The sequence below is a fragment of the Rhodococcus sp. H36-A4 genome, from assembly GCF_027158005.1.
In the GTDB taxonomy this organism is placed as follows: Bacteria; Actinomycetota; Actinomycetes; order Mycobacteriales; family Mycobacteriaceae; genus Rhodococcoides.
The window spans coordinates 230,686-282,712 of the sequence record NZ_JAPVLQ010000004.1; the positions used below are offsets into that span (position 1 = coordinate 230,686).

At 62.3% G+C, this 52,027-nt stretch carries 51 protein-coding genes, 1 tRNA gene and 1 other RNA gene (1 of these 53 cut by a window edge); 30 read left to right on the forward strand and 23 right to left on the reverse strand.

Annotated features, from left to right (window positions below; genetic code table 11):
- Positions 1 to 191, reverse strand: the 5' portion of a protein-coding gene (gene gcvT / locus O1W68_RS12915; RefSeq protein ID WP_269304083.1) for a glycine cleavage system aminomethyltransferase GcvT. It extends 925 nt beyond the left edge of the window; the window shows 191 of its 1,116 coding nt (coding positions 1-191); it begins with the start codon at positions 189 to 191; its stop codon lies beyond the left edge, outside the window.
- A 91-nt stretch (positions 192 to 282) separates the two neighbouring features.
- Here gcvT and O1W68_RS12920 point away from each other — a divergent pair, with 91 nt between their 5' ends.
- Entirely contained in the window at positions 283 to 1,800 is a 1,518-nt protein-coding gene (locus O1W68_RS12920) for a leucyl aminopeptidase (protein WP_269304085.1), read from the forward strand.
- Positions 1,801 to 1,858: 58 nt separating this feature from the next.
- Here O1W68_RS12920 and O1W68_RS12925 read toward each other — a convergent pair whose 3' ends face one another.
- Complete coding sequence (locus O1W68_RS12925; protein ID WP_269304088.1) at positions 1,859 to 2,188, reverse strand: oxidoreductase; 330 nt, start codon at positions 2,186 to 2,188, stop codon at positions 1,859 to 1,861.
- Between the two features lie 380 nt (positions 2,189 to 2,568).
- On the opposite strand from O1W68_RS12925, the gene sucB reads away from it, so the two are divergent.
- The 5 genes from sucB (at position 2,569) to O1W68_RS12950 (ending at position 8,085) form a co-directional block, all read left to right on the forward strand.
- Positions 2,569 to 4,317, forward strand: coding sequence for a 2-oxoglutarate dehydrogenase, E2 component, dihydrolipoamide succinyltransferase (gene sucB, locus O1W68_RS12930; RefSeq protein ID WP_269304089.1), 1,749 nt, complete (start codon positions 2,569 to 2,571; stop codon positions 4,315 to 4,317).
- A gap of 159 nt (positions 4,318 to 4,476) precedes the next feature.
- A complete protein-coding gene (locus O1W68_RS12935) occupies positions 4,477 to 5,367 on the forward strand; it encodes a TIGR01777 family oxidoreductase (RefSeq protein WP_269304091.1) in 891 nt (296 codons plus the stop codon).
- 20 nt (positions 5,368 to 5,387) lie between these two features.
- Complete coding sequence (gene lipB / locus O1W68_RS12940; RefSeq protein WP_269304092.1) at positions 5,388 to 6,170, forward strand: lipoyl(octanoyl) transferase LipB; 783 nt, start codon at positions 5,388 to 5,390, stop codon at positions 6,168 to 6,170.
- A 10-nt stretch (positions 6,171 to 6,180) separates the two neighbouring features.
- Positions 6,181 to 7,272 carry a lipoyl synthase gene (lipA, locus tag O1W68_RS12945; RefSeq protein ID WP_442972352.1) on the forward strand — a complete coding sequence of 364 codons (1,092 nt, stop codon included), beginning with the start codon at positions 6,181 to 6,183 and terminating at the stop codon, positions 7,270 to 7,272.
- Between the two features lie 57 nt (positions 7,273 to 7,329).
- Positions 7,330 to 8,085 carry a DUF4191 domain-containing protein gene (locus O1W68_RS12950; protein WP_269304094.1) on the forward strand — a complete coding sequence of 252 codons (756 nt, stop codon included), beginning with the start codon at positions 7,330 to 7,332 and terminating at the stop codon, positions 8,083 to 8,085.
- 3 nt (positions 8,086 to 8,088) lie between these two features.
- Here the strand turns inward: O1W68_RS12950 and O1W68_RS12955 are convergent, their stop codons facing one another.
- On the reverse strand, positions 8,089 to 8,559 hold the full coding sequence (locus tag O1W68_RS12955) for an RDD family protein (RefSeq protein WP_269304096.1): 471 nt from the start codon (positions 8,557 to 8,559) through the stop codon (positions 8,089 to 8,091).
- A gap of 223 nt (positions 8,560 to 8,782) precedes the next feature.
- On the opposite strand from O1W68_RS12955, the gene glnA (O1W68_RS12960) reads away from it, so the two are divergent.
- The 5 genes from glnA (O1W68_RS12960) to O1W68_RS12980 all read left to right on the forward strand — a co-directional run bounded on the left by glnA (O1W68_RS12960) (position 8,783) and on the right by O1W68_RS12980 (position 14,090).
- Positions 8,783 to 10,219, forward strand: coding sequence for a type I glutamate--ammonia ligase (gene glnA, locus O1W68_RS12960; protein WP_084346663.1), 1,437 nt, complete (start codon positions 8,783 to 8,785; stop codon positions 10,217 to 10,219).
- A 235-nt stretch (positions 10,220 to 10,454) separates the two neighbouring features.
- A complete protein-coding gene (locus tag O1W68_RS12965; RefSeq protein ID WP_269304524.1) occupies positions 10,455 to 11,102 on the forward strand; it encodes an ABC transporter permease in 648 nt (215 codons plus the stop codon).
- Positions 11,099 to 12,310: an ABC transporter ATP-binding protein gene (locus O1W68_RS12970; protein WP_269304099.1), complete on the forward strand. Its 1,212-nt coding sequence runs from the start codon at positions 11,099 to 11,101 to the stop codon at positions 12,308 to 12,310. Before O1W68_RS12965 ends, O1W68_RS12970 begins: the two co-directional genes overlap by 4 nt.
- 32 nt (positions 12,311 to 12,342) lie before the next feature.
- Positions 12,343 to 13,119 (forward strand): ABC transporter permease, encoded by a 777-nt coding sequence (locus O1W68_RS12975; RefSeq protein ID WP_269304526.1) that lies wholly within the window; start codon positions 12,343 to 12,345, stop codon positions 13,117 to 13,119.
- Complete coding sequence (locus O1W68_RS12980) at positions 13,116 to 14,090, forward strand: glycine betaine ABC transporter substrate-binding protein (RefSeq protein WP_269304101.1); 975 nt, start codon at positions 13,116 to 13,118, stop codon at positions 14,088 to 14,090. Before O1W68_RS12975 ends, O1W68_RS12980 begins: the two co-directional genes overlap by 4 nt.
- A 15-nt stretch (positions 14,091 to 14,105) precedes the next feature.
- Here O1W68_RS12980 and O1W68_RS12985 read toward each other — a convergent pair whose 3' ends face one another.
- From O1W68_RS12985 to O1W68_RS12995, 3 genes are all read right to left on the reverse strand, one after another.
- On the reverse strand, positions 14,106 to 17,150 hold the full coding sequence (locus tag O1W68_RS12985; RefSeq protein WP_269304102.1) for a bifunctional [glutamine synthetase] adenylyltransferase/[glutamine synthetase]-adenylyl-L-tyrosine phosphorylase: 3,045 nt from the start codon (positions 17,148 to 17,150) through the stop codon (positions 14,106 to 14,108).
- Between the two features lie 119 nt (positions 17,151 to 17,269).
- On the reverse strand, positions 17,270 to 18,610 hold the full coding sequence (gene glnA, locus O1W68_RS12990) for a type I glutamate--ammonia ligase (RefSeq protein ID WP_084346669.1): 1,341 nt from the start codon (positions 18,608 to 18,610) through the stop codon (positions 17,270 to 17,272).
- A 102-nt stretch (positions 18,611 to 18,712) separates the two neighbouring features.
- Positions 18,713 to 20,296 (reverse strand): alpha/beta hydrolase, encoded by a 1,584-nt coding sequence (locus O1W68_RS12995; protein WP_269304103.1) that lies wholly within the window; start codon positions 20,294 to 20,296, stop codon positions 18,713 to 18,715.
- Positions 20,297 to 20,513: 217 nt separating this feature from the next.
- Between O1W68_RS12995 and panB the strand changes: the two genes are divergently transcribed.
- Genes panB through pip form a run of 3 tightly spaced genes read left to right on the forward strand, consistent with a single transcriptional unit; the run spans position 20,514 to position 22,862 of the window.
- Complete coding sequence (gene panB, locus O1W68_RS13000) at positions 20,514 to 21,359, forward strand: 3-methyl-2-oxobutanoate hydroxymethyltransferase (protein ID WP_269304105.1); 846 nt, start codon at positions 20,514 to 20,516, stop codon at positions 21,357 to 21,359.
- A 57-nt stretch (positions 21,360 to 21,416) separates the two neighbouring features.
- Complete coding sequence (locus tag O1W68_RS13005) at positions 21,417 to 21,875, forward strand: hypothetical protein (RefSeq protein WP_269304106.1); 459 nt, start codon at positions 21,417 to 21,419, stop codon at positions 21,873 to 21,875.
- A gap of 18 nt (positions 21,876 to 21,893) precedes the next feature.
- Positions 21,894 to 22,862, forward strand: coding sequence for a prolyl aminopeptidase (pip, locus tag O1W68_RS13010; RefSeq protein WP_442972368.1), 969 nt, complete (start codon positions 21,894 to 21,896; stop codon positions 22,860 to 22,862).
- Here the strand turns inward: pip and O1W68_RS13015 are convergent.
- From O1W68_RS13015 to rnpB, 3 genes are all read right to left on the reverse strand, one after another.
- Positions 22,835 to 24,250: an RNB domain-containing ribonuclease gene (locus tag O1W68_RS13015; RefSeq protein ID WP_442972369.1), complete on the reverse strand. Its 1,416-nt coding sequence runs from the start codon at positions 24,248 to 24,250 to the stop codon at positions 22,835 to 22,837. The genes pip and O1W68_RS13015 overlap by 28 nt on opposite strands.
- Positions 24,251 to 24,259: 9 nt before the next feature.
- Positions 24,260 to 24,445: a hypothetical protein gene (locus O1W68_RS13020; RefSeq protein ID WP_084346673.1), complete on the reverse strand. Its 186-nt coding sequence runs from the start codon at positions 24,443 to 24,445 to the stop codon at positions 24,260 to 24,262.
- Positions 24,446 to 24,568: 123 nt separating this feature from the next.
- An RNA gene (rnpB, locus tag O1W68_RS13025) (RNase P RNA component class A) lies at positions 24,569 to 25,021 on the reverse strand.
- Positions 25,022 to 25,071: 50 nt separating this feature from the next.
- Between rnpB and O1W68_RS13030 the strand changes: the two genes are divergently transcribed.
- Positions 25,072 to 25,593 (forward strand): DUF1697 domain-containing protein, encoded by a 522-nt coding sequence (locus tag O1W68_RS13030; protein WP_269304110.1) that lies wholly within the window; start codon positions 25,072 to 25,074, stop codon positions 25,591 to 25,593.
- The gene (locus O1W68_RS13035) at positions 25,590 to 26,840 is read left to right on the forward strand and encodes an ArsB/NhaD family transporter (RefSeq protein ID WP_269304111.1); all 1,251 of its coding nucleotides are present in this window, start codon (positions 25,590 to 25,592) and stop codon (positions 26,838 to 26,840) included. The genes O1W68_RS13030 and O1W68_RS13035 overlap by 4 nt, the downstream gene beginning before the upstream one ends.
- Here the strand turns inward: O1W68_RS13035 and O1W68_RS13040 are convergent.
- The 4 genes from O1W68_RS13040 to cobC all read right to left on the reverse strand — a co-directional run bounded on the left by O1W68_RS13040 (position 26,829) and on the right by cobC (position 31,014).
- A complete protein-coding gene (locus O1W68_RS13040) occupies positions 26,829 to 27,983 on the reverse strand; it encodes a bifunctional RNase H/acid phosphatase (protein ID WP_269304113.1) in 1,155 nt (384 codons plus the stop codon). The two genes, O1W68_RS13035 and O1W68_RS13040, sit on opposite strands and share 12 nt — an antisense overlap.
- Positions 27,980 to 28,717, reverse strand: a complete 738-nt coding sequence (locus tag O1W68_RS13045; protein WP_168708388.1) for a zinc ribbon domain-containing protein — start codon at positions 28,715 to 28,717, stop codon at positions 27,980 to 27,982. Before O1W68_RS13045 ends, O1W68_RS13040 begins: the two co-directional genes overlap by 4 nt.
- Positions 28,718 to 28,804: 87 nt before the next feature.
- Positions 28,805 to 29,959: a Nif3-like dinuclear metal center hexameric protein gene (locus O1W68_RS13050; protein ID WP_269304116.1), complete on the reverse strand. Its 1,155-nt coding sequence runs from the start codon at positions 29,957 to 29,959 to the stop codon at positions 28,805 to 28,807.
- Positions 29,956 to 31,014, reverse strand: coding sequence for an Rv2231c family pyridoxal phosphate-dependent protein CobC (gene cobC, locus O1W68_RS13055; RefSeq protein ID WP_269304117.1), 1,059 nt, complete (start codon positions 31,012 to 31,014; stop codon positions 29,956 to 29,958). Before cobC ends, O1W68_RS13050 begins: the two co-directional genes overlap by 4 nt.
- Positions 31,015 to 31,058: 44 nt before the next feature.
- On the opposite strand from cobC, the gene O1W68_RS13060 reads away from it, so the two are divergent.
- Together O1W68_RS13060 and O1W68_RS13065 are read left to right on the forward strand one after the other, a co-directional pair.
- Complete coding sequence (locus O1W68_RS13060) at positions 31,059 to 31,754, forward strand: HAD-IA family hydrolase (RefSeq protein ID WP_269304119.1); 696 nt, start codon at positions 31,059 to 31,061, stop codon at positions 31,752 to 31,754.
- A gap of 103 nt (positions 31,755 to 31,857) precedes the next feature.
- The gene (locus tag O1W68_RS13065) at positions 31,858 to 32,799 is read left to right on the forward strand and encodes an SURF1 family cytochrome oxidase biogenesis protein (RefSeq protein ID WP_269304121.1); all 942 of its coding nucleotides are present in this window, start codon (positions 31,858 to 31,860) and stop codon (positions 32,797 to 32,799) included.
- On the opposite strand, the gene O1W68_RS13070 is transcribed toward O1W68_RS13065, so the two are convergent.
- Positions 32,740 to 33,738 (reverse strand): cobalamin biosynthesis protein, encoded by a 999-nt coding sequence (locus O1W68_RS13070; RefSeq protein WP_269304122.1) that lies wholly within the window; start codon positions 33,736 to 33,738, stop codon positions 32,740 to 32,742. The genes O1W68_RS13065 and O1W68_RS13070 overlap by 60 nt on opposite strands.
- A 155-nt stretch (positions 33,739 to 33,893) precedes the next feature.
- Here O1W68_RS13070 and O1W68_RS13075 point away from each other — a divergent pair, with 155 nt between their 5' ends.
- Entirely contained in the window at positions 33,894 to 34,487 is a 594-nt protein-coding gene (locus O1W68_RS13075) for a permease (protein ID WP_269304124.1), read from the forward strand.
- Here O1W68_RS13075 and O1W68_RS13080 read toward each other — a convergent pair.
- Both O1W68_RS13080 and O1W68_RS13085 read right to left on the reverse strand, forming a co-directional pair.
- Positions 34,454 to 34,702 carry a hypothetical protein gene (locus O1W68_RS13080; RefSeq protein ID WP_269304126.1) on the reverse strand — a complete coding sequence of 83 codons (249 nt, stop codon included), beginning with the start codon at positions 34,700 to 34,702 and terminating at the stop codon, positions 34,454 to 34,456. The genes O1W68_RS13075 and O1W68_RS13080 overlap by 34 nt on opposite strands.
- A gap of 31 nt (positions 34,703 to 34,733) precedes the next feature.
- On the reverse strand, positions 34,734 to 35,156 hold the full coding sequence (locus tag O1W68_RS13085; protein WP_269304127.1) for a hypothetical protein: 423 nt from the start codon (positions 35,154 to 35,156) through the stop codon (positions 34,734 to 34,736).
- A 130-nt stretch (positions 35,157 to 35,286) separates the two neighbouring features.
- On the opposite strand from O1W68_RS13085, the gene O1W68_RS13090 reads away from it, so the two are divergent.
- The 4 genes from O1W68_RS13090 to O1W68_RS13105 all read left to right on the forward strand — a co-directional run bounded on the left by O1W68_RS13090 (position 35,287) and on the right by O1W68_RS13105 (position 38,401).
- Complete coding sequence (locus tag O1W68_RS13090; protein WP_269304128.1) at positions 35,287 to 36,444, forward strand: iron-containing alcohol dehydrogenase; 1,158 nt, start codon at positions 35,287 to 35,289, stop codon at positions 36,442 to 36,444.
- A 106-nt stretch (positions 36,445 to 36,550) separates the two neighbouring features.
- Complete coding sequence (locus tag O1W68_RS13095; protein ID WP_269304130.1) at positions 36,551 to 37,471, forward strand: NAD(P)/FAD-dependent oxidoreductase; 921 nt, start codon at positions 36,551 to 36,553, stop codon at positions 37,469 to 37,471.
- A 58-nt stretch (positions 37,472 to 37,529) separates the two neighbouring features.
- Positions 37,530 to 37,985 (forward strand): MarR family winged helix-turn-helix transcriptional regulator, encoded by a 456-nt coding sequence (locus O1W68_RS13100; protein ID WP_269304132.1) that lies wholly within the window; start codon positions 37,530 to 37,532, stop codon positions 37,983 to 37,985.
- A complete protein-coding gene (locus tag O1W68_RS13105; RefSeq protein WP_269304133.1) occupies positions 37,982 to 38,401 on the forward strand; it encodes a DUF5313 family protein in 420 nt (139 codons plus the stop codon). The genes O1W68_RS13100 and O1W68_RS13105 overlap by 4 nt, the downstream gene beginning before the upstream one ends.
- Positions 38,402 to 38,420: 19 nt before the next feature.
- Here the strand turns inward: O1W68_RS13105 and O1W68_RS13110 are convergent, their stop codons facing one another.
- Positions 38,421 to 39,065 carry a TetR/AcrR family transcriptional regulator gene (locus O1W68_RS13110; protein ID WP_269304135.1) on the reverse strand — a complete coding sequence of 215 codons (645 nt, stop codon included), beginning with the start codon at positions 39,063 to 39,065 and terminating at the stop codon, positions 38,421 to 38,423.
- Positions 39,066 to 39,128: 63 nt separating this feature from the next.
- Here O1W68_RS13110 and O1W68_RS13115 point away from each other — a divergent pair, with 63 nt between their 5' ends.
- Positions 39,129 to 39,740: a TetR/AcrR family transcriptional regulator gene (locus tag O1W68_RS13115; RefSeq protein WP_269304137.1), complete on the forward strand. Its 612-nt coding sequence runs from the start codon at positions 39,129 to 39,131 to the stop codon at positions 39,738 to 39,740.
- Positions 39,741 to 39,811: 71 nt separating this feature from the next.
- On the opposite strand, the gene O1W68_RS13120 is transcribed toward O1W68_RS13115, so the two are convergent.
- From O1W68_RS13120 to O1W68_RS13130, 3 genes are all read right to left on the reverse strand, one after another.
- Positions 39,812 to 39,886, reverse strand: a tRNA-Val gene (locus O1W68_RS13120).
- A gap of 148 nt (positions 39,887 to 40,034) precedes the next feature.
- Positions 40,035 to 40,499: a peroxiredoxin gene (locus O1W68_RS13125; RefSeq protein WP_269304139.1), complete on the reverse strand. Its 465-nt coding sequence runs from the start codon at positions 40,497 to 40,499 to the stop codon at positions 40,035 to 40,037.
- A 25-nt stretch (positions 40,500 to 40,524) separates the two neighbouring features.
- Positions 40,525 to 40,947, reverse strand: a complete 423-nt coding sequence (locus O1W68_RS13130) for a DUF3052 domain-containing protein (RefSeq protein ID WP_084346699.1) — start codon at positions 40,945 to 40,947, stop codon at positions 40,525 to 40,527.
- Positions 40,948 to 41,204: 257 nt separating this feature from the next.
- On the opposite strand from O1W68_RS13130, the gene aceE reads away from it, so the two are divergent.
- The 6 genes from aceE (at position 41,205) to O1W68_RS13160 (ending at position 49,863) form a co-directional block, all read left to right on the forward strand.
- Complete coding sequence (gene aceE / locus O1W68_RS13135; RefSeq protein ID WP_442972353.1) at positions 41,205 to 44,036, forward strand: pyruvate dehydrogenase (acetyl-transferring), homodimeric type; 2,832 nt, start codon at positions 41,205 to 41,207, stop codon at positions 44,034 to 44,036.
- Positions 44,037 to 44,110: 74 nt separating this feature from the next.
- Complete coding sequence (locus O1W68_RS13140; protein ID WP_331283585.1) at positions 44,111 to 45,559, forward strand: PucR family transcriptional regulator; 1,449 nt, start codon at positions 44,111 to 44,113, stop codon at positions 45,557 to 45,559.
- A 127-nt stretch (positions 45,560 to 45,686) separates the two neighbouring features.
- Complete coding sequence (locus O1W68_RS13145; RefSeq protein ID WP_269304140.1) at positions 45,687 to 46,586, forward strand: ACP S-malonyltransferase; 900 nt, start codon at positions 45,687 to 45,689, stop codon at positions 46,584 to 46,586.
- 138 nt (positions 46,587 to 46,724) lie between these two features.
- Entirely contained in the window at positions 46,725 to 47,057 is a 333-nt protein-coding gene (gene acpM / locus O1W68_RS13150) for a meromycolate extension acyl carrier protein AcpM (RefSeq protein ID WP_269304143.1), read from the forward strand.
- A gap of 8 nt (positions 47,058 to 47,065) precedes the next feature.
- On the forward strand, positions 47,066 to 48,316 hold the full coding sequence (locus O1W68_RS13155; protein WP_084346703.1) for a KasA/KasB family beta-ketoacyl-ACP synthase: 1,251 nt from the start codon (positions 47,066 to 47,068) through the stop codon (positions 48,314 to 48,316).
- A 113-nt stretch (positions 48,317 to 48,429) separates the two neighbouring features.
- On the forward strand, positions 48,430 to 49,863 hold the full coding sequence (locus O1W68_RS13160; protein ID WP_269304145.1) for an acyl-CoA carboxylase subunit beta: 1,434 nt from the start codon (positions 48,430 to 48,432) through the stop codon (positions 49,861 to 49,863).
- Between the two features lie 86 nt (positions 49,864 to 49,949).
- Here the strand turns inward: O1W68_RS13160 and O1W68_RS13165 are convergent, their stop codons facing one another.
- From O1W68_RS13165 to O1W68_RS13175, 3 genes are all read right to left on the reverse strand, one after another.
- A complete protein-coding gene (locus O1W68_RS13165; protein ID WP_269304147.1) occupies positions 49,950 to 50,387 on the reverse strand; it encodes a cold shock domain-containing protein in 438 nt (145 codons plus the stop codon).
- Between the two features lie 91 nt (positions 50,388 to 50,478).
- Positions 50,479 to 50,991, reverse strand: a complete 513-nt coding sequence (locus O1W68_RS13170) for a DUF3145 domain-containing protein (RefSeq protein WP_269304149.1) — start codon at positions 50,989 to 50,991, stop codon at positions 50,479 to 50,481.
- 166 nt (positions 50,992 to 51,157) lie between these two features.
- Positions 51,158 to 51,970 (reverse strand): serine hydrolase domain-containing protein, encoded by an 813-nt coding sequence (locus tag O1W68_RS13175; protein WP_269304151.1) that lies wholly within the window; start codon positions 51,968 to 51,970, stop codon positions 51,158 to 51,160.
- Positions 51,971 to 52,027: the final 57 nt, after the last annotated feature.

The following is a 52,027-nucleotide window of genomic DNA, read 5'->3' on the forward strand; positions in this document are numbered from 1 at the left end:
GGTCCTTCGACTATCGCCTTCCCGAGATGACTGACGTCGAAGACGCCGACGGAGGTACGGACTGCCTTGTGCTCCGCCACGACTCCGACGTAGGAGACTGGCATCTCCCATCCGCCGAAAGGCGCGAACGTCGCTCCCAGTTCGACGTGAACGGCGTGCACGGGTCCGCGAGCAAGTTCTTCTGCACTCATAGCGGCCAACGCTAGCGGACGGCCGCACGTCGGGCCCGAGTCACTACGATCGTGTACGACCGAGAACAATCAATCCTTCAGGAGCTGCAACGTGCCATCGACTTCACCCCGCACTCTCGGACCCGAGCTGGTGCTGGCCGGCCACCTCGGAAAAGATGTCGACGTTCTCGTCGTCGCACTCAGCACAAGTGAAGACGGACTCGAGCTCGTCATCACCGACGACATCTCCGGAGATGCGCTCGCGGCCGAGTTGCTCGATGCCTTCGAGGCTGTCGGTGCAACAGGCAAGGCTGACGAGCTCACCCGCATTCCCGCCCCTGCAGCGCTGGACGTGACGAGTGTCCTCGCAGTCGGGCTGGGCAAGTCGGCCGACATCGACACCGAACGCATCCGCCGGTCCGCCGGTACTGCAGCTCGCGCGCTGTCGGGAACTTCGATCGCGGCGACGACGCTCTCTGCCCTCGACCTGGGCGCCGCGGCAGAAGGCTTCTTCCTCGGTGCCTACACCTTCACCGAGTTCAAATCTGCACTGTCGGCACCCACTCCCGAAGCGGGACCTCTCGGGCGCGTCGAACTGCTGGTAGGCGACTCACGCGCTCGCGAAGCCAAGAACGAGCTGGCCCGTTCTGTTGCCATTGCCGAAGCCGTCGCGATCGCCCGCGACTTCGTGAACACCCCACCCAGCCACCTGTACCCGGAGGAATTCGCCGCACGCGCGAAGGCACTGGGCACCGATGCCGGACTGAGTGTCGAAATTCTCGACGACAAGGCTTTGGAGAAGGGCGGTTACGGCGGAATCCACGGCGTCGGCAAGGGCTCCTCACGACTGCCCAGGTTGGTACGTCTGACGCATTCAGGTGGTAAACGTAAGTCCAAGAAGGTGGCGTTGGTCGGAAAGGGAATCACCTTCGACACCGGCGGCATCTCGATCAAGCCCGCGGCCGGCATGGAAAACATGACCTCCGACATGGCTGGTGCTGCAGCCGTGATCGCGACGGTGATTCTCGCTGCCAAGTTGGGTCTCGAACTCGACGTCGTCGCCACGGTTCCCATGGCGGAGAACATGCCGTCCGGCACCGCGCAACGGCCTGGTGACGTACTGACGCAGTACGGCGGTATCACAGTCGAGGTCATCAACACCGACGCCGAAGGACGACTGGTGCTCGCCGACGCCATCGTGCGCGCGTGCGAAGACGATCCCGACTACCTGATCGATACCGCAACGCTGACGGGCGCGCAGGTCGTCGCACTCGGCAACCGGACGCCGGGGGTCATGGGCACCGACGAGTTCCGCGACCGCGTCGCCGAGATTTCGCAGGCCGTGGGCGAAGATGCTTGGGCCATGCCGCTCCCAGGTGAGATTCGACGCGAGTTGGACTCCAGAGTCGCCGACCTCGCCAACGTCACCAACGGACGCGCGGGCGGGATGTTGGCTGCTGCATTGTTCCTGAAGGAGTTCGTCGCAGACGGCGTCCAGTGGGCGCACATCGACGTTGCCGGTCCGGCATTCAACACCGGCGGCCCGTTCGGTTATATCGGCAAGGGCGGAACTGGAGTGCCGGTCCGCACGATGTTCGCCGTTCTCGAAGATATCGTCGAGAACGGTTAGACGCTTCACACCATGTGCATGATTCGAGTGCGTCGGGGGGCACTCGAATCATGCACCGCTATTCGCGGGCCCTCCGCTCGAGGATTTTCTGTCGAGCGTCGTGGTCTCGCATCCGCTGGGGGTAGCCCGTCTTTCGGACGTCGTAGACCGGGATCTCGAGGTCGGGTCCAAGCTTTTTGATGTGTTTCTCATCCACGACGCGCCGAGTCCACTCACCATCGTGTGCCACCAGAACGACCGTGACAGGAGTCACTGTCGTCTTCGGTTCCACGAATGCTTCGACGCCGATTCTCGCCGCCGTCCAGTCCGCGAGATACTGCGCTACCGACCCCTCTCGGGGGCCTCTACCTTTGCCACTGCGTCGAGTGAGGCGATCGAACAAGCTCACTGAATCACTCCTGTCTCGGGTGCGTGAAGATTGACCTTCTCGTTCGCACAAGCCTTGTTACTCATGAGTTTGCCAGTGCGAGGGCAGCCCCTCGCGGAACGTGAGCACTTCAAGGATGGAAGGATGAACATAGAGGGTTCAACTCTCTCGTTGTAGAGAACGATTTCCGGTCTCGTCGAAAGGGCGTCTACGTGTCTGCAGTAAAAGTCCGTGGATCGCGGAAAGACGTTTTCTTCGATTCGGCGCCGACACAGACAGCGCCGAGGATCGCAATTAACGCAAGTATCGTCCGCGAACCTTGCCACGCCAGCACAATGGTCTACGACCACAAGTCGTAAGAACTAAATTACCCGCACACAACTGTCGAGGAGTCAACAGACATGGCCTTCTCCGTCCAGATGCCAGCTCTTGGTGAGAGCGTCACCGAGGGAACTGTCACCAGGTGGCTCAAACAGGAGGGCGACACCGTCGAGGTCGACGAGCCGTTGCTCGAAGTGTCGACCGACAAGGTCGACACCGAAATCCCGTCCCCCGCTGCTGGTGTTCTGACGAAGATCGTGGCACAGGAAGACGACACCGTCGAAATCGGCGCCGAGCTCGCTCAGATCGGCGAAGCCGGCGAGGCTTCCGGGTCTTCCTCCGAGCCCGAGCCTGCTGCCGAAGAGCCCGCCGCCGAGCCAGAGCCCGCGGCCGAACCTGTGGCTGCTGCAGAACCGGAGCCGCAGGCCGAAGAAGAAGCACCGGCTCAGAGTGCGCCGGCCGCCGGCTCCGACTCCGGCTCTTCGGGTACCCCGATCAAGATGCCGGAGCTGGGCGAGTCGGTCACCGAAGGCACTGTCACCCGCTGGCTGAAGGCCGTGGGCGACGAGGTCGCCGTTGACGAGCCACTTCTGGAGGTGTCCACCGACAAGGTCGACACCGAGATTCCCTCCCCGGTGGCGGGAACACTGCTCGAGATCAGTGCAGAAGAAGACGACACCGTCGAAATCGGTGGCCAGTTGGCCGTCATCGGCACGGGCGCCCCTGCGGCCAAGGCTGCGGAGCCGGCAAAGCCTGCTCCCAAGCAGGAAGCTCCCAAGCAAGAGGCACCCAAGCAGGAAGCTCCCAAGCAAGAGGCACCCAAGCAAGAGGCACCCAAGCAGGAAGCTCCCAAGCAGGCACCTGCGAAGGCTCCCTCGGCTGACGCATCCCCCTATGTCACGCCTCTGGTTCGGAAGCTCGCAACGGACAACGACGTGGACTTGTCCACGGTCAAGGGCACCGGCGTCGGTGGACGCGTCCGTAAACAGGACGTTCTCGCGGCCGCCGAGGCGAAGAAGGCTCCGGCAGCTCCCGCTGCTGCTCCGGCAGCCGAGTCGAAGCCTGCCGCACCGGCTACGGCCGGAGTGCGACCGGAGTTGGCTCATCTACGCGGAACCACGCAGAAGATGAACCGCATTCGCCAGATCACGGCGAAGAAGACGCGCGAGTCTCTTCAGTCCTCTGCTCAGCTGACTCAGACCTTCGAGGTCGACGTCACCCGGGTAGCCGGTCTGCGTGCCAAGGCCAAGTCCAAGTTCCAGGAGAACGAGGGCGTCAACCTGACGTACCTTCCGTTCTTCGCAAAGGCAGTTGTCGAGGCCCTCAAGGCTCACCCGAATGTCAACGCCAGCATCAACGAAGAAGCGAAGGAGATCACTTATCACGCCGAGGTTCACCTCGGTATCGCTGTGGACACCGAGCAGGGCTTGCTGTCCCCGGTCATCCACAACGCGGGCGATCTCTCCTTGGCTGGTCTTGCCCGGGCGATCAACGACATCGCCACTCGCGCCCGATCCGGTGGCCTGAAGCCCGACGAGTTGTCCGGTGGCACGTTCACGATCACCAACATCGGCAGTCAGGGCGCGTTGTTCGACACTCCGATTCTGGTACCGCCACAAGCAGCCATGCTCGGCACCGGCGCGATCGTCAAGCGTCCGGTCGTGGTCAAGGACGACGCGGGCAACGAGTCCATCGGCGTCCGGTCGATGTGCTACCTGCCGCTGACCTACGACCATCGTCTGGTCGACGGCGCGGACGCAGGTCGTTTCCTCAGCACCATCAAGCAGCGGCTCGAGATCGCGTCGTTCGAAGCAGACCTAGGTCTGTAGAGCAGGTCGAAAGCCGAGCAGTCTGTACTGTGGACTGCAGGTGAGCAGTGTTCAGCGCTCGGCCGATCCTCGAATCAACGGGGAACCGAACTAACAGTGTCGGGGCATCATCCGTTTGGCGGATGATGCCCCGGTTCTGTCGAGGAGGCTTTCGAATTCATGCGTGTAGTCATTGCTGGTTCTTCCGGATTGATCGGTACCGCGCTCGTCGCCGCGTTGCGAGGTAAGGGTCACGAGGTTGCCAGATTGGTTCGAAGAGCACCTGCCGGTCCGGACGAGTTCGAGTGGAACCCGCCGCAGGGCTCGTTGAACGATCGTGCGTTGCGTGGCGCAGACGCTGTGGTCAACCTTTGTGGGGTAGGCATCGGGGACAAGCGATGGTCGGGCGCATACAAGCAGAAGGTCCGCGACAGCCGGATAACTCCCACCGAGGTGCTGGCGGAAAACTGCGCAAAGTTCCAGGTTCCGACACTGGTCAATGCCAGCGGGATCAACTTCTACGGCGACACCGGCGACCGGGCGGTCGACGAAACGGCCCCTGTCGGCGAGGGATTTCTGGCGGAAGTGTGCCGAGACTGGGAGAACGCGACTTCGGCCGCTACGGCCGGCGGAGTCCGCACCATAATGTTGCGCAGTGGCGTGGTCTTGTCGCAACGCGGCGGAATGCTGGACAAGCTGAGGCCTCTCTATTTGATGGCGCTCGGTGGACGCCTCGGCAGCGGCCGACAGTACTTTCCCTGGATCTCACTCGAGGACGAGATCGCAGCGACCATTCATGGCATCGAGAACGAGTCGGTATCGGGCCCGGTCAACATGGTCGGTCCAGCCCCAGTCACCAACGCACAGTTCAACAGCGCCATGGCCCGTGCACTGCATAGGCCTGCGCCATGGGCTGTACCGGGATTCGCGTTGAAAGCGGTCATCGGCGAATTTGCCCAGGAAGCAATTCTGACCGGACCTCGAGCTATCCCGAAGGTGTTGGAAGACACCGGATTCGTTTTTGCTCACAACACGATCGGCGAGGCACTGCGAGTAGCTGTCGGTAGCTGACTCGGCGTAGCGTGCCTGGCATGACTAACGCGGGAACCTCCGCACGGGAGAGTTCGGATCCGGTCGACGTCCGAAGACTCGGTCGCATCGATTACCTCGAGGCGTGGGCACGTCAACGCGAACTCGCCGACATGCGCGCTGAGGGGCACGGTCTCGACACGCTACTCGTGCTCGAGCATCCGCCAGTGTTCACTGCCGGCAGGCGTACGGCACCCGAGGACCGGCCGCGCGACGGCGCGCCTGTTATCGAGGTCGATCGCGGCGGCAAGATCACCTGGCACGGTCCAGGACAGCTCGTCGGATACCCGATCATTCGCCTCGCACAGCCGATCGACGTCGTGAAGTATGTGCGCCGGATCGAAGAAGCGCTGATTTCCGTGTGCACCGAGCTGGGCATCACCTGTGGCCGCATCGATGGCCGCTCTGGTGTGTGGTTGGCCGCAGGACGCAGTGTCGCGGGCGATACCGATGACGGGCCGTGGTTGCCGGAGCGGAAGATCGCAGCCATCGGCGTACGGGTTCAGCGGGGTGTGACACTGCACGGTTTCTCACTCAACTGCAATGCGTCCATGGCAGGCTTCGACGCAATCGTGCCGTGTGGCATCGCCGACGCCGGTGTGACCTCACTGTCCGCGGAACTCGGACAAGACGTCACTGTCGACGAGGTCGAACCCGCCGTCACCGAGGCCGTTCTGGCTGCTCTGGACGGCGGATTGCCGGTGACCGAACACGACGTCGTGCGCCCCTTGCTGGAGACGGTCTCCAGTAACCCGCACTTCACCACGACGAAGTTCGGCGCGTAGCATCGACCATGTGACTGTGGCTCCAGAAACACCCTCGAACGCTGCGCCGTCCCTCGGGTCATCCCCCGATACTTCGCTCACCTCCAGCACTCCACTCGCCCCACCCGGACGCAAATTGCTTCGCCTCGAAATCCGAAACGCGGAGACACCGATCGAACGCAAGCCCAACTGGATCAAGACCAAGGCCAAGATGGGCCCGGAGTACACCGAACTCAAGGGTTTGGTGAAACGCGAGGGTCTGCACACCGTCTGCGAAGAGGCCGGCTGCCCCAACATCTACGAGTGCTGGGAAGACCGTGAGGCGACGTTCCTCATCGGCGGTGAACAATGCACCCGCCGTTGCGATTTCTGCCAGATCGATACCGGCAAGCCCGATGACCTCGACCGCGACGAGCCCCGTCGAGTCGCCGAAAGCGTTCAGGCCATGGGTCTGCGCTACTCGACGATTACCGGAGTGGCGCGCGATGACCTCGAAGACGGAGGCTCTTGGCTGTACGCCGAAACGGTCCGGTACATCAAGAAGTTGAACCCCAACACCGGCGTCGAATTGCTGATTCCCGACTTCAATGCCAAGCCCGATCAGTTGGCCGAGGTCTTCTCGTCGCGACCGGAAGTTCTTGCGCACAATGTTGAAACGGTTCCGCGTATCTTCAAGCGAATCCGCCCGGCTTTCCGCTACCAGCGATCCATGGACGTCATCACCGCAGCTCGAGACGACGGTCTGGTAACCAAGTCCAACTTGATCCTCGGTATGGGCGAGACGCCGGAAGAGGTGCAGGAGGCAATTCGTGACCTGCACGAGGCAGGCTGCGACATTCTCACCATTACCCAATACCTGCGCCCGTCGCCGCGCCACCATCCCGTGGAGCGGTGGGTCAAGCCCGAAGAGTTCGTCGACCATTCCGATTACGCCACCGAGGTCGGCTTCGCTGGGGTTCTGGCGGGTCCGCTGGTCCGCTCTTCGTACCGGGCAGGGCGGCTGTACGCACAAGCGATGCAGCATCACGGTCGCGTACTCCCCGAGAGCATGAGTCACTTGGTGAACGGTGGCGAAGCCTCGCAGGAGGCAAGTTCGTTGATTGCTCGTCTCGCTGCTCGCTAGGCATAGAACCGGCTAGCGATGCACGTGACTTCAGTGTCGACACGTATCCTGTGAAGCATGGCGAACGGCAGTAAAGCGGGCAAAGCAGGTAAGCCCAGCAAAGAAGCAAAGGCGGCAGCGAAAGCGGCCCGTAAGCAGGCATCGAAAGAGCGTCGCGGCCAGTTGTGGCAGGCGTTCAACATGCAGCGCAAGGAAGACAAGCTTCTTCTGCCGCTGATGATCGGCGCCATCGTCGGTATCGGTCTCGTGCTGTTTCTCATCGGCTTGATCTTCGATCTGCAGTGGTTCCTGCTGCCCATCGGACTACTCGTCGGAGTCCTCGTGGCCTTCATCATCTTCGGCCGTCGGGTCCAGAAGTCGGTGTACACCAAGGCAGACGGGCAGGCGGGTGCAGCCGCTTGGGCTCTGGACAACCTGCAGGGATCTTGGCGCGTGACCAACGCGATTGCTGGAACGACTCAACTCGACGCCGTGCACCGCGTCATCGGCAAGCCCGGGATCATTCTTGTCGCGGAAGGCGCGCCGCAGCGTGTGAAATCACTTCTCGCCCAGGAGAAGAAGAAGACCGCGCGAATCGTCGGCGATACCCCGATCTACGACATCGTCGTCGGCAACGGGGAAAACCAGATCCCACTGTCCGGTCTCCAGAAGTATCTGACGAAGCTGCCCAAGAACATCGACAGCAAGCGGATGGACACCATCGAGTCCAGACTCTCGGCACTCGGTACCAAGAGCGGCCCCGCGATGCCGAAGGGACCGCTGCCCGGTGGCGCGAAGATGAAGGGCGTTCAGCGGACGATCAAACGTCGCTGATCGTCAGCGCACCCGCACCATCGCGGTGCCTGTCGCCCGGTCGTGCATACCGCGTCCGTCGTGGTCCGAGATCACGGCCGGGACGACGAAGATGATGAAGAACGTTCGCACAAGTGCTCGCACGAATCCGACGCGGGCCTGCGCATCCACACGCGTCACCTGAATTCCGGCTACCAGTTGGCCTGGTGTGAACGAAAAGATACTCACCGAGCCGACGCCGAGAACGAACCAGACCAGCAGGGTCAAGCTGGAGACCTGTACCGCAGCCCCGGTCGCGCCGACGATCAATGCCGACACCCCCATCGACATCAACCAGTCGAGCAACAGTGCGCCGGAACGACGCCCGAGCCCTGCTATCGCGCCCGGGCCTTCGGCCGGAAGTCCGAGTCGCTCTCCTGGGAACTTCTGCTCGGTTCCGTCCTCGGATCGAGCAGCCGAGGGTCCGGACAACCAAGAACCTGTCATTCGTGCCATGGACACCAGGATAGGCGCCGACGTGAATGCGCGGATCAGCCGTCACCGTAGTGTGTGCGGTGAGTACGATTCTTTTTCTTCTGCCCGCCTGGAGGGTGTCGTGGCTCACTCGGGTACGCGCATTGATGAGACGACGTGTAACACGGGCGAAACACAAGCTTGACCGGCGGGCAACACCAGGTCCATAACGTTTGGTCGACGGACTCAACAAAGGAGCAACAGCGTGGCGTTCAGCACGGCCGAAGAGGTCATCAAATTCATCGCCGACGAAAGTATTGAATACGTCGACATCCGATTCACGGATCTGCCAGGTATTCAGCAGCACTTCTCGATCCCGGCTTCTGCATTCACGCAGGATGTCTTCGAAGACGGCCTCGCGTTCGACGGTTCGTCCGTACGTGGCTTCCAGTCGATTCACGAATCAGACATGATGCTCCTGCCCGACGTGTCGACGGCGCAGGTCGACCCCTTCCGGGCCGCGAAGACGTTGAATATGAACTTCTTCGTTCACGACCCGTTCACCCGCGAGTCCTACAGCCGCGACCCGCGCAACGTCGCCCGTAAGGCCGAGGAGTACTTGCTCTCCACCGGCATCGCCGATACCGCGTTCTTCGGCGCCGAAGCCGAGTTCTACATCTTCGACTCGGTCAATTACGACTCGAGCATCAATGGCGCCTACTACGAACTCGACTCCATTGCGGGTTCGTGGAACACCGGCAAGAAGACGAACGCCGACGGCAGCCCCAACCTTGGTTACAAGGTCCGCGCCAAGGGCGGGTACTTCCCCGTGGCTCCGTACGACCACTTCGTGGATCTCCGCGACGAAATCTCCACGAACCTCACCAATGCAGGCTTCGAACTCGAGCGCGGACATTCCGAGGTCGGCACCGGCGGCCAGCAGGAGATCAACTACAAGTTCAACACGCTGCTCGCTGCTGCGGACGATCTGCAGTTGTTCAAGTACATCGTGAAGAACACCGCGTGGAAGAACGGCAAGTCGGCCACCTTCATGCCGAAGCCTTTGTTCGGCGACAACGGCTCGGGCATGCACGTGCACCAGTCGCTGTGGAAGGACGGCAAGCCCCTCTTCCACGACGAAGCCGGATATGCCGGACTGTCGGATCTGGCTCGCCACTACATCGGCGGCATTCTCCATCACGCACCGTCGCTGTTGGCGTTCACCAACCCGACCGTCAACTCGTACCACCGACTGGTGCCGGGCTACGAAGCCCCCATCAACCTCGTGTACAGCCAGCGGAACCGTTCGGCCGCAGTCCGAATCCCGATCACGGGAAACAACCCGAAGGCCAAGCGCGCAGAATTCCGCGCACCGGACTCCTCGGGCAACCCGTACCTCAACTTCGCCGCCCAGATGATGGCCGGCCTGGACGGGATCAAGAACAAGATCGAGCCGCTGGCTCCGGTCGACAAGGATCTCTACGAGTTGCCGCCCGAGGAAGCCAAGAACATTCCTCAGGCACCGACATCGCTGGAGACTGTCATCGACCGCCTCGAGGCCGATCACGAGTACCTGACCGAGGGTGGCGTCTTCACCACGGACCTGATCGAGACCTGGATTTCGCTCAAGCGCGAGCAGGAGATTGCTCCGATCAACCTGCGGCCCCACCCGTACGAGTTCAACCTGTACTACGACGTGTGATCCACACATAGCGTTGACGTGTGATCCACACATAGCTCTCCTTCACCAGAGCCACCCGCCCTTGCCATAGAGCAGGGCGGGTGGCTCTGTTTGTGGGCAGAATTGTGTGTACGCACGGTAACGAGTTATCGAAAACAGGTTTGGATACGAGCGACATCAGCCATTCTCGAACTAAGAGACTGGCCGGATTCTCCAAAGAAACCGTGTATACGGAAAGTTGGTGGGTTTACCTTCAATGGACGAGCTCTGGAATTTCGTCTCCGGACGACGACAACAGCTGCTGACAGATTCATATCTTCACGTCTCTGCCGTCATCCAGTCGATCATCATCGCCACGATCATCGCAATCATCGTGGGCATCGCGGTCTACCGATCCCCCGCGGGATCAGCCATTGCGACAGCCCTGGCCAGCACGATTCTGACTATCCCCTCCTTCGCCCTACTCGGGCTGTTGATTCCGATCCTCGGGTTGGGGGTGGCTCCGACCATCACGGCGCTGGTCCTGTACGCACTCTTGCCCATCGTCAGAAATACGATCATCGGACTCGCAGCGGTCGACCCCGCTGTCACCGATGCTGCTCGCGGGGTCGGTTTGAATCGTGCGCGCATTCTTGCTCGGATCGAGATGCCCTTGGCGTGGCCGTCGATCTTGGCAGGTATGCGGGTCAGCACACAGATGATCTTCGGAATCCTCGCCATCGCGGCGTATGCGAAGGGCCCTGGACTCGGCAACCTCATCTTTTCGGGTCTGTCCCGCGTCGGTAGCCCTACAGCCGTTCCGCAAGCGCTGGTCGGCACCGTTCTGATCGTCATTCTCGCTTTGATTGTCGACGGCATCCTCGTTCTCGTCGGCCGTCTTACAACCTCGAAGGGCATCGCGTGACCCCAACAGCGAACAATCAGAACGTCTCTGGCGTCGATATCGTGCTCGAGTCCGTCAGCAAGCGCTATCCCGGCCAGAGGGCTGCAGCGGTGGAGAACGTGTCGTTGACCGTTCCTGCAGGTGAGATCGTTGTCTTCGTGGGGCCTTCCGGCTGCGGCAAGACCACCACGATGCGCATGATCAACCGACTCATCGAGCCTTCTTCGGGAAAAATCACCATCGACGGCAAGGACGCTTTGTCGATCGACCCGGACGAGTTGCGACGGGGAATCGGATACTCGATTCAGCAGGCCGGACTGTTTCCGCACCTGACGATCGCAAAGAACGTCGGGACGGTGCCTGGGCTGATCGGGTGGGACAAGAAGCGGATCGCGGCTCGGACGGACGAGATGCTCGACCTCGTGGGACTGGATCCGGATACCTATCGAGACCGCTATCCGCGTCAGCTGTCCGGCGGCCAGCAACAACGCGTCGGTGTTGCACGAGCGCTCGCTGCGGATCCGCCCGTGCTGTTGATGGACGAGCCATTCGGCGCGGTAGACCCGATCACCCGAGGCCTGTTGCAGGACGAATTGATGCGGCTGCAATCCGAACTCGGGAAGACGATCGTCTTCGTCACCCACGACTTCAACGAGGCAGTCAAGCTCGGTGACCGCATTGCGGTCCTGGGTGACCGCTCGACGATCGAGCAATACGACACTCCGGAGGCGATCCTGGCGAACCCTGCCAGCGACATGGTGGCTGGGTTCGTGGGCGCGGATGCATCGCTGAAACAGCTCACACTCACCCGAATTCGTGATGTTCGCCTGATTCAATGTCCCACTGCGAAGGAAAGCGATCCGGTGGACGCGATCCGCGCGAAGATCGCGACCCGCAAGTGGCCGTGGGGATTGATACTGGACGATCGAAACAGGCCGCTGCGTTGGGTCGGTCCCGCTCATTTGGCACACGTATCCTCGCTGCAAGGAGTCGGTCTACCGATCGGCGAGCTCGTATCCATTCAGTCCACGCTTCAAGATGGGTTGGAAGCGCTTCTCGCCGAGAGCACCGCATCGACGGTCGTCACCGGTCTTCGCGGTGAGTACGTCGGGTTGATTTCGATCGATGTTCTCGTCGGCCATCTGCAGCAGATGCGCGAAGCCCATGAGCACGATCATGACGACGATGACGCCGATGCCGATGAAGTCAGTGGGGAGTTGCCCGCATGACCGCATCCGTGGAAAGCCCCCTCGCGGCCGAGATGGACGCGGCACCCGACAAAGGTGCGTCGGAGCGAAATGCTGTGAAACGCGCCGATCGCCTACGCCTGCTGGTGCAACCCGCCGTCGTTCTGATTCTGGTTGTCGGTGTGCTCGTCTGGGCTTTCAGTCGTGACCTGACCGCGACTCAACAGGGCAGCATTACTGCCAGCAACCTCGCAACGCTCATCTGGCAGCACATCTTGATTACCGCAGCAGTGGTGATCATCGTCGTGATCATCGCCGTCCCGCTCGGAACTCTGCTCACCCGACCCGGATACACCCGTCTCGCTCCATTTTTCGTGGGCATCGCCAACGTCGGCGCGGCTGCACCTGCAGTCGGGCTGCTCGTCCTCTTTTACCTGGCAACGCGTCAGACGGGTTTCTGGATAGGAGTACTGCCCATCGCCTTCTACTCGCTGCTTCCGGTGTTGCGCAACACAATTCTGGGATACCAGGAGGTCGACAAGACGCTCATCGATGCCGGCCGCGGTCAAGGCATGTCCTCGATGACGGTGCTCCGGAGGCTCGAGTTCCCGATGGCAGTGCCGTACATTCTCGCCGGCCTACGCACATCCCTGGTCCTCGCGGTCGGAACGGCGACGCTGTGTTTCCTCGTGAGTGCAGGTGGACTCGGCATTCTCATCGATACCGGATACAAATTGCGAGACAACGTCACCCTGGTAACCGGCGCCGTACTTGCTGTGTCCCTGGCACTGTTCGTCGATTGGCTCGGCGCCTTGGCCGAGCAGTTCCTGGGCCCCAAAGGATTGCGATGAAGAAGACGAAGACCGTATTTGCACTGGCCATGGCGGGCGCTCTACTGGCCGGCTGCGGACTCGAATCCGGCGGCGCCGTTCCGCTCTCGGTCGGGCCGGCGAGCATCCAACCGGTCCCCGAACTCGAGGGCGTGAAGATGACCGTCGGTTCCAAGGACTTCACCGAACAGATCACGCTCGGCTACATAATCGAGTTCGCGATGGTCGCCGCCGGTGCCGAGGTCCGAGATCTGACCAACATTCAGGGATCCAACAGCACACGTGACGCCCAGTTGAACGGTCAGATCGATCTGACGTACGAGTACACCGGCACCGGGTGGATCAACTATCTGGGCAACGAGACACCGCTACCCGACTCGACCGAGCAGTACGAAGCTGTGCGCGATGCCGACCTCGCGGCAAACGACATGGTGTGGGAGCCTCCCGCCCCGATGAACAACACTTACGCGCTCGCGATGAACAAGCAGACTGCGGAGGAAACTGGAGTCAAGACGCTGTCGGACTACGCCAACCTTGTTCGAACCAACCCGTCCGCCGCCACCACCTGTGTCGAGACCGAGTTCAACGTTCGTCAGGACGGCTACCCCGGCATGGCCGCCAAGTACGATTTCGATCCGAACCTTGCGCCTCGGCAGATTCTGCAGACCGGCATCATCTATCAGGCCACCGCCGACGGCACCCAGTGCAAGTTCGGTGAGGTGTTCACTACCGATGGACGCATCATCGCGCTCGATCTAGTTCTACTCGAAGACGATCGAGCCTTCTTCCCGAAGTACAACCCGTCACTGATCATGAAGAAGGACTTCGCCGATGCCCATCCCGAGGTGCAGGAAGTCATGGCGCCCATCACTGCGAAGCTCGACGATAAGGTCATGACCGAATTGAACCGCCAGGTGGACGTCGAGGGCAAGGAGCCCGCCGACGTCGCCCGCGACTGGCTCGTCTCGGAAGGTTTTGTCACCGCCGGCTGAACGACGGTGGAGTGGTCAGGCCCCGAAGGTCCGCTCCACCACAGCCTTTGCGCGACGCGTCACACGTAGGTAGTTGTCGAGGAACTCCCCCGCATCGGCGTTCTTCCACCCGGCCACCTTGGCGACGGCGGAGAGAACATGTCCCGGTGCGGGGAGTTGGTCCGTCGGCTTTCCGCGCACGAGTACGAGTGCGTTACGTGCCTTCGTCGCGAGAATCCATGCTTCGCGCAACAGTTCTATGTCGGTTTCGCTCATCAACTCGGCCGCACCGATTGCGTCGAGAGTTTGCAGAGTCGAGGTGTTGTGCAACGACGGCACATGGTGCGCATGCCTGAGTTGGATGAGCTGCACCGTCCACTCGATGTCGGCGAGCCCGCCTCTGCCGAGCTTGGTGTGGGTGGCGGGGTCGGCGCCCTTCGGCAGACGTTCGGAGTCGATTCGTGCCTTGATGCGGCGAATTTCTCGTACGGACTCCTGGGAGACGCCGCCTTCCGGATATCGGATCTTGTCGACCATGAGCAGAAACTTGATGCCGAGATCCTGATCGCCGGCAACCTGATGGGCCCGCAGCAGCGCCTGGACCTCCCAGGCCTGAGCCCATTGCGCGTAGTACGCCTTGTACGACGCGAGGGTCCTGACGACCGGCCCGTTTCGGCCTTCCGGCCGCAAACCGGTGTCCACTTCCAACGGAGGATCGGTACTGGGCGCGCCGAGTAACTTGCGAACCCGATCGGCAATGCCGTTGGCCCACTTGACTGCGACACTGTCGTCGGAGCCCTCGACGGGTTTGCAGACGAACAGCACATCTGCATCGCTGCCGTAGCCGAGTTCTCCGCCGCCGAGTCGGCCCATCCCGATCACAGCCAGGGCGGCTGGAGCCGGCTCACCACGTTCGGCTTCGCTCGCGCGAATGGCGGCTGCCAGTGCCGCGTTGATCACCGCGGCCCATACCGAGGACAAAGCGGTACAGACCTGTGGCACGTCGAGCATGCCGAGGATGTCGGCCGACGCTACTCGCGCAAGTTCGTGTCTACGCAGGGCACGCGCGGCGTCGATGGCGCGAACCGGATCATCGTACCGGCCCGAAGACGACAGGATAGCTCGGTACGTCTCCTGTGGTTCGACGTCGAGAAGCCTTGGGCCGGTTGGGCCGTCGGCGAAAAGTCGGATGACCTCGGGGGCCTTGATGAGCAGATCCGGCACGTATGCCGAAGATCCGAGCACGATCATCAGCCGCTGGGCGACGGCACCTTCGTCGCGAAGTATCCGCAAAAACCAGGTGTGGTCCTGAGCGGCCTCGCAGAGTCGGCGGTAGTTGAGTAGGCCTGCGTCCGAGTCCGGGGTATCCGCTAGCCATTCGAGCAGCGTCGGCAGCAGAACCGCTTGAATCTGGCCACGCCGAGAGCCTGAACCGACGAGGGCGCGCAGATGCCCGATCGCGTTCTGGGGAGCGGCGAAACCGAGCGCCGAGAGTTGCCGCACGGCTGCTTCCGGAGTCAATCTGACAGTGTCGGAATCGAACCGTACGACGGAATCCAGCAGTGGTCGATAGAACAATTTCGCGTGCAGCCTGCGAATCCGCAGCGCGTTGCGTTTGATCTCGGCGTTCAGCACTCCGAGCGCGTCACGATTGCCATCGGGACGCATGTGCGCTGCACGGGCGAGCCAGCGCAACGCTTCCTCGTCGTCCGGCGGTGGCAGAGTGTGTGTTCGCTTCATCCGCTGAAGCTGCAGACGGTGTTCGAGCAATCGCAGGAACTCGTAGGACGCGGACAAATTCGCTGCGTCGTCGCGCCCGACGTATCCCCCGTCGCTGAGCGCCACCAGGGCGTCCACCGTGCCGAGAACTCGCAGAGTTTCGTCGGTGCGGCCGTGCACGAGCTGCAGTAGCTGCACTGCGAACTCGACATCCCGCAGGCTTCCGCGACCGAGTTTGATCTCGCGTTCACGGAGCTCGGGAGGGACCATCTCCTCGACGCGCCGACGCATCGCGCGGACCTCGGGAACGAAGTCCTCCCGCTGCGAGGCCAACCACACCATCGGATTGAGTGCGGCGACGTAGCTGTGACCGAGCTCGAGGTCGCCGGTCATCGGACGCGCTTTGAGCAGAGCCTGGAACTCCCAGGTCTTGGCCCACCGCTTGTAGTAGGCGACATGCGAATCGAGGGTGCGGACCAGTTCGCCACGTTTGCCCTCCGGCCGAAGCGCTGCATCGACCTCGAAGAACGCCGAGGAGCCGATTCGCATCATTTCGCCCGCGATCCGACTGGCAACCGCATCGGCGGGCTCCGCCACGAATACGACGTCGACGTCGGAGACATAATTGAGCTCTCGTGCACCGCATTTGCCCATTGCGATCACGGCAAGTCGGGTCGGCATCGGATCCTCCGGGCAAACTGTCGCGACAGCGACGGCCAAGGCTGCGGTCAAGGCTGCGTCGGCCATGTCGGAGAGCTGATTTCCCACGAGCTGATACGGCACTACCGGTTCGTTTTCCACGGTGGCAGCGAGATCCGCCGCGGCGAGAACCATCACTTGGTCACGGTAGGTTTTACGCAGTGCGACAACGGCATCGGGTCCGGTCAGACCAGCCCGGTACAACTCCGGTGAGGCATTCGGACCGGTCTCGGGCACTGCGTCGACTGCGGCCAGAAGTTCGTCGGTGAGCTGCTGCTTGCTGGGTAGTTCCACTCGCGCGGATGGACCCGTGGCGCGGCCTGCCGGGGTGGTGAGCAGACGCCAGGTATCCGGATCGGCAACGAGGTGATCGGCAAGCGCGCTCGAGGCACCGCAGAGACCCAACAGTCGACCGCGAAGGCCCTTGTCCGAACGCAAGGCCTGGTCGACTTCGGAGAAGCCGTCGCCAAGTAAATCCTGCAACCTTGTGAGTGTCCGCAGCGCGAGATCCGCGTTTGCCGCACGCGACAACGACCACAGGAGTTCGAGACTGTTTTCGTCGACCCACCCGAGCTTCTGCAGATCTGCAGGCGCAGTGGCCTCGACCAGACCCAGACGTCCTGGCCCTGGGACGATCGAACGTGATGTGGGTGGACGCACCATCAGCGAACACCTCGACTCTGGCGTAACACAGGTTCACCTCACCGCGGGCGGGAACTAGCTCTTACTCGAACGAAGTAAAATCTAGCCCATCACGCCGGCGTTCGATGACAGTGCGCAGATCACAATCCCAAGTAGGCCTTCAGCTCGTACGGCGTCACATGCGAGCGGTATTCCTCCCACTCCCGACGCTTGTTGCGCAAGAAGAAGTCGAAGACGTGCTCACCGAGGGCTTCGGCGACGAGCTCGGAGCCTTCCATTGCGTTCAGAGCCTGATCGAGGTTGCCTGGAAGCTCCTTGTACCCCATGGCGCGACGCTCGGCGGATGTCAACGCCCACACGTCCTCTTCGGCCTCGGGCGGCAACGTGTAGCCCTTTTCGATGCCACGTAGACCGGCAGCGAGCAGCACTGCGAAGGCAAGGTACGGGTTGCAGGCCGAGTCGGGGCTGCGGATCTCGACGCGACGCGAGGACGCCTTGTTCGGGGTGTACATCGGAACCCGGATGAGTGCCGAGCGGTTGGACGGTCCCCAAGACGCTGCGGTCGGTGCTTCGCCACCGCGGATCAACCGCTTGTAGGAGTTGACCCACTGGTTGGTGACGGCGCTGATCTCGTTGGCATGTTCGAGGATTCCGGCGATGAACGACTTGCCGGTCTCCGAAAGCTGCATCGGGTCGTCCGGATTGTGGAACGCGTTGGTGTCGCCCTCGAACAAGCTCATGTGCGTGTGCATCGCCGAGCCGGCCTGATCACTGAACGGCTTGGGCATGAACGTTGCGCGGACGCCCTCGGCGATCGCAACTTCCTTGACCAGGTATCGGAAGGTCATGATGTTGTCGGCCATCGACAGTGCGTCGGCGTAGCGGAGGTCGATTTCCTGCTGACCGGGCGCGGCTTCGTGATGGCTGAACTCGACGGAGATGCCCATCGACTCGAGCGCATCGATGGCGTGCCGACGAAAATTCGGCGCCGAGTCGTGCACGGCCTGATCGAAATATCCACCGTTGTCGGCGGGCGTGGGCGGCGATCCGTCCTCCGGGCTGTCCTTGAGCAGGAAGAACTCGATCTCCGGATGCACGTAGCAGCTGAATCCGAGGTCTGCGGCCTTGCTCAATTGGCGACGCAGCACGTGGCGCGAATCAGCCCAGGACGGTGAGCCGTCGGGCATCGCGATGTCGCAGAACATGCGTGCCGAATGCTGGTGCCCCTTGCTGCTCGACCAGGGCAGGATCTGAAAAGTCGACGGATCGGGCTTGGCGACGGTATCGGCTTCGGAGACGCGGGCGAATCCCTCGATAGCGCTTCCGTCGAAGCCGATGCCTTCGTCGAAGGCACCTTCGAGTTCCGCCGGGGCGATGGCAACCGATTTCAGATAGCCAAGAACATCGGTGAACCATAGGCGGACGAAGCGGATGTCGCGCTCCTCCAGGGTCCGAAGCACGAATTCCTTTTGGCGATCCATGTCCGCGAGACTAAGCAAACCGCGTTAAATCTGTGTTACATCGTGATCTCGGTCTCACGTCGGACACTTCTCAGCGGACACATCGGGGACGTGAAGCTCGCGTCAGCACACCAGATCGTTACCTGCCGGAACCAGATCGACGAGATAATCGACCAACGGATCGTCGACGCATTCCTCGCCGGAGAAGGCGACCGTATGTTGGGTCCCTTCGTAGGTGACCAGGTCCGCGTCGAGCTGGCGGGCAAGGTCGACGCCTGCCTGGTACGGCGTGGCCGGGTCGAAAGTCGTGGACACGACCACTAGCTTCGGTAGCCCCGGCGCCGAGATCGTGTGCGGACTTCCGGTATTCGGTACGGGCCAGAATGCGCACAGGTCGAGAGGCGCGATTCCGGTCCCGCGGCCGTCGTCGAGGAACGGGGCGGCCTCTCGATAACGTGTGTCTGCCTCGTCGGCCTCGGCTCGGTCGATGACCGGTGGATCATCGACGCACCGAATTGCATTGAACGCGTCGTCGAGATTCGCGTACGACCCGTCCTCGAGTCGTCCGCTGTACGTGTCGGCCAATCGCAGGAGCGTATCGCCGCGACCGTCCCGCAGTTCGCTCAGACCCGCTCGAAGAAGCCGCCACAGAGTTTCGGAGTAAAGCGCCTGCTGGGTCCCCGTCAGCGCGTCGTCGTAGCTCAGTCCACGCGGGTCCGTCGTCTCGGCTGGACGCTCGATGAGTGGGTCGACGAGGGCACGGAACTGTCGGTTCGCGTCGGCGACGTCGGTGCCGAGCGGACAGGACGTCGATCGTGCGCAATCCGCAGCGAAGCCGTCGAATGCGCCCTGGAACGCTGCTCCCTGCTCGACGGCCTCGTCGACGGGACTTTGCTCTGGATCGAGTGCGCCGTCGAGCACCATTGCTCGCACGTTCCCGAGGAACGCCTCGGCGTACGCGGTGCCGATTCGAGTGCCGTACGAGTAGCCGACGTAGGTGAGCTTCGCGTCCCCCAGTACCGACCTGATCACGTCCATGTCTTGGACTACCTCGCGTGTTCCCACGTGTTCGAGAAGGTCCTTGCCGCTCCGCTCTGCGCATGTGGAGGCGTAGTCCTGATGCTCCGCTTCCGATTTCGCGATACCTTCCGGCGAGACGTCGACATCCGGCTCGCGTCGCTCCTCTTCGATCTCTTGCGAAGTCAAACACCGAACGGCCGGAGTCGATGCACCGATTCCGCGCGGATCGAAACCGATTCGATCGAAGCGTTCGGATAAACCGGAACCGTCCGCCTGCGTGGCCATGTACAGCCCTGACGCCCCTGGACCACCTGGGTTGAACAAGATCGAGCCGATCTTGTCCCCGTTCGCCTGCGTCCGCGAAATGGCGATCTGGGCCCTTTCTCCCTTCGGTTCCTCGTAGTCCAGTGGCACCGTGACCTTCGCGCACTCCATATCGCTACGGAAATTCGTTCCGTCGGTGTCGTAGGAATCGCAGGGCCCCCACTCGAGCGACTGGGTGTAGAACTCGGCGAGGCCGGCGGGGACGATTCCGGCCCCGGGCCCGAAAGATTCGACGGACGGCGAAAGCCCCTCTGCTTCCGGGGTGCCCTCGGTTGTCGAGCTCTGCGCGCACCCCGCCGCGGCCATCAACCCCACCGCGCCCATGGCTGCCATCCGAACCAGCGGAGTGCGACTCGTTCTCATTCCCACGATGGTGCCAGAACTTCGTATGCGCACTGCTCACGCAGGACAGCAGCGAAGCCGAACCTCCCGTGAATGGCTCGTGCCCGGAACAGACGGTGTGACCGATTGCACTACCGAGTGCTCTTCGGTCGAGTAGACACGGGTGGCAGACTGAAGGCGTCATCAACCCCATCCCGGGGACCCGAAATCGGGCCTCGAGGAACCGAAAGGGACAAAGATGTCCGACAACACGATTTACGGTGGATCCGACGCATCCGTATCCGGATTGACTCGCAAGACCCGTACCCACCATCTTCTGCAGATGAAGGCCGAGGGTGAGCGCTGGGCAATGCTCACCGCTTACGACTACTCCAGCGCTCGCATCTTCGAGGAGGCCGGCATTCCGGTTCTGCTCGTCGGAGATTCCGCAGCCAACGTCGTCTACGGCTACGACACCACAGTTCCGATCACCATCGACGAACTCCTCCCCCTCGTCCGCGGAGTCGTGCGTGGAGCCCCCAATGCACTCGTCGTCGCAGACCTCCCCTTCGGCAGCTACGAGTCCTCCGCGCAACAGGCGCTGGCCACAGCCACCAGATTCATGAAGGAAGGGCTCGCCAACGCCGTCAAGCTCGAAGGCGGAGAGCGCGTCGCAGATCAGATCGCCGCCATCACTGCAGCGGGTATCCCGGTCATGGCTCACATCGGATTTACCCCGCAAAGTGTGAACGGCCTCGGCGGATTCCGGGTGCAGGGCCGCGGCGATGCTTCAGACAAACTGGTCTCCGACGCCATCGCCGTCCAAGAGGCAGGTGCGTTCTCCGTCGTCATGGAGATGGTTCCGGCCGACATCGCGGGCCAGGTATCCCGCAAGCTGACCATTCCCACCGTCGGAATCGGTGCGGGCAACGAGTGTGATGCACAGGTACTCGTGTGGCAGGACATGGCCGGTTACACCAATGGAAAGACGGCGAAGTTCGTCAAGAAATTCGGCCATGTCGGAGACGAACTCCGATCTGCGGCCGCGTCGTATCTGTCCGAGGTGCGTTCCGGTGTCTTCCCGGGACCCGAACACAGCTACTGAGTTCTTCGGTGGCGTGAGCTGATTGCTGGAGCCGATCGAGATGGCACACTCGTTGCCATGAACTCAGCTACCCAGGCCCAGTCCAGGTTTCGTCGAGTAACCCGAGTCGTCGTTTCTGTTGCGGGCGCGGTAGCAGTGTTCGCTGCTACCGGCGCTTGCGGTACGGATTCGACGACCACCGGTTCGTCGTCGACCCTGACCGCAACGGACACACCTACGAGCGCCACCTCCCCCTCTGGTGCAGCCGGAATAACCGAGCAGCAGAGCCGGCAACTGTGCAGTGATCTGGATGCACAGCTGCAGGAATGGAGAATTCAAGGCCCGACGATCGGCCGTGGAGGTCTCAATATCGTCGTCCAGACCTGGGCGGCGCAGAGCGGCACCATCAACCTTCAGGTTGTGCAGAACCGCTCGATCGTCGACGAGGTGACCATCGCCAACTGCCCGGATACCCGTGCAGAAGCCATGCGGTCGCTCGAGATTCCTGATCTCGCATCCGGTCTCGTCGGGTTCTGACGCGTGACGTCGACATCACTGCGAGAGCTGTATCCGCCGATCGAGCCGTTCGACGGCGGTCTCCTCGACGTAGGCGACGCCCAGCACATCTACTGGGAGGTCAGCGGTAACCCAGCGGGCAAGCCGGTTGTGTTCGTTCATGGTGGGCCGGGCGGTGGAACCGGCCCGACGCAGCGCCGTTACTTCGACCCCGCGGTGTATCGCATCGTCCTGTTCGATCAGCGGGGCTGCGGACGTTCCACGCCGCATATCGCCGACGGCGGAGATCTGGCGGTGAACACGACCGATCGGCTCGTCGCCGACATGGAAAAGCTGCGAACGCATCTCGCCATCGATCGGTGGCTCGTGTTCGGTGGTTCCTGGGGTTCGACTCTCTCGCTCGTATACGCACAAACTCATACCGAACGCGTCAGCGGTTTGATCCTCCGAGGAATCTTTCTTCTTCGACGCAGTGAGATCGACTGGTACTACAACGGCGGTGCGGGCCATATCTTTCCGGAGCAGTGGGACAAGTTCCTCGCACCGATCCCGAAGAACGAACGCGACGGGGACCTGGTCGAGGCGTACCACCGCCTGCTGACTTCCGAGGATCGTGACATCGCGACCTCGGCCGCGGTTGCTTGGTCGGCGTGGGAAGCCTCCACCAGCTACCTCGTTCCTCGGCCGGATCAGATTGCGCAGAACGAGGATCCACGATTCGCGCTCGCATTTGCGGGAATCGAAAATCACTACTTCCGCAATGCGGGGTTCCTTCGAGACAACCAAGTGCTCGCCGACGCGCACAAGTTGGAGGGCATCGACGGAATCATCGTCCAAGGACGGTACGACGTCGTGTGCCCCGCGACAAGCGCATGGGAACTCCACAAGGCCTGGCCCGGTGCCGAACTCGTGATAGTCGACGACGCCGGTCACTCGGCCGCCGAGCCTGGCATAGTCCACCATCTGATCGAGGCCACCGATCAGTTCGCGTCACTACCCGATTCGTAGGCGAAGCCGATTCGACGGGAGTCGGTGTCGGCGACGGTGAGCCGCACCGTCACCTTCTCCCCTTCGGGTGGATTGCCTGCGCATTTGCTGATGACGATCGGGTCGTTGACGAAGACTTCGGCCTCGCGCTTGTCCTCGGCCCCGCGAAGCACCAACGCGCCGAACCGTTCACCGACGCGGCCTGTGAGAATTGCCGATTCGGCGAGGTCGATGCACGCCCGATCCACCTTGGAAGCAACGGAATCGGACGTCCGCATGGTCGCCGGAAGGTCAGGCAGGGCGCTTGCGGCCCACTCCGGTACATCCGTCCCCGCAACGACCGCCAAACACACCTCGGTGGCGAACCGGTCCGACAGTCGACGAAGCGGCGCCGTCACATGGGCGTACGGAGCTGCGATACCGGAGTGCTCGCTGAGTTTCGGCGCCGCGCCGTCGAACGCCGCGTAGTCGGCGCCGCGCAATAGGCCGGTCGCCTGGGTCATCATTGCCAACGTTTCGGGCGCATCGGCTGGGAGAGCAGAGAGTACTGCGCCGGCCGATACACCGTCCGGCCAATCGATTCCGAGCATCGAGGCGGTGTTGCGCAATGTTGCCAACGCCGTGTCGGTCGCCCGCGGAAGTGTGCGCAGTAAACCGACGTCGGCGGCGAGCATGATCTGCGCGGCACACATTCCGGTCAACAGTGACACTTCGGCATTCCAGCCGTCGACAGAAGTTCTGGCCTGAAGCTCGATACGCCACGAATCGCCGTCGGGAACCACTTCCTGTTCGGGCAGCGTGATGTCCACCGCACCCCGCCGAATCGACGATTCCGCTCGCAGCCGCCCGAACTCGTCCAGACATGCAATCGACGGATGCGGACTCGCGGCATCGAAGTCGGCCTGCACTCCGGCGTAGTCGAGTCTCGCAATCGACCGTACCGACGCTCTGGTCACCGTCCACGACGTCGGCTCGCCGGATTTGTCCAGCTCGATCCTCCACAGCGCCACCGGCCGAGTCTCGTTCGGCAACAAGCTCGCCGAACCCTCCGACAGGACCCGCGGATGAAGTGGAACCGAGCCGTCCGGGAGATAGAACGTCTGTCCGCGTTCACGCGTCTCCGCATCCAAGGCGCCGCCGGGAACGACAAGCGCTCCGACATCGGCTATCGCATAGTGGATGACGAAACCGGTCGGCGACTTCTCGATGTGTACGGCCTGATCGAGATCCATCGACCCGGGCGGGTCGATGGTCACCAGCGGGATGTCGGTGCGATCGACGCGATCTCCGATATGACGGTCCGTAGCCGACCGAGCCTCCGCGAAAACGACCTCGGAAAACTCGTCGCGGAGGCGAAACTCGGATCTGATCGCGCGAAAATCGAAAGCTGGTGCGGTCAGCCGGGTCAGAAACACCGGCTAGTTCTTCCAGTCGTCGTCGGCCTTGTCCGCAGCCTTGTTGCGCTCGGCGGCGATCGTCAACGCGCGCTCGGCGGTCTGGCGGTCCGGGTAGGGCCCCATCCGGTCCAGTGCGCCGGACTCCTTGCCCTGAGCCACGGTCTTGGTGCGGATGTCGTAGAACCACGCGTCATCGTCATTACTCATGTTCACAGTCTGCCCGAAGAAGCCGACTTAGCCTAAGACCCCGGCCCCTCGCTATCAGGGTCATTCCGCAGGCTTCACTCCCAAATGCAGGGGTCATTCCGCAGGCTCCACTCCCGACGAGTGCGAACGAGTCGGTATATAAGCCGGATCCTGTGATCCTCCCCTCGCCGAGACGAGGAAAGAAGCGACGACCATCCATCTGGGCACACCGTCGCCGGGTACCTCGAGCAGTCCACCCGCAGGCTCGGGCGAGCAGCCCTCGAGCACCTGCGCAGCCGAACCTTCGCTAGAAGGTACGGCCTTCGACCTTGCTCCGGGCGGGGTTTACCTAGCCACCCCAGTCACCTGGGGTGCTGGTGCGCTCTTACCGCACCGTTTCACCCTGACCCGCGTCGAGATCTCTCCGAAGGAGATTTCTTCGACGCAGGCGGTCTATTTTCTGTGGCACTGTCCCGCGAGTCACCTCGGGTTGCCGTTAGCAACCGCCCTGCTCTGTGGAGTCCGGACTTTCCTCGGCCTGGAGCTTGGCAGAATCGCTCTACCAGTTCTCCGAGCCGCAGCCGTCCAACCGACTCGTTCGCGAGATGAACTCTACTGGGTCATCGCTCCGAACTACAGTTTCACTCATGAAGCACGTCGTCCTTCTTCGCGGAATCAACGTCGGTGGCATCAACATCAAGATGGTCGAACTGCGTGCGGCGCTGACCTCTGCGGGATTCGACGACGTTCGAACAATCCTCGCGACAGGCAACGTCGTGCTCGAAAGCACGCTGCCTGCGCCCGAAGTGAAGAAGACCGTCGAGAAGGTTCTGTCGGCAACCTTCGGATACGAGGCATGGGTGATCGTTCTGGACGTGTCGTCACTGCAGTCGATCATCGAAAGCTACCCGTTCGACGTCGAACGGGACGGCTGGCATCCTTACGTCATCTTCGGCAACGATGCCGACCATCTGCGCGAAGTCGTAGGTCTAGCGGACACTCTCGACCCGGAGCTGGAATCTCTCGCCCCGGGCCACCGCGTCGTGTACTGGGAAGTGGTGCGGGGCCACACCACGGACAGCCGCGTCGGGAAACTTTTGGCCAAGGCGAAGTACAAGCCGACCACCACTACTCGTAATCTGCGCACGCTCGTCAAGATGCTGGCGTGAGCGTTGTCGCTGCGGCACTCGTTGCCGCAGTGCTGATCTTCGCGATCTTCGCACCACGTTCGCTACCGGAGATCACGATCGCAATCCCTGCCGCGGTTCTGACACTCCTGCTGGGACTGGTGACCGTAGCCGATGCACGCGAGCAGATTCTCGAACTGCTGCCGACGGTCGTATTCCTGGCATTCATTCTCGTACTGGCTCATCTGGCAGACGCACTCGGATTGTTCGCCTGGGTCGCATCGGTCATGGCGCGATCCGCGAAGGGCAGCCCACACCGCCTCCTCCTGTCGGTATTCCTCGCTGCCGCAATCACCACCGCAGCATTGAGCCTCGACGCGACGGTGGTACTCCTGACACCTGCGGTCATCGGTGCGGCACGGGCACTGCGGATGCCTGCTCGTCCACACAGTTATGCCACTGCGCACCTGTCCAATTCGGCGTCGACGCTTCTGCCTGTGTCAAATCTGACGAACTTGCTGGTGTTCTCGGCGACGGGGTTGACGTTCGCACATTTCGCTGCGCTCATGGCGTTGCCGTGGATTGTGGCGATCGTCATCGAAGCTGCTGTGTTCTGGGTGTTCTTTCGCAAGGACTTGGTGAGCACAGAGGCAGTGGTGAGCACAGAGGCAGTGGACCCGACTCCCGACGTGGCTGCGCCGATCGGCACGCTGGTCGTCCTGGGGATCACTCTGGTGGGTTTCGGCGTGTCCGGAGTTTTCGGTATCGAACCGTTCTGGGTAGCTGCCGCCGGTTCGCTCGTCCTAGCTGTACCGGCATTGCGCGATGGGTTCACCGGTCCCCGGCGAATCCTGCGGGCAGCGGATCTGAAGTTCTGCGGATTCGTGCTGTTGCTGGGCATCGTCGTCGAAGGCGTCACTTCGGGCCCCATCGGCCGGTGGCTCGGAGATATCCTCCCGACCGAGACCACGTTCCTCGGCTTGCTCTCGGCGGCCGCTATCGCTGCCGTCGCGGCCAACGTCGTCAACAACCTGCCTGCGACGCTGATGTTGTTGGCAGCGTTCGGCCCGTCGGCGTCGCCCGCTCTACTTCTCGCCCTGATCATCGGGGTGAACCTCGGACCCAACCTCACCTACGTCGGATCGCTGGCCATCATGTTGTGGCGTCGAGTGGGGGCCGCCAATCATGAGCCGGCAGACCTGAGGACCTTCACCACACTCGGCCTCGTCACGACTCCGCTGACCATTCTCGGTTCTACGACCGCGCTCTGGTTGGTGCTACTTGTGTAGGTAGGACGTCTCGTTCACCAGGCGAACCGAGGCCCCACCGTCCGGGTAGAACTCCGCGATGCTCAGGGAAGCCAGATCGAGGTGCAGCCGGTAGAGGATCGACGGACCGACATCGAGCGCCAGCTGCAGCAACAACTTGATCGGTGTCACGTGTGTGACCACAACTACGGTGGATCCCGCATGCGCGAAAATCAGTTTCTCCCGTGCCGACTGGACCCTGTCGCGAACGACGTCGAAGCTCTCTCCGTTCGGCGGTGCTACCGATGTATCTCCGAGCCATTTCCGGTGCACATCCGGATGATTCTCGGCTGCCTCCTTGAAGGTCAGGCCCTCCCAAGCGCCGAAATCCGTCTCCGTCAGCTCATCCAGAGTCGAGACGGGAAGCCCTATCTTGGCGGCGAGGGCGCCGGCCGTCTGCTGTGCTCTGGCCAGCGGCGAGGCGACGATCGCGGCAATGTCGTCACGCTGCGCAAGATGCGCCGCAGCGGCTGATGCCTGCTGCGCACCCAGTTCGGTGAGAACTGGGTTTCCTCGCCCGGAGTACCTGCGTTCGACGGACAAAGGTGTCTGACCATGACGCAGCAGCAGCAAACGTGTCGGTGCACCGACGGCACCGGTCCATCCCGGTCCACCCGACTTGTCGGCAATCGGAGCAGCCGACTTCTCGGCCACCGGCGCTGTCGGCCTGTCGGCCACATGCACGGTAGGCTCGCGTTTTTTACCCGCGGCCGCGTCCATCACCTCGTTCGCGAGTCGATCCGCATGGGAGTTCTCGGCCCGTGGAATCCATTGGTACGACACTCGATCGAAGCCGCGGACAAGAGCGGCCGCCTCGCGATTGAGCGGAATCATATCCGGATGCTTGACCTTCCACCGACCCGCCATTTGTTCGACGACCAGCTTCGAGTCCATCCGTACGTCGACCTCACGGGCTCCGACGTCAGCGGCCGCAGTCAGACCGGCGATGAGGCCGCGATACTCGGCCACATTGTTGGTCGCGACGCCGAGCGCAAGGCGACGTTCAGCCAGAACCTCGGAGCGATCCGAGGACAACACGACCGCGCCATATCCAGCTGGTCCTGGATTTCCCCGAGAGCCGCCGTCAGCTTCTACGATCACACGGGTGTGGGCTGCGGAACTCAAATTCCGGACTCCTTCGTCCGCACCAGAATCGCGTTGCACTCCGAGCATCGGACGAGTTTGTCAGCCGGCGCGGCGGCGATTCGAGAGATCTCCCCACGATCCAGCTCGATTCGGCACGCGCCACAACGGCGAGCCTGAAGTAGAGCGGCACCGCGGCCGGACAGCGCGCGTTGCTTCTCGTAGATCGCCATCAGATCTTCGGGGAGGCCTGACGCGAGTTCGGTTCGGCGGGCAGTCGCGCGTTGCTCGGCGGCGTCGATGTCCGCTACTGCATCATCGCGGCGCCGACCCGAATCGATGAGTTCGTCCTCGATCTGCGTCACCTGCGCACCGGCATGGTTGTAGTCGGTCTGGGACGCCTCACGACGTTCCATGACCTCGAGAAGCTCCTCTTCCAACAGGCCTTGGCGTCGTTCGAGGCTAGCGAGCTCGTGCTGCAATTCCGACATTTGTTTGGGTGCGATCGTTCCGCTGTCCAGCATCTTGCGGTCGCGGTCTTCGCGCTGACGGACAGCGTCGACTTCGTTTTCGAGTTTCTTGATATCGCGGTCGAGATCGTCCATCGACATCTGGACCGTGACGGCAGCGTCTCGACGTGAGACTCGCTCGGCCTCGAGCTTCTCGAACTCGGTCTGCTCCGGAAGCGTTCTACGCCGATGAGCGATCTGCGACAGTTCGGTATCCACTGAGGCCAGTTCGAGAAGTGAGGCCTGCACTCGGGGGTCGACATTCACGCGTGATGACTCCTGCGACTATGGAAGTTGATTCGGTCGAACCTTACCGGCTCGCGCACCGACGGCGGACAAGAGTTGGTCGAGGGACTATTTGGACGCGGTCGGCGCCGCGCCGAGGGTCCAGGGGTCGGTTCTCGTTCCACTGACGCGGCTCCCCCATCCTGCGGTCTCGGCAAATGCTGCGTCGACGATGCTGCGGGCCTGCTCACACCATGGGTACTCCGACGCCCAGTGCGCCACGTCGATCACCGCAGGGCCACCGGCGCGAAGATGTTCGTCGACGGGATGGTGCCGCAGATCCGATGTGAGGTAAACGTCGACTCCCAATGCCCGAACGGCGTCGAGAAACGAATCCCCCGCGCCACCGCACAGCGCAACAGTCCGCACCACGGTGTCGGGATCACCGGCTGTGCGCACACCCCACGCCGTATCCGGCAGTGCACGGCGCACCCGTTCGCTGAATTCGCGAAGCGTGGTCGGCGACGCGAGCGTGCCGATCCGTCCGAGGCCGGTCGAGGTCGGCAGGCGGGCCTCCTCGAAGATGTCGAATGCGGGCTCTTCGTAAGGGTGCACCGCGGTGAGCGCAGCGAGGACGGTCTGCCGCGCCGACGCCGGGGCAACCACTTCGATCCGGTCCTCGGCCACCTGCGCGAGTCTGCCGACTGCACCGATCGCCGGTTCGGCCCCGACCTCCGGACGAAACTGGCCGATGCCTTCGACGGTCCAACTGCATTCGCGGTAATTACCTATCGCACCTGCGCCCGCGCCGAACAACGCCGAGCGAACGGCGGAACTGTGGGTCTTCGGAACGAGAACGACCCACTTGTCGACAGCGGGCGCGTCGATCGGCTCGATGGGACGCGAAACGGCGACCCCGAGGACCGCGGCCAAAGCGTCGGATACGCCGGGATCGGCGGAGTCCGCGTTGGTGTGGGCGGTGAACAACGCACATCCCGCCTTGACGAGGCGATGGATCAGGGCACCTTTCGGCGTATTCGCCGCGACGGTGTCGACTCCTCGCAGGAGCAACGGATGGTGCGCGATCAACAGATCGGCGCCCCACTCGAGTGCCTCCTCCACGACGTCCGCGGTCGCATCCACGGTGTACATCACCTTGCGCACACGATCGGATGGATCTCCGCAGACCAAGCCGACCGAGTCCCAACTCTCGGCGAGCCGAGGAGGATAAGCAGCGTCGAGCACTGCCACCACGTCGGCCAACTTCACTGTCTGATCGGTCATGCTGATTCTCCCTCTGCACGTGCTTTGGCCAGAGCGTCGACGAGTATGTCGACCTGTTCTCGCCCGCGGACCGCTACCCGCAGGTGATCCGTCGTCAGTCCTGGAAAAGTGTCGCCGCGCCGCACTGCCACGCCTTGGGTGCGTAATCGAATCCTCAGGTCTGCGGCACCGGGCATTCGCAACAGTAAGAACGGGGCGCGGGCGCCGTCGGCGACGTCGATACCAAGGCTTCGCAGTCGGTCGGTCATCGATGCCCGGTCTGCGGCGATAGTGATTGCCTTCGCCGCCGCCGCGTCGACCGCAGCGGGTTCGTTGCACGCGGTGATCGCCTCGATCTGGAGAGTGCCCAGCGGCCAGTGCGCTCGGCCGCGGGTCAACCTGGCGAGCAGATCGGGGTGCCCCAACGCGTAACCGCATCGCAGACCCGCCAGCGCCCACGTCTTGGTAAGACTTCTCAGAACGAGGACGTCGGGAAGGCTCGCCGACGCCAGCGAATGCTCCTCCCCCGTTATCGCGTCGGCGAATGCCTCGTCGACGACCAGCACACGCCCTGGCCTTCGCAGGGCCAACAGTGCGTCGCGTTCGTGTAGAACCGAGGTCGGATTGGTGGGATTGCCGACCACCACCATGTCGGCTTCGTCGGGGACGAAGTCGGGATCGAGCCGATACGGTTCAGGTAGGAGAACCTGCACGGTCTCGATGTCGGCTTCTCGCAACGCCCATTCGGGTTCGGTGAACGATGGGTGCACGACGGCAGCGAGACGCGGCTTCAGTCTCGGCAACATCGCGAATCCTTCGGCGCCCCCGGCGAGCAGAAGGACCTCTTCCGGTGACCGGCAGTGTCGTCGCGCCACCACCTCGCGGGCCGCACGATCAGCTTTCTCGGTCGGATAGGTACCCAGGCTGCCGAGGCTCGCAGCGAGGCGCATCCGTAGCCACTCCGGTGGAGCGGTGCCTTGAACGTTGACTGCGAAGTCGACCATTCCGTCGCCGACCTCTGCGTCACCGTGGTGACGCAGAGGTGACAGTGCCGCCAGTTCGGGGAGTGCTCTCATTGCCGGTGAGCGTAGTCGGCGGTCTCACCGATAAGGTTTTCGTCATGACAAAGCTCGACCCACCGACTTCCCGTGCCCAGGTCGTGCTCTTCGATCTCGATGGAACCCTCACCGATTCGGCACCTGGGATTCTCGCCGGATTCCGCCATTCGTTGGCCACGGTCGGAGCGCCCGAACCGACCGACAAGCAGCTGGCTCTGGTCATCGGTCCACCGCTACTCGATTCGTTCCGAACGATGGGCCTTGCCGAGGACGTGGCGCAGCGGGCGCTCGCCGCTTACTTCGAGCGTTACGACGCGCAGGGCTGGGCCGAGAACTCGGTCTTCGACGGTATCGAGCCGGTCTTGGCGGGATTGAAGGCTCGCGGCGTCCGGCTCGGGGTCGCCACGTCGAAGTCGGAACGGTTCGCGCACCGCATTCTGGACCACTTCGGACTGTCGGAGTACTTCGAGTTCATCGGCGGAGCGAGTAACGACGGTGCACGCAGATCGAAGCCCGATGTGATCGCACATTCGCTGCGCAGTCTCGGTCTCGTTCCCAAGGAGGTGTCCGATGGCGGGACCTCCGGCGTTCTGATGGTCGGCGATCGTGATCACGATGTTCACGGCGCAGCTCGGTTCGGCATTCCGACGGTCTATGTCGACTGGGGCTACGGAATCGAAGGCGAGGACGATGACGCGTCGTTCGTCGTGACAACGATGGACGAGCTCGCAAAGGTGCTCGATGACAACACCGAATAGCTCGGTCGATAGAGGCGGCTGTACCGGACTCGTGGATTGGGTGACTGGACGCCTCTGAGCCGGCGCGAGTGGCATGGTTGGTCGCTGAGGCTAACCTAGAGGCGTGCGAAGGTTCAGATTTCTGCTCCGTCCAGGTTGGTTGGCGCTGGCTGCTGTGGTTGCCATGTTCGCCTACTTCTGCTTTTCGGTACTTGCCCCATGGCAGCTGGGTAAGAACACCGAGACGTCACAACGAAACGCGCTGATCGACCAGTCGGTGAATGCCGAGCCCGTCGATATTTCCGAAGTTCTGGGCTCGACCGGATTCTCCTCGGACGACGAATGGCGGCGAGTGGTCGCCACAGGTTCGTATCTTCAGGACAAGGAAGCGCTGGTTCGTCTACGCAGCATCCGTGAGCAGCCTGCATACGAAGTCATCACACCGTTTCAACTCCAGGATGGGCCGATCGTCCTCGTCAATCGCGGATACGTCCTACCTGTGCAGGGAACGCAACCTCCACCCATCGACCCGCCGCCTACCGGGGAGCTGACCCTCGAAGCTCGACTTCGTCAGGCCGAGGGCACCTCACGTGAGCCGATCGAGGAAGCCGGGCGTCTGCAGGTCTACAACATCAATCCGGAACAGATCGGAACGGCCGTCGGTGTCGATGCCGTCGACGCGTATTTGCAACTCGACGACGCCCAACCCGGTGGTCTCGGGCTCATCGAGCTCCCGCAGACCGAGTCCGGGCCGTACTTGTCCTACGGACTGCAATGGCTCGCGTTCGGCATCATGGCACCACTCGGGCTTGCTTACTTCGCCCGTGCCGAGTGGCGTGAACGACGCAAGTCCAAACAGCAGGACATCCTCGACACAGCATCGTCGTCGGTCGACTCGGCCGATCCCCCCGCGGAGACACCATCGGCGAGCAGGCACGACGAGGAACCCGAATTCACGTTGCCCACTCGTAGAGAACGGCGTTCGAAGTCGAAGGCGAAGACGGAGTCAACGAATCGATCGGCCAACGATGTTCGCTTGGCCGATCGCTACGGCAAGAACAGCTGACACCACGGTCGTACCGATCTGCACGATGAGGGACAGCGTTGCCGCTCTATCCAAATCGCTCGGCGCCGGAGCACGTCCGTGACCGAGTCTCGGCCGTATCTCCACGCCGTGCGCGTACTCGGTGCGGCCCCCGAGGCTGATCCCGAGTGCGCCCGCAGCAGTTGCTTCGGCCACACCGGCATTGGGGCTCGGGTGCCGTGAGGCATCATGACGCCAGGCACGCAGCGATTCCGCCGATCGTCCGCCCACCAAGGGTGCCGCGACCACCGTCGAAATGCCGGTCAGTCGAGCAGGGATCAGGTTCACTACGTCATCGAGACGTGCGGCGAACCAACCGAAGCGCAGGTACCTGGTGGAGCGGTACCCGATCATCGCGTCCAACGTGTTGATCGCCCGGTACCCGAGAATGCCGGGCACACCGGCCACAGCGCCCCAGAACATGACACCGACCGTGGCGTCGGAAGTGTTCTCGGCAATCGATTCCAATGATGCGCGCGCCAGCCCGTCGGTGTCGAGCACACTCGGATCTCGACCACAGAGCGATGGCAGCAACGCACGTGCAGAGTCGAGATCGCCTGCCTCGAGGTGACGCGCCATCTGTGATCCTGTGCGGGACAGTGACGTCCCGCCGAGCGCTACCCAGGCGGCGGCCGCGGTCATGGCGGTGTCGGTAACGGCGCCGCGTCGACGCGCGAACGACGCTGCCAGCACGCCTAATCCGATAGTGCCTCCGACCAACGTCGCCGTGTGAACGACACCTGCCGACTTCGAATCCCGATAGGTACTGGATTCGAGCCCTCCCGCGATCCGGCCGAAGCCAGCAACAGGGTGCAACCGTCGTGGATCCCCCAGCACTCGGTCGAGTACGAGCCCGAGTACCAGCCCCGCGGCACGTGATCGGGGGTCCCTCGCGCCATCCTTCACGACTCGACAATTCATGACTCGACGGTAGCGAGCCGGAGGCCGAGCAGATGCAGTGGGCGGGTCGGCGCCAGCGGTACACCCCGTGCCTCTACCGGAGTCCACTTCGAGAACCGTGGTCGTGGAGAGCATCCAGCCACTCGCCCAACATGTGCTCCCTTAGAATCGACCGTATGACTGCCGAAGGCACGACCCCCACCACCACGACGACGACCGGCATGCCGAGCTGGGCCAAGAAGAGCATCCTCATAGCGGTAGGCGTGCTGGCGTTGGTGGTTGCGTACTTCATCCTCGCCGCGTTCCTGCCGAGATGGTGGAGCATCCGCGTCGGAAATCTTTCGGATCAAGCGTTCAGCAAAGGCATTTTCTGGGGCTTGATCTTCGGCACTCTCTGCACCTTGGTGCCACTGCTGTTGTTCACGGTGGCATGGGCCGTCCGAAAGCGCCGGGGCGGAAAAGTCATCGCCATCATCGCCCTCGTGCTGGCAGTCGCAACTGCCATTCCGAACCTGCTGACGCTCTCGATCGTTCTCGGCGGCAACAATGCTTCCCACGCAGGTGAAAGAACTCTCGACACCGAAGCTCCCGGATTCCGGGGCGCGAGCCTGGTCGGTGCAGTCATCGCGATCGTACTGTTCGCGCTCCTGACGTTCGTGGTCGTCCGTGGGCAGCGTCGTCGAGCGCAAAAGCGTCTGAACGCAGCAACGACGAACCCGGCCCAATCCGGCCCAGCTCAGGGAACGACAGGTGCCTTCCCGCCGTCGTAAGGCTCGATAGTCAGCAGCGCTTCCGGTTCGAACGTCAAGGTCACCGGTTCACCACCGTCGGAGACGGTCACGACGACCGACAAGCCCTCCTGACCGACCGACTCGATACGCCCTCGCGAATCCCCCGCTTCATCCACGAGCGAATAGTCGCCCACCTGGACGAGCAGCTCTTCGGCCGCGACAGTACGACGGCCACCGAAATCTTCCACAGTCATTCCCTCACCGTAGGCGAGGAATCGCCGTGCGTCATTCGTGCCCGTCAGGCGGATCGGTCACCAGCACATCATCTGCCGGAATGACAATGGGGAGTTCGACGCGGCGCTCTTCCCAGCTTGGGTATCCCGGCCGAATCCATACGCGAGTGTCATCCAGCTGAACGAGCACCATCCGGCGCCACTGCCATGACGGTTCGGGGCTGCGCAGGTCGGTGTCACGTGAAATCGGCATCGGCGCAAACGCCCAACAGGGCACCGACAGTGACGAGAGCCCCTCCGTGACGAGGACTTCGGCAGCATCGAGCACGTGCAGTCCGGTCGCAACGAGATGCCCAACGGGATTGACAGCATCAACGGAGTATTCGTCGTAGTTCTCCGACAACGTCCATCCCACGAGCTCGTCGTCCGACGGACGTGTCACCGGGAGCCTGCTGCGCCACCGACCGATATCCACCCGCACCACTGTACGGTTCCGGATCCTGCACCTCACTGCACACAACAGGGCGGAAACGGCGGGATCCCGCCGAAGGCGGACAGTAGTGTGCAATCAGTTGCGCTCTTGTACCGATAAGAGGAGTCGAACCATGGTTGCCCACATCTCGTTTCCGAGGTTTCTGAAGCTCGGCCCCGGCGCCGTCGAGGAACTCGGGTCGGTTCTAGTCGACCTGAATGTCGAACGTCCGCTACTCGTCACCGACGCATTCATGGTCGGCAACGGTTCCGCCGAGCGACTGATTCGCATCATCGAGGCGGCGGGCAAAAAGGTGGCACTGTTCTCCGACACGGTCCCCGATCCCACGACCGACTCGTTGCAAGCCGGCGTCGACGCGGTGAAGGCCCACGACGCCGACGTCGTCATCGGGTTCGGTGGCGGCAGTCCGATGGACACAGCCAAAGCGCTGGCGGTGCTGGCCGGGCAGGGCGGTGCGATGCGCGAGTACAAGGCGCCGCGTACCTACGCGGGCCCAGCACTTCCCATCATTGCTATACCCACTACCGCAGGAAGCGGTTCGGAAGCAACGCAATTCACCATTATCACCGATCTCGCGACCGACGAAAAGATGCTGTGTCCGGGATTGTCGTTTCTGCCGATCGCGTCGATCGTGGATTCGGAACTCACGATGTCGATGCCTCCACGCCTGACGGCCGATACAGGTATCGATGCGTTGACGCATGCCATCGAGTCCTACGTCAGCAAGAAGGCGAACCCGATCTCCGACGGACTTGCACTGTCCGCGATGAATTCGATCGGCCTGTTTCTGTTACGTGCGTACCGTGACGGGTCCGACCGCGAGGCACGAGATGCGATGATGCACGCCTCGACACAGGCAGGAATGGCCTTCTCGAATGCAAGCGTCTGCCTGGTGCACGGTATGAGCAGGCCGATCGGTGCACATTTTCATGTGGCACACGGTCTTTCCAACGCGATGCTCCTGCCTGCTGTCACCAAGTTCTCCATCCCTGGCGCTCGAGATCGATACGCAGATTGTGCACGCCAGCTCCGTACCGCAGAACGTTCCGACTCCGACGAGGTTGCGTCGGCGAAGCTCGTCGAGTTCATCGATACCCTCTGCGCAACCGTCGAGGTACCCACACCCAGCACCTACGGAATCGACATCTCACGCTGGGAGGAGCTCATCCCGCTCATGGCGGAGCAGGCACTGGCGTCGGGCTCCCCGTCGAACAATCCGGTGGTGCCGACGGCGGACGACATCGCCGAGCTGTACCGCAGCGCGTACTGAAGCCCGAACCTGAAAGAGGTTGGCGTCGAAGGAACCTCACGCACCGCCCCATGATGGAAGAACGCACACGCGTCGAGTGGTCGTATCCGACGCCTACGCTGAGGGCGTGAGCCCTTCATCGGACGTTGTCACCATTGTCGGAGCCGGCATGGCAGGCGCTGCGTGTGCCGCAGTACTTCGAGCCGCCGAGGTGCCGTTTCGTCTCGTCGAGCGCGGCCGCGCTGTCGGTGGACGAATGGCATCCCCGGTGCTGCACGGCCGTCGGGTCGACGTCGGAGCCGGATACTTCACGGTTCGTGACCCGGAGTTCGCCGACGTCGTGGATCGGTGGCACATTGCTGGTTCGGCCCGACCGTGGACCGACACGTTCGGGGTGCTCGTCCCCGGCGAAGATCCCGGCACCAGTTCCGGGCCCACACGGTGGGCGACACCGGACGGTCTCAGGTCCCTGGTCCGTGCACTTCTCGACGGTATCGACGTGGAATACGAAGACATCACCGAACTTCCCAAGGGCGACGTCGTGCTCGCGATGCCCGATCCGCAGGCCGAGCGGCTTACCCCTGTTCCCGACGCCGTCGATTACGACCCAGTTATCGCGGTCGTCCTCGGTTTCGATTCGTTGACGCTGCCTTTTCGAGACGCAGCGTTCGTCAACGAGCATCCTGCCATCCAATTCGTCGCCGATGACGGTGCTCGACGCGGCGACGGCGCACCGGTGCTCGTTGCCCACACGACGCCCGAGTGTGCGCGAACGCATCTGCTGAACCCCGACAGTGCAGTCGAACCGGTAGTGAAGGCCCTACGGGAAGTGCTCGACGCGCCTGCACCGATATGGACTCATGCACATAGGTGGTCCTTCGGCAAACCTGCCGACCACCATCCGAGCAGCTTCTCCATCATCGAATCCGGTGGCCGCACAATCAGTTTCGCCGGTGATCAGTGGAGTCCAACCGGCCCGCCTCGCGTCGAGAGTGCGTGGAGGTCTGGAACCGATCTTGGTAGAGCACTGTCCGCGCTACGCGTATGACGACGTCCGATCACCAGCAACTGCTTAGTGTACGAACTATTCGCGTACACTCGAATATGTGTCCACCACCGAAGATGATCCCCTCGCGCTCGACCGCCAAGTATGTTTCGCGTTGGCCGTGGCAAATCGCGCGGTGCTGTCGGTGTATCGCCCGCTTCTCGAACCGATGGGTCTCACCCATCCGCAGTACCTGGTGATGCTTGCTCTTTGGGGTGAGTCACCGATGTCCGTGAAATCGATCGGCGCCGCACTCTCGCTCGATTCGCCCACACTCTCACCACTGCTCAAAAGGCTCGAAGCGAACGGCCTCGTCTCCAGAACCCGCAGCAGCAGCGATGAGCGCCAACTCGAGATCCGCCTTACCGAATCCGGTCTCGCACTGCGAGATGAAGCGGTCGCGATTCCACCCGCCGTAGTGGCGAAGCTGGGGGTCGACATCGCCGAACTGGAAGAACTTCACCGAGTGCTCGGACGAATCAACCGGGCTGCCATCACAGCAGGAGCATTGTCGTGACATCACCGGTTTTTCGAACCAACGAGAATCGACCGACCGCCACGAAGCCGAACTTCGTGCAGTGGCTCGGCTACGTCGCGGGCCGGCGTCTGCCTCCGTCGATGCAGGACTGGGTGAAGAACGACTTGGTCGGTAAAGGTGCTGTGCCGCGACACCTCTTACGTTCGATGATTCCGTTCTTACCGATCTTCGTCGGATTTCTCGTGCTGTTTCCCGGCGCGCTGTGGCTCCGCGGGTCCATGGTGTTGCTTTCCGTTCTTCTCGCAATGTTCTACACAGTTGCGTTCATGGAACTCAATCGCGCCAGAAGACTTCAGTTGCACGGTCTTCCTGCGGATCTACAGAGTGACCGCAAGCGGGCTGCCCTCGACGACGAACGGGCGCGTTACGAGAAGTTGCATCTTCGAGATCGTTGAGGGCAGATCGATCGAACTCTCAATCAGCGAACACGATCCGCGACGACACCGCAACCAGTGCGCGCAGAAGACTCTTCGATGGATGCTTACTCAGCGGACCGCCGTCCATCCGTAATGAGTGAACGGTCATCAGCAGTTCGATGAGCGATCTGGTCGACAACGAGTGCGATGCATGCTCGATCGCCACGGCACGTTTGGTGGCGGGTACCGGACTCGGCGACAGGTATTCGAAGGCCTGCTGAATGTGCTGGTCCTCGAATTCTCGACGCACGGTCGCCGCCCCCGACGTCGCGCCCGGCATCTGATAGTGCACCAACCGCGACTCGTTCGGATGAGCCTCCACCCAGTGCCACACTGCGACGAGCACTGCCTCGAGTGACCGGTCCGAGTTGGGATCTTCCTCTGCACGAACATCTGCCACAACCCCGTTGACCGTGTCCAGCACCCGGCGCATCGCCAGTTCGAACAATTCGTCTTTGCCAGCGAAGTGGTAGTACACGGCCGAGGGCACTACATTCGCCTCGTCGGCAACATCCTGAATACTGGCGTCCGAAAAACTCTTCGCAGCGAAGACGCGAATGGCAGCGTCGACGATATCCTCTCTGCGAGATGGTCGGTGCGGTGACTTCTTCTCCACGTGTTGCTTCGCCCCCTGCTCGATCAACGCTCCCCTTACCCCCGTAAGTCGAAGCACTAGTCTTGCATGACCCGAGTCCCAGGAGAGTGAATGTCAGCAACAGTGAGGCGTCCTGCGCATCGACCGTCCCGTCGTGGAGTCATCGTCGAGGCGGCGTTCGAACTCTTCGCGTCGGGTCCGGTCGACAATGTGACCGTTGTCGACATCGCGGCTGCCGCCGATATGACCTCGGCTGCGATCTACTACCACTATCCCTCCCGCGAGGAGATCCTGCTCGAAGGGCTTCGCGAGTTCTCCACCGGCTACGTCGCCGAAATCGAACGTATCGCGACCGAGGTAGTCCTACCGGCAGCGGGCATGGGCGCCTTCGTCGAACCGTTCATGACGTGGCTGGATCAGAATCGAACGCGCGCACTTGTCTACTTCGTGCAGTCCAGGGGCGCGAGCCAGCAGGTGGAGGCGATCCGACGCGACAACAGCGGCTCGCTGATTCCGATCTTCGCACGGGCGGCCAAGAAAACACGCGAGAAGTTACCTGCAGCGGAAGCCAGCATCATTGCCCTTGCTCTGATTGCACAAATCGAAACGTTCGCTTCGGCATTCTTGTCCCGAGATGCTTCGTTCTCGACGCTCGGCCGGCGCGCATTCATTCAATCCGGCGCAGAGCTCGCAGATCACATCGCAGGCACGACGGCGGTCTGATCGATACCCCGGGCCAATTCGTCGCACCGGCTGGTGTGGAGTAGGTGCGAGGCTCGGGAAAGCCAAGTAGGTGGTGGGCGCAGAGGGGTTCGAACCCCCGACCGCTGGTGTGTAAAACCAGAGCTCTACCGCTGAGCTATACGCCCGAGTCACTGTTGGGCCAAGGCCGTTTGTGACGCTTGGAGAAATTTATCGTGTCTGAGCGAATTCTCCAATTCCGCATGTCAACGCCCTGCTTGTGAGTGAAAATGCGTCCCGTAGGGCGCAATTCCACTCACAAGAGGCGAAGTTCGTCTACGTGTCCAGAACGGACAATGCTTCGTTCCACGCAGACTGATCACGAGCTTCGCCGGGTTGATTCATCTCGGCGAACCGGACAGTGCCCGATTTGTCGACGACGAACGTTCCCCGGTTGGCGAAACCGGCTTTCTCGTTGAAGACGCCGTACGCCTGCGCCACCGCACCATGTGGCCAGAAGTCGGACAGAAGCGGGAAGGTGTAGCCCTGCTCTGCTGCCCAGATCTTGTGCGTCGGAGGCGGTCCCACCGAAATTGCAAGGATTGCTGAATCATCGTTCTCGAACTTGGGTAGTTCGTCGCGCACCTTGCATAGCTCACCCTGGCAGGTACCGGTGAAAGCTAGCGGATAGAAGACCAGAAGGACGTTCTTGACGCCGCGATACGACGACAAGCTCACATCCTGATTGTTCTGGTCTTTGAGTGTGAAGTCCGGCGCTTGTGCGCCTACCTCGAGTGGCATCGAATCGGATTCCTGTTCTCGGGCACTACCGCTTGGTTGCCCGCGTCTTCGGCTGAACCAGTCGGCTACCGATCCAGTCTCCGAGATTGGCCGCCGAAGTCTGCGTCAACCCTGCGGTCGGTGCCGATTCGGCGATTTCACTCGGTTCGACGTGTCCCGGAAGTCCGGTTTTAGGACTGAGTACCCAGACGAAACCATCGTCCGAGAGAGGTCCGATCGCGTCCATGAGGGCGTCGACAAGGTCACCGTCGCCGTCGCGCCACCACAGCAGCACTACGTCGATCACCTCGTCGGAGTCCTCGTCGAGGGTCTCACCACCAATGGTGTCCTCGACATCCGCACGCAGATCGTCGTATGTGTCCTCGTCCCAGCCCAGTTCCTGAACGACCAAGTCGCGAGTGATACCAAGTTTCTGAGCGTAGTTCTGAGCGTCCGCCGCGGCGACCACGGTGGTGACCTCCTTGCATAGTGGGTGAAGTAGTGCAAGCGAACAGGGTTTCGGCCGTATCCGCAAGCTGACCGCGCCGAAATTGCGTAGATAAATTTCTACTGGTGGGTATTGGGACTCTCCTTCACCTGCCGCGAAGATGTGTAGGAGGATTGATGAGAATCACCGGAATGAGGAATGTCGATCGCCGTCACAGAAGGCGAAAGGCCTGGAACGGTTGCCACACCGAGCGACCGCCACATTGAGGAGTACACACGTTGTCCGAGTTGAACCAGGACGACCGGCAGAACACACAAGCTGCCGGCAAGACACCCGCGCCTACAGGCTCGGACGGTCGAGTACGCGTCATCCGCGAGGGTGTCGCGTCTTATCTGCCCGACATCGACAGTGACGAGACCAACGAATGGATCGAATCCTTCGACGGTCTGCTGGAGCGGTCGGGCCCATCCCGCGCCCGGTACTTGATGCTGCGTCTGCTGGAGCGGGCTGGTGAACGGCGAGTTGCACTGCCGTCACTGACGTCGACGGACTACGTCAACACCATTCCTACCGAGAACGAGCCCTGGTTCCCCGGCGACGAAGAGGTCGAACGCCGCTACCGCGCCTGGATCCGCTGGAACGCCGCGATCATGGTGCACCGCGCGCAGCGCCCCGGCGTCGGCGTCGGCGGACACATCTCCACGTATGCATCGTCGGCAGCGTTGTACGAGGTCGGGTTCAACCACTTCTTCCGTGGCAAGGATCATCCGGGCGGTGGCGACCACATATTCATTCAGGGCCACGCCTCCCCCGGCATCTACGCCCGCGCATTCCTCGAAGGACGCATTCCTGCCGAGCGCATGGACGGCTTCCGTCAGGAGTACAGCCACAGCGATTCCGGTGGCGGTCTGCCGTCGTACCCGCATCCGCGGTTGATGCAGGACTTCTGGGAATTCCCGACGGTATCGATGGGCCTCGGGCCCATGAACGCCATCTACCAGGCACGCTTCAATCATTACTTGGATGATCGCAAGATCAAGGACACCTCCGACCAGCATGTGTGGGCATTCCTGGGCGACGGCGAGATGGACGAGCCCGAGTCGCGCGGTCTGGCGCACGTAGCCGCGACGGAGGGTCTCGACAATCTGACGTTCGTAGTGAACTGCAACCTGCAGCGTCTCGACGGGCCGGTCCGCGGAAACGGGAAGATCATCCAGGAACTGGAATCCTTCTTCCGCGGCGCGGGATGGAATGTCATCAAGGTCGTCTGGGGCCGTGAGTGGGATGCGTTGCTGCACGCAGATCGCGATGGCGCGTTGGTCAACCTGATGAACACCACGCCCGACGGCGATTTTCAGACGTACAAGGCCAACGACGGTGGCTATGTACGCGACCATTTCTTCGGGCGTGATCCCCGCACCAAGGAACTGGTCAAGGATCTGACCGACGCCGAGATCTGGAATCTCAAGCGCGGTGGCCACGACTACCGCAAGGTCCACGCGGCGTATGCGGCTGCCATGGCGCACAAGGGCCAGCCGACGGTGATCCTGGCGCACACGATCAAGGGCTACACGCTCGGCAAGCTCTTCGAGGGCCGCAACGCGACGCACCAGATGAAGAAGCTCACCCTCGACGATCTCAAGACTTTCCGCGACCTGCAACGTATCCCGATCTCCGACGAGGAGCTCGAAAAGGATCCGTACATGCCGCCGTATTACCACCCCGGAAAGGATTCTCCGGAGATCGCGTACATGCTCGATCGACGCAAGGCGCTCGGCGGGTTCGTTCCGGAGCGTCGGGTGAGTCCCGATCCGTTGCCGCAGCCTGCGGACAAGACCTACGCAACGCTGATCAAGGGCTCCGGTAAGCAAGAAATTGCTACCACCATGGCGCTCGTGCGAGTGATGAAGGAACTGCTTCGGGACAAGGAGATCGGCCACCGAATCGTACCGATCATCCCTGACGAGGCGCGCACCTTCGGTATGGATTCGTGGTTCCCATCGCTGAAGATCTACAACCGGAACGGTCAGCTGTACACGTCGGTGGACTCCGAACTCATGCTCGCCTACAAGGAGAGCTCGATCGGACAGATCCTGCACGAAGGCATCAACGAGGCAGGCTCGACGGCATCGTTCACCGCAGTCGGAACGTCGTACGCGACGCACGGCGAGGTCATGATCCCGCTGTACATCTTCTACTCGATGTTCGGTTTCCAGCGCACCGGTGACGGCCTGTGGGCAGCAGCGGATCAGATGGCACGTGGATTCGTCCTGGGTGCCACCGCCGGCCGCACCACGCTGACGGGCGAGGGTCTCCAGCACGCCGACGGCCATTCGTTGTTGTTGGCGTCGACCAACCCGGCCGCGGTTGCCTACGATCCGGCGTTCGCCTACGAGATCGCGCACATCATCAAAGACGGCTTGCGTCGGATGTACGGCGGGACAGAAGGGGTAGAAGGCTTCGGCGGCGAGAACATCTTCTACTACATCACCCTGTACAACGAGCCGTACCAGCAGCCGGCGCAGCCCGAGGACCTCGATATCGACGGGCTACTCAAAGGCATCTACCTGTTCGAGAAGCCGCAAGAGGGTGACGGCCCGGAGGCGCAGATCCTCGCGTCGGGTGTCGGAATCGTCGCGGCCCGCAAGGCCCGCGAACTACTCGAATCCGAATGGCACGTCCGCTCGGGTGTCTGGTCGGTCACCTCATGGGGTGAACTGCGCCGCGACGGCGTCGAGTCGGAAAAGGATGCGCTGCGCGATCCAGGGGCCGAGAAGCGCATTCCGTACATCACGCAGGCACTGTCGAGCGCTGCTGGTCCCGTTGTGGCCGCATCGGATTGGATGCGTGCGGTCCCGGATCAGATCCGTCAGTGGGTTCCGGGCGACTACGTCACGCTCGGGACCGATGGGTTCGGGTTCTCCGATACCCGTCCCGCAGCACGACGAGTGTTCAACGTCGACGCAGAGTCCATCGTCGTCGCAGTGCTGTCTGCGCTGGCGGCGTCGGGCGAGATCGATCGGTCCAAGGCTGTAGAGGCAGCCGAGAAGTACCGCATCGACGATGTCCTCGCGGCCCCCACGTCGTACGCCGACACCGGCTCCGCATAGCTCGTAGAGTCCTGTACGCCCGCCTGCTCGTGTCCATGTCCTCGGACGCGAGCAGGCGGGCGTAGGTTTTGCCTATGGTCCACGACAAGAGCGCAGCCTGCGGAGTGACCGGAGAACACAAGAGCGCAGCCTGCGAAGTGACCGGAGAACACAGCACCGCAGCCTGCGAAGTGACCGGAGGATACGAAAGCGCACCGAAGACCGGGACGCACCACAAGGACGACCAGGACGGCCATATCACCGACAACGAGGTACATCCACCGGTCAAGGCTCTGACGCCTTCCAGGCAGAAGCGCGACCCCCTTCCCGACGCTCTTCTTCGGCGCGTGAAGCAGTTCTCGGGTCGTCTGTCCACCGAGGCTGTGACGACGATGCAGGATCAGTTGCCGTTCTTCAGCGGCCTTGATGCGGCGCAGCGGGCGAGCGTGCAGTTGCTGATTCAGACGGCGGTGGACAACTTTCTGGAGTGGTTGAAGAATCCGCAGAGCGATATTCGCTTCAGCCTCGATGCTTTCCAGGTCATTCCTCAGGATTTGGCGCGGCGGTTGACCCTGCGCCAGACGGTCGACATGGTGCGGGTCGCGATGGAGTTCTTCGAGCAGTGGCTTCCGGCACTTGCCCGAAATGATCAGCAGTTGGTTGCACTGACCGAGGCGGTACTTCGGTACGGCCGTGAGCTGGGTTTTGCGGCGGCTTCGGTGTATGCCAGTGCCGCGGAGTCCAGGGGTGCGTGGGATACCCGCCTGGAGGCTCTGGTCGTCGATGCCGTCGTTCGAGGGGACACGGGGTCCGACATGCTTTCGCGAGCTGCCACGTTGAACTGGGATGCCACTGCGCCTGCGACTGTTCTGGTCGGCACTCCGCCGGAGGATCAGGGTGTGTCCGTGGTCAGCACGGTGCACATGGTTGCGCAGAAGCACAATCGCGCAGCTCTCGCGGTCGTACAGGGGACGCGGCTCGTCATGGTTGTCAGCGGCCAGCTGATCGACAGTGCGGCGAACACGGCCTTCTTGACCGATATGTTGCAGAATTTCTCCGAGGGCCCTGTTGTCATCGGCCCGACAACTCGCACGTTGGGCGCGGCCCATTCGAGCGCGGTGGAAGCGTTCGCGGGCATGCAGGCGGTGGCGGGATGGCGCGGTGCCCCTCGGCCCGTTCACGCGGGAGAGCTGTTGCCAGAGCGTGCGCTGCTCGGTGATTCGGCGGCCATCGCGACGCTCAACGAACATCTGGTCGCTCCGTTGGCGGCAGCCGGTTCCGGCTTGGCGGACACCCTCGATGCTTACCTTGATTGCGGTGGCGCCGTCGAGACCTGCGCGCGACAGCTGTTTGTTCATCCAAATACTGTCCGGTATCGGCTGAAGCGAATTGCCGAAGTTACGGGACGGGACCCGACGCAATCGCGTGATGCGTACGTGCTTCGTGTTGCGGCAACAGTAGGTCGACTGGCTCGAACTCATCACGAACCGCAGCATCCTGTCCCACAAACCACACACGTAACATTCGGTGAGGTAGTTACGTAACGTAGTAGCACGTGCCGGCGATGCGACCGCTCCACGAGGCAATTTGTGGGTTCCCCACAAATTGAGTGCCGAGAGTTCATCGAGAGCGACATCTCCCAAACAGGTCTTCACAGTGTTCTCTTAACGAGTGATTGCGTTGCTTGCGCCCGGACAGGGCTCCCAGACACCCGGCATGCTCGTGCCGTGGCTCGAACTACCCGGTGCCGAGGACCGCGTTGCTTTATGGTCCAAGGCATCCGGACTCGACCTTGCTCGGCTGGGCACCACTGCCACCGCGGAGGAGATCACCGACACGTCGGTGACACAGCCACTCGTGGTCGCTGCCGCGCTACTCGCTTTCGAGGAGATAGCCAACCGGGGATTGCTGCAGGATGACGCGATCATCGCCGGTCATTCGGTCGGCGAACTCGCAGGCGCAGCGATAGCCGGTGTGATCTCGGCTGACGAGGCCGTCACGCTGGCGGCCGTGCGTGGCGCCGAGATGGCCAAAGCCTGCGCACTCGAACCGACTGGGATGTCTGCGGTGCTCGGCGGTGACGAATCCGAGGTCCTGGCTCGTCTCGAAGAACTCGGTCTCGAACCTGCCAATGTCAACGCAGCCGGACAGATCGTGGCAGCCGGATTGCTGACAGCATTGGCCGAACTCGCTGCCAGCCCCCCGGAGAAGGCTCGCGTTCGCGCATTGCCTGTCGCAGGAGCTTTCCACACCCGCTTCATGGCACCGGCGCAAGACGCGGTTGCGACAGCGGCAGCGGCGATCACGCCGTCGGAACCGGCGCGGACTCTGCTCTCGAACTCCGACGGTAAAGCAGTCACCTCGGGCGCGGACGCGCTGACCAAGCTTGCCGCTCAGGTAACCAAACCTGTTCGATGGGATCTGTGCACTGCGACTTTGAAGGAGCTCGCGGTGTCGTCCATCGTCGAATTGCCACCGTCAGGCGCACTCGTCGGAATTGCCAAGCGCGAGATGCGCGGTACTCCGAACCTCGGATTGAAAAAGCCCGAGGATATTGCGGCACTGACCTAGCTCTACCAAGACCTCCCGTAGCTGATTCGTTACGGGTTCAGGGTGCGGTCTCGTAAGAGATGCGCGCGTGGCGTGTTGATACACAGCGCGCCGCAGACCACGCAGGATCAGCATCGAACTTCGGCGCATCGATTCACGATGCACCGACACAATGAAGGGAGCCACGCAGTGGCCAGCCAGGAAGACCTCATCGCCGGACTTGCAGAGATCATCGAGGAGGTCACGGGTATCGAACCCTCCGAGGTGACCATCGACAAGTCCTTCGTGGACGACCTCGATATCGACTCGCTGTCGATGGTCGAGATCGCCGTTCAGACCGAAGACAAGTACGGCGTGAAGATCCCCGACGAAGACCTCGCAAGCCTGCGCACCGTCGGTGACGCAGTTGCGTACATCCAGAAGCTCGAAGCAGAGAACCCCGACGCTGCCGAAGCAATCAAGGCCAAGCTCGACGACTCCGCGAGCGAGTGAGAGAAAACATGACCAACCCATCCACAGCCAACGGACGCTTCCCGAATGTCGTCGTCACCAGCCTTGCTGCGACCACGTCCATCGCGGGCGATGTCGACGCGACGTGGAAGGGTCTGCTGAACGGTGAGAGCGGCATTGGCGTACTCGAAGATGATTTCATCGCCGAGTACGACCTCCCCGTTCGAATCGGCGGACACCTCGCGGTCAGTCCGTCGAGCCTGCTCACGCGAGTGGAGATGCGGCGACTGAGCTATGTGGAGCAGCTGTCCACTGTTCTCGGCCGCGAGGTATGGAAGAACGCTGGAAGCCCCGAGGTGGATCCGCTCCGCCTCGCCGTCTCCATCGGCACCGGTCTCGGCGGTGGTGACTCGCTCATCGATGCCGTCGACAAGCTCAAGACCGGTGGGTACCGCAAGGTCTCTCCCCTCGCAGTTCAGATGGTCATGCCGAACGGCCCCGCAGCGGTGGTCGGTTTGGAGCTCAAGGCACAGGCCGGAGTCATCACTCCGGTATCTGCGTGCTCTTCAGGGTCGGAGGCCATCGCTCACGCGTGGCGCATGATCGTGATGGGCGACGCCGACATGGTTGTCACCGGTGGCGTCGAGGGATTCATCGACGCGGTGCCGATCGCGAGTTTCTCCATGATGCGCGCGATGAGCACCAACAACGACAATCCGAAGGGCGCGTCGCGGCCGTTCGACAAAGACCGGGACGGGTTCGTGTTCGGCGAGGCGGGTGCGCTCATGGTCATCGAGACCGAAGAGCATGCCAAAGCACGTGGAGCCACGATCCATGCACGTCTTCTCGGCGCCGGTATCACCTCGGACGGATTCCACCTCGTGGCACCCGATCCCGAAGGAACCGGAGCGGCTCGGGCGATGACCCGGGCGATCGAAACAGCGGGACTGCAGAAGTCCGACATCACGCACGTGAATGCACACGCAACGGCAACACCGATCGGTGACACCGCTGAAGCGCTTGCAATCAACAAGGCGGTCGGCAACCATGCAGCGGTGTATGCACCAAAGTCCGCACTTGGACACTCGATCGGCGCCGTCGGCGCACTCGAGTCGGTGCTTACGGTGCTCGCAGTGCGCGAGGGAATCATTCCTCCCACACTGAATTTGGATAATCAGGATCCGAAAATCGATCTCGATGTCGTCAAGGGCGAGCCCCGCGTCGGACAGATCGACTACGCGATCAACAACTCGTTCGGATTCGGTGGGCACAACGTCGCGCTCGCCTTCGGTAGAGCTTGATCCTGTCCGAGTAGTTCACTCGTGACGATCGAGCTCACACTCGAACCCCGGGAGGGGTCCTATCAGACCTCTCCCGGGGATCGCCCGCCCCGGGCATCAAGAAGGAGAACGCGATGACCATCTTGTCCCCCGCCACTCGCTCCCACAACGCGACCGATCCCCGCGATCCGGTCGCGCGGCTCGAGAAGCTCTTCGACGCGGGGACGATGGTTTCGCTCCACGACCGTGACAAATCCGGTCTGCTCGCGGCCTCCGGTGACATCGACGGCGTTCACAGCGTCGCGTACTGCTCCGACGCCACCGTCATGGGTGGCGCAATGGGTGTCGATGGGTGCAAGCACATTGTCTCGGCCATCGATATCGCACTCGACCGCAATGCCCCCATCGTGGGAATTTGGCATTCCGGCGGAGCCCGACTCGCTGAGGGCGTCGAAGCTCTGCATGCAGTCGGCCTCGTGTTCGAGGCCATGGTCCGCGCCTCCGGGGTTGTCCCTCAGATCTCTGTCGTCCTCGGCTTCGCAGCCGGCGGCGCCGCGTACGGCCCGGCCCTCACCGACGTCGTCATCATGGCTCCCGAGGGACGTGTATTCGTCACCGGTCCCGATGTCGTGCGCAGCGTGACGGGCGAGCAGGTGGACATGGTGTCCCTCGGCGGACCGGACACGCACCACAAGAAGTCCGGCGTCTGCCATATTGTCGCGGACGACGAGCTCGACGCTCTCACGCGCGCCCGTCGACTGGTCTCCATGTTCAGCGAGCAAGGCACATTCGACATCGCCGCCGCCGAACACGGTGACACCGACCTCAAAGCACTACTGCCCGAGTCGAATCGGCGCGCCTACGACGTACACCCAGTAATCGACGAGCTTCTCGACAACGTCGAGGGCGAGTCGACGTTCGAGGAATTCCAGGGTGGTTGGGCTCGCAGCATCGTCATCGGTCTTGGTCGCCTCAGTGGCCGGACCGTCGGCGTGATCGCCAACAATCCGATTCGCCTCGGCGGGTGTCTCAACTCCGAAAGCGCCGAGAAGGCAGCACGATTCGTCCGCCTGTGCGATGCGTTCGGCATCCCGCTCGTGGTGGTCGTCGACGTTCCGGGCTATTTGCCGGGTGTCAGCATGGAATGGGAGGGGGTCGTCCGTCGTGGCGCAAAGCTCCTCCATGCATTCGCGGAAGCGAAGGTACCGCGAGTCACCCTGGTGACTCGCAAAATCTACGGCGGCGCGTACATCGCGATGAACGCGCGAGCCCTCGGCGCAACCGCGGTCTATGCCTGGCCGGGTTCCGAGGTCGCTGTCATGGGCGCCAAGGCAGCGGTTGGGATTCTGCACAAGAAGGCGTTGGCAGCTGCGCCGGAAGAAGAGCGCGAGGCGTTACACGATCGACTGACCGTGGAGCACGAAACCATTGCAGGCGGGGTCGATCGGGCCGTGGCCATCGGCGTCGTCGACGCGGTCATCGAGCCTGCCCTCACGCGTTCGACCATCGCAAAAGCGTTGGCCGGTGCGCCTGCAGCGCGCGGCAACCACAAGAACATCCCGCTGTAATCGCTTGGGAGCGGAACAAAGCAGTGCCCCGGTGTCTCGGACACCGGGGCACTGCTTTGGGCTGCAGAGTACTTCGAGCTACAAGGTCAGCCTTCGAGCCACTTGTGTGACGCGGCAATCCGAATGACGGCCTCACGCACGTCGAGCACTTGCTCGGCGGTGAGACCGCGGTTCGCCTGCAGGAGAGCTTCGGTCAATTCGGTCGAGAAGTCGCTGCGCGCGAGGACATCGCACACGACGTCGTCGAATTCGTGCCCGGTCGACGCTGACACTGTATGTGCAACTGGGTGCGCTGGTCGATGTTGCACCGGCGCTGCGGAGTCGACTATCTGGACTTGGCCTGCCTTGAGGCCTCGATCGCCGTGCTCGGCGACATACTCGACCCGAACCCCAGGGGCGAGAAGTCGCTTGTCGAAGTCGAGGTCGTTGACGTGAATGAAGACATCCTCACCGCCCTCGTCGGGCGCAACGAATCCATAACCCTTGAACTCATCGAAGCGAATTACTTTACCTGTCGACAACATAGAACCACCCCTCGAGAAACCGTCGAACCCGCATGCCTAGCCTGGCACAGTTCCGACACTACCGAAGGGTGAATTCTCCGGGAGACTCCGGTCATCCCGCATTGCGGCTGAGCCAAGTGACCTCGGCCCCGGCTCCCCCGGTCCGGTACGGTTCGAGCGCGTGATCCCAGGCGCTGCCCAGGGCGTGTTCGATCTCTGCGGCAAGATTTCCCGAATTTCCCTCGATCATCGACTTGAGTCGCATCTCGCCAAGGATCACGTCGCCGTTCGCGCTCGTCGAGCCACGCCAGAGCCCGAGACCTGGTACATGGGCAAAACGTTCACCGTCGACGCCCTCGCTGGCGTCCTCGGTGACCTCGAACCTCAGCATCTGCCACGTCCGAAGAATGCCTGCCAGCGCGGCCCCGGTACCCACGGGACCGACCCAGTCACTGGCAGCACGAAGCTGCCCGCCGCCGGCCGGCTGCGCGGACCACTTGAGATTCGCACGGCAGTTCAACGCGTCGGATAGTGCCCATTCGACATGCGGGCACAACGCGGCAGGTGACGCGTGAATGTAGACCACACCCGACGTGGCATCTGCGAACTGATTCAATGCACGCATTCGATTACTCCTCCAGCTTCGACGAGGGACGTCTTCCCCAACGACCTCTTACACGAACTGGTATCTGAAGCTCTCTCATACGTACATGCACTAGTGTGCCCCGAGTTACCCCTGTTGCGCCAGTGTACTAGTGATTCCAATGATGATCTGAGCGGTGCCGAGGTCTCTACCTGGGATTATTGTCGAGCACTTCATCGGACAGCTCGGTCCACAGTGATTTGGCCCACTCGCCGAACGCGAGATCCGTGAGAACGACAGTGGCCAGGCCGACGTCCGGGTCCACCCAGAGAAACGTTCCGGACTGTCCGAAATGGCCGAACGTCCGAGTCGAATTCCGCTGTCCGGTCCAGTGAGGTTCTTTGCCGTCGCGAAGTTCGAATCCCAGGCCCCAATCGTTCGGCCGTTGAGATCCATAACCGGGCAGAATGCCGTCGAGCCCCTCGAATTGCACGCTGACCGCGGCCGCGAAGGTCGCCTCCGCCAGCAGGGTCGGCGACAAGAGTTCGGATGCGAATGCAGATAGATCGCGCACTGATGAGCGCGCACCGTGACCTGCCGGCCCCGCGAGCGTCGAGGCGGTCATACCGAGCGGCGCGAACACGGCCTCGGCGAGGTAGTCATCGAACGCAATTCCGGATTCGGACTCGATCAGCGCGGCGAGCAGCTCGAAGCCGACGCTCGAGTAGATGCGCTTGGTCCCGGGGGCTGCTTGTACCTTGTTCTCACCGAAGGCGAGCCCCGAACTGTGCGCAAGAAGATGACGGACGGTCGAGCCCTCAGGGCCCGCTTGCTGATCGAGATCGATTGCTTCTTCTTCGACTGCGACGAGTGCCGCGTAGGCCACCAGTAGTTTGGTGACCGACGCCAGCTCGTACACGCGGTCGACATCGCCGTACTGCTCGCTCACACCTTCCGTCGACACCACCGCTGCGGATGCATTGTCGACGGGCCAACCAGCGATCAAATCCAAGGAGTGCACGCGGATGAGCCTAGTTGTAGGCAGACGAGTCGGGGGGGGGGGCGGGCCCCCCCCCCC

Coding starts and splice junctions, on each gene's coding strand:
- O1W68_RS12955 (WP_269304096.1), bottom strand. CDS start 8,559: ATGGCACGAATGACAGGTTCTTGGTTGTCCGGACCCTCGGCTGCTCGA.
- O1W68_RS13155 (WP_084346703.1), top strand. CDS start 47,066: ATGACCAACCCATCCACAGCCAACGGACGCTTCCCGAATGTCGTCGTC.
- O1W68_RS13125 (WP_269304139.1), bottom strand. CDS start 40,499: ATGCCACTCGAGGTAGGCGCACAAGCGCCGGACTTCACACTCAAAGAC.
- O1W68_RS12935 (WP_269304091.1), top strand. CDS start 4,477: ATGCGTGTAGTCATTGCTGGTTCTTCCGGATTGATCGGTACCGCGCTC.
- lipB (WP_269304092.1), top strand. CDS start 5,388: ATGACTAACGCGGGAACCTCCGCACGGGAGAGTTCGGATCCGGTCGAC.
- O1W68_RS13170 (WP_269304149.1), bottom strand. CDS start 50,991: ATGCGTGCATTGAATCAGTTCGCAGATGCCACGTCGGGTGTGGTCTAC.
- O1W68_RS12980 (WP_269304101.1), top strand. CDS start 13,116: ATGAAGAAGACGAAGACCGTATTTGCACTGGCCATGGCGGGCGCTCTA.
- O1W68_RS12995 (WP_269304103.1), bottom strand. CDS start 20,296: ATGAGAACGAGTCGCACTCCGCTGGTTCGGATGGCAGCCATGGGCGCG.
- O1W68_RS13005 (WP_269304106.1), top strand. CDS start 21,417: ATGAACTCAGCTACCCAGGCCCAGTCCAGGTTTCGTCGAGTAACCCGA.
- O1W68_RS12950 (WP_269304094.1), top strand. CDS start 7,330: ATGGCGAACGGCAGTAAAGCGGGCAAAGCAGGTAAGCCCAGCAAAGAA.
- O1W68_RS12965 (WP_269304524.1), top strand. CDS start 10,455: ATGGACGAGCTCTGGAATTTCGTCTCCGGACGACGACAACAGCTGCTG.
- O1W68_RS13060 (WP_269304119.1), top strand. CDS start 31,059: ATGACAAAGCTCGACCCACCGACTTCCCGTGCCCAGGTCGTGCTCTTC.
- O1W68_RS13075 (WP_269304124.1), top strand. CDS start 33,894: ATGACTGCCGAAGGCACGACCCCCACCACCACGACGACGACCGGCATG.
- O1W68_RS13165 (WP_269304147.1), bottom strand. CDS start 50,387: ATGTTGTCGACAGGTAAAGTAATTCGCTTCGATGAGTTCAAGGGTTAT.
- O1W68_RS13140 (WP_331283585.1), top strand. CDS start 44,111: ATGGTCCACGACAAGAGCGCAGCCTGCGGAGTGACCGGAGAACACAAG.
- O1W68_RS13030 (WP_269304110.1), top strand. CDS start 25,072: ATGAAGCACGTCGTCCTTCTTCGCGGAATCAACGTCGGTGGCATCAAC.
- O1W68_RS12985 (WP_269304102.1), bottom strand. CDS start 17,150: ATGGTGCGTCCACCCACATCACGTTCGATCGTCCCAGGGCCAGGACGT.
- acpM (WP_269304143.1), top strand. CDS start 46,725: ATGCACCGACACAATGAAGGGAGCCACGCAGTGGCCAGCCAGGAAGAC.
- O1W68_RS13090 (WP_269304128.1), top strand. CDS start 35,287: ATGGTTGCCCACATCTCGTTTCCGAGGTTTCTGAAGCTCGGCCCCGGC.
- O1W68_RS13080 (WP_269304126.1), bottom strand. CDS start 34,702: ATGACTGTGGAAGATTTCGGTGGCCGTCGTACTGTCGCGGCCGAAGAG.
- panB (WP_269304105.1), top strand. CDS start 20,514: ATGTCCGACAACACGATTTACGGTGGATCCGACGCATCCGTATCCGGA.
- cobC (WP_269304117.1), bottom strand. CDS start 31,014: ATGAGAGCACTCCCCGAACTGGCGGCACTGTCACCTCTGCGTCACCAC.
- sucB (WP_269304089.1), top strand. CDS start 2,569: ATGGCCTTCTCCGTCCAGATGCCAGCTCTTGGTGAGAGCGTCACCGAG.
- O1W68_RS12975 (WP_269304526.1), top strand. CDS start 12,343: ATGGACGCGGCACCCGACAAAGGTGCGTCGGAGCGAAATGCTGTGAAA.
- O1W68_RS13115 (WP_269304137.1), top strand. CDS start 39,129: ATGTCAGCAACAGTGAGGCGTCCTGCGCATCGACCGTCCCGTCGTGGA.
- O1W68_RS13050 (WP_269304116.1), bottom strand. CDS start 29,959: ATGACCGATCAGACAGTGAAGTTGGCCGACGTGGTGGCAGTGCTCGAC.
- glnA (WP_084346669.1), bottom strand. CDS start 18,610: ATGGATCGCCAAAAGGAATTCGTGCTTCGGACCCTGGAGGAGCGCGAC.
- O1W68_RS13160 (WP_269304145.1), top strand. CDS start 48,430: ATGACCATCTTGTCCCCCGCCACTCGCTCCCACAACGCGACCGATCCC.
- O1W68_RS13070 (WP_269304122.1), bottom strand. CDS start 33,738: ATGAATTGTCGAGTCGTGAAGGATGGCGCGAGGGACCCCCGATCACGT.
- O1W68_RS13020 (WP_084346673.1), bottom strand. CDS start 24,445: ATGAGTAATGACGATGACGCGTGGTTCTACGACATCCGCACCAAGACC.